Annotated in this window: 48 protein-coding genes (2 of these 48 cut by a window edge); 22 read left to right on the top strand and 26 right to left on the bottom strand. The window is 73.9% G+C overall.

The window, feature by feature from the left end:
• Positions 1 to 437, bottom strand: partial view of a glycosyltransferase family 2 protein gene (locus IF04_RS0127160; RefSeq protein ID WP_078600858.1) — the 5' portion only. The gene continues 1,993 nt to the left of window position 1, outside the view; only the first 437 of its 2,430 coding nucleotides appear in the window; its start codon is at positions 435 to 437; its stop codon lies beyond the left edge, outside the window.
• A gap of 311 nt (positions 438 to 748) precedes the next feature.
• Here IF04_RS0127160 and IF04_RS0127155 point away from each other — a divergent pair, with 311 nt between their 5' ends.
• Complete coding sequence (locus IF04_RS0127155; protein ID WP_051831604.1) at positions 749 to 1,069, top strand: chaplin family protein; 321 nt, start codon at positions 749 to 751, stop codon at positions 1,067 to 1,069.
• A 69-nt stretch (positions 1,070 to 1,138) separates the two neighbouring features.
• On the opposite strand, the gene IF04_RS0127150 is transcribed toward IF04_RS0127155, so the two are convergent.
• Together IF04_RS0127150 and IF04_RS0127145 are read right to left on the bottom strand one after the other, a co-directional pair.
• Positions 1,139 to 1,969 (bottom strand): ABC transporter permease, encoded by an 831-nt coding sequence (locus IF04_RS0127150; RefSeq protein ID WP_078600856.1) that lies wholly within the window; start codon positions 1,967 to 1,969, stop codon positions 1,139 to 1,141.
• Positions 1,966 to 2,985 (bottom strand): ABC transporter ATP-binding protein, encoded by a 1,020-nt coding sequence (locus IF04_RS0127145; RefSeq protein ID WP_051831603.1) that lies wholly within the window; start codon positions 2,983 to 2,985, stop codon positions 1,966 to 1,968. Before IF04_RS0127145 ends, IF04_RS0127150 begins: the two co-directional genes overlap by 4 nt.
• Positions 2,986 to 3,084: 99 nt before the next feature.
• Between IF04_RS0127145 and IF04_RS38885 the strand changes: the two genes are divergently transcribed.
• The 4 genes from IF04_RS38885 to IF04_RS38435 are packed head-to-tail and all read left to right on the top strand — an operon-like array spanning position 3,085 to position 5,781.
• The gene (locus IF04_RS38885; protein ID WP_157847714.1) at positions 3,085 to 3,198 is read left to right on the top strand and encodes a lasso RiPP family leader peptide-containing protein; all 114 of its coding nucleotides are present in this window, start codon (positions 3,085 to 3,087) and stop codon (positions 3,196 to 3,198) included.
• A gap of 56 nt (positions 3,199 to 3,254) precedes the next feature.
• Positions 3,255 to 5,006, top strand: a complete 1,752-nt coding sequence (locus IF04_RS0127135) for an asparagine synthase-related protein (RefSeq protein WP_030263378.1) — start codon at positions 3,255 to 3,257, stop codon at positions 5,004 to 5,006.
• Positions 4,997 to 5,272, top strand: a complete 276-nt coding sequence (locus IF04_RS38440) for a PqqD family protein (protein ID WP_030263376.1) — start codon at positions 4,997 to 4,999, stop codon at positions 5,270 to 5,272. The genes IF04_RS0127135 and IF04_RS38440 overlap by 10 nt, the downstream gene beginning before the upstream one ends.
• The gene (locus IF04_RS38435) at positions 5,269 to 5,781 is read left to right on the top strand and encodes a lasso peptide biosynthesis protein (protein WP_030263374.1); all 513 of its coding nucleotides are present in this window, start codon (positions 5,269 to 5,271) and stop codon (positions 5,779 to 5,781) included. The genes IF04_RS38440 and IF04_RS38435 overlap by 4 nt, the downstream gene beginning before the upstream one ends.
• A gap of 37 nt (positions 5,782 to 5,818) precedes the next feature.
• Here the strand turns inward: IF04_RS38435 and IF04_RS0127120 are convergent, their stop codons facing one another.
• The 5 genes from IF04_RS0127120 to IF04_RS0127100 are packed head-to-tail and all read right to left on the bottom strand — an operon-like array spanning position 5,819 to position 11,852.
• Positions 5,819 to 6,859 (bottom strand): 2-hydroxyacid dehydrogenase, encoded by a 1,041-nt coding sequence (locus tag IF04_RS0127120; protein ID WP_030263372.1) that lies wholly within the window; start codon positions 6,857 to 6,859, stop codon positions 5,819 to 5,821.
• 26 nt (positions 6,860 to 6,885) lie between these two features.
• A complete protein-coding gene (locus IF04_RS0127115) occupies positions 6,886 to 7,512 on the bottom strand; it encodes a histidine phosphatase family protein (RefSeq protein ID WP_030263370.1) in 627 nt (208 codons plus the stop codon).
• Positions 7,509 to 9,017 carry an FGGY-family carbohydrate kinase gene (locus IF04_RS0127110; RefSeq protein ID WP_030263367.1) on the bottom strand — a complete coding sequence of 503 codons (1,509 nt, stop codon included), beginning with the start codon at positions 9,015 to 9,017 and terminating at the stop codon, positions 7,509 to 7,511. The genes IF04_RS0127115 and IF04_RS0127110 overlap by 4 nt, the downstream gene beginning before the upstream one ends.
• A gap of 1 nt (position 9,018) precedes the next feature.
• Positions 9,019 to 10,521: an FGGY-family carbohydrate kinase gene (locus IF04_RS0127105; protein WP_030263364.1), complete on the bottom strand. Its 1,503-nt coding sequence runs from the start codon at positions 10,519 to 10,521 to the stop codon at positions 9,019 to 9,021.
• Positions 10,522 to 10,523: 2 nt separating this feature from the next.
• Positions 10,524 to 11,852 (bottom strand): MFS transporter, encoded by a 1,329-nt coding sequence (locus IF04_RS0127100; protein WP_051831602.1) that lies wholly within the window; start codon positions 11,850 to 11,852, stop codon positions 10,524 to 10,526.
• Positions 11,853 to 12,137: 285 nt separating this feature from the next.
• On the opposite strand from IF04_RS0127100, the gene IF04_RS0127095 reads away from it, so the two are divergent.
• Together IF04_RS0127095 and hypF are read left to right on the top strand one after the other, a co-directional pair.
• Positions 12,138 to 12,968 carry a DeoR/GlpR family DNA-binding transcription regulator gene (locus IF04_RS0127095; protein ID WP_342668222.1) on the top strand — a complete coding sequence of 277 codons (831 nt, stop codon included), beginning with the start codon at positions 12,138 to 12,140 and terminating at the stop codon, positions 12,966 to 12,968.
• A 107-nt stretch (positions 12,969 to 13,075) separates the two neighbouring features.
• Positions 13,076 to 15,421: a carbamoyltransferase HypF gene (gene hypF, locus IF04_RS0127090; RefSeq protein WP_030263354.1), complete on the top strand. Its 2,346-nt coding sequence runs from the start codon at positions 13,076 to 13,078 to the stop codon at positions 15,419 to 15,421.
• 11 nt (positions 15,422 to 15,432) lie between these two features.
• On the opposite strand, the gene hypE is transcribed toward hypF, so the two are convergent.
• The 13 genes from hypE to IF04_RS0127025 are packed head-to-tail and all read right to left on the bottom strand — an operon-like array spanning position 15,433 to position 28,187.
• Positions 15,433 to 16,512 carry a hydrogenase expression/formation protein HypE gene (gene hypE / locus IF04_RS0127085; RefSeq protein WP_030263352.1) on the bottom strand — a complete coding sequence of 360 codons (1,080 nt, stop codon included), beginning with the start codon at positions 16,510 to 16,512 and terminating at the stop codon, positions 15,433 to 15,435.
• The gene (gene hypD, locus IF04_RS0127080; RefSeq protein WP_030263349.1) at positions 16,509 to 17,636 is read right to left on the bottom strand and encodes a hydrogenase formation protein HypD; all 1,128 of its coding nucleotides are present in this window, start codon (positions 17,634 to 17,636) and stop codon (positions 16,509 to 16,511) included. Before hypD ends, hypE begins: the two co-directional genes overlap by 4 nt.
• Entirely contained in the window at positions 17,636 to 17,932 is a 297-nt protein-coding gene (locus IF04_RS0127075) for a HypC/HybG/HupF family hydrogenase formation chaperone (protein ID WP_245654521.1), read from the bottom strand. Before IF04_RS0127075 ends, hypD begins: the two co-directional genes overlap by 1 nt.
• Positions 17,901 to 18,671, bottom strand: coding sequence for a hydrogenase maturation protease (locus IF04_RS38880; protein WP_245654520.1), 771 nt, complete (start codon positions 18,669 to 18,671; stop codon positions 17,901 to 17,903). Before IF04_RS38880 ends, IF04_RS0127075 begins: the two co-directional genes overlap by 32 nt.
• Before the next feature lie 11 nt (positions 18,672 to 18,682).
• Positions 18,683 to 19,876: a hypothetical protein gene (locus IF04_RS0127065; RefSeq protein ID WP_106975681.1), complete on the bottom strand. Its 1,194-nt coding sequence runs from the start codon at positions 19,874 to 19,876 to the stop codon at positions 18,683 to 18,685.
• Complete coding sequence (locus IF04_RS0127060; protein WP_030263341.1) at positions 19,870 to 20,499, bottom strand: DUF6084 family protein; 630 nt, start codon at positions 20,497 to 20,499, stop codon at positions 19,870 to 19,872. The genes IF04_RS0127065 and IF04_RS0127060 overlap by 7 nt, the downstream gene beginning before the upstream one ends.
• Positions 20,492 to 21,136 carry a DUF5947 family protein gene (locus tag IF04_RS0127055; RefSeq protein WP_030263340.1) on the bottom strand — a complete coding sequence of 215 codons (645 nt, stop codon included), beginning with the start codon at positions 21,134 to 21,136 and terminating at the stop codon, positions 20,492 to 20,494. The genes IF04_RS0127060 and IF04_RS0127055 overlap by 8 nt, the downstream gene beginning before the upstream one ends.
• Complete coding sequence (locus tag IF04_RS0127050) at positions 21,133 to 21,657, bottom strand: NifU family protein (RefSeq protein ID WP_051831601.1); 525 nt, start codon at positions 21,655 to 21,657, stop codon at positions 21,133 to 21,135. Before IF04_RS0127050 ends, IF04_RS0127055 begins: the two co-directional genes overlap by 4 nt.
• 15 nt (positions 21,658 to 21,672) lie before the next feature.
• Entirely contained in the window at positions 21,673 to 23,442 is a 1,770-nt protein-coding gene (locus IF04_RS0127045) for a nickel-dependent hydrogenase large subunit (protein WP_030263334.1), read from the bottom strand.
• The gene (locus IF04_RS0127040) at positions 23,432 to 24,517 is read right to left on the bottom strand and encodes an NADH-quinone oxidoreductase subunit B family protein (RefSeq protein WP_051831600.1); all 1,086 of its coding nucleotides are present in this window, start codon (positions 24,515 to 24,517) and stop codon (positions 23,432 to 23,434) included. The genes IF04_RS0127045 and IF04_RS0127040 overlap by 11 nt, the downstream gene beginning before the upstream one ends.
• Entirely contained in the window at positions 24,514 to 25,197 is a 684-nt protein-coding gene (locus IF04_RS0127035; protein WP_030263328.1) for a D-sedoheptulose-7-phosphate isomerase, read from the bottom strand. Before IF04_RS0127035 ends, IF04_RS0127040 begins: the two co-directional genes overlap by 4 nt.
• Positions 25,190 to 26,008 (bottom strand): SIS domain-containing protein, encoded by an 819-nt coding sequence (locus IF04_RS0127030; RefSeq protein WP_063829527.1) that lies wholly within the window; start codon positions 26,006 to 26,008, stop codon positions 25,190 to 25,192. The genes IF04_RS0127035 and IF04_RS0127030 overlap by 8 nt, the downstream gene beginning before the upstream one ends.
• A gap of 1 nt (position 26,009) precedes the next feature.
• The gene (locus IF04_RS0127025; protein ID WP_030263322.1) at positions 26,010 to 28,187 is read right to left on the bottom strand and encodes a PP2C family protein-serine/threonine phosphatase; all 2,178 of its coding nucleotides are present in this window, start codon (positions 28,185 to 28,187) and stop codon (positions 26,010 to 26,012) included.
• A gap of 359 nt (positions 28,188 to 28,546) precedes the next feature.
• Here IF04_RS0127025 and IF04_RS0127020 point away from each other — a divergent pair, with 359 nt between their 5' ends.
• Positions 28,547 to 29,200: an HD domain-containing protein gene (locus tag IF04_RS0127020; protein WP_211259862.1), complete on the top strand. Its 654-nt coding sequence runs from the start codon at positions 28,547 to 28,549 to the stop codon at positions 29,198 to 29,200.
• Positions 29,201 to 29,243: 43 nt separating this feature from the next.
• Here IF04_RS0127020 and IF04_RS0127015 read toward each other — a convergent pair whose 3' ends face one another.
• Entirely contained in the window at positions 29,244 to 30,083 is an 840-nt protein-coding gene (locus tag IF04_RS0127015) for a GvpL/GvpF family gas vesicle protein (protein WP_051831599.1), read from the bottom strand.
• A 234-nt stretch (positions 30,084 to 30,317) separates the two neighbouring features.
• On the opposite strand from IF04_RS0127015, the gene IF04_RS0127010 reads away from it, so the two are divergent.
• The 4 genes from IF04_RS0127010 to IF04_RS0126995 all read left to right on the top strand — a co-directional run bounded on the left by IF04_RS0127010 (position 30,318) and on the right by IF04_RS0126995 (position 35,488).
• Complete coding sequence (locus IF04_RS0127010) at positions 30,318 to 30,905, top strand: Rv1733c family protein (protein ID WP_030263312.1); 588 nt, start codon at positions 30,318 to 30,320, stop codon at positions 30,903 to 30,905.
• Positions 30,906 to 30,968: 63 nt separating this feature from the next.
• On the top strand, positions 30,969 to 31,859 hold the full coding sequence (locus IF04_RS0127005) for a bifunctional helix-turn-helix transcriptional regulator/GNAT family N-acetyltransferase (RefSeq protein ID WP_030263308.1): 891 nt from the start codon (positions 30,969 to 30,971) through the stop codon (positions 31,857 to 31,859).
• 33 nt (positions 31,860 to 31,892) lie between these two features.
• Entirely contained in the window at positions 31,893 to 32,720 is an 828-nt protein-coding gene (locus IF04_RS0127000; protein WP_030263305.1) for an FAD binding domain-containing protein, read from the top strand.
• Positions 32,717 to 35,488 carry a molybdopterin-dependent oxidoreductase gene (locus IF04_RS0126995; RefSeq protein WP_030263302.1) on the top strand — a complete coding sequence of 924 codons (2,772 nt, stop codon included), beginning with the start codon at positions 32,717 to 32,719 and terminating at the stop codon, positions 35,486 to 35,488. The genes IF04_RS0127000 and IF04_RS0126995 overlap by 4 nt, the downstream gene beginning before the upstream one ends.
• On the opposite strand, the gene IF04_RS0126990 is transcribed toward IF04_RS0126995, so the two are convergent.
• Positions 35,421 to 35,882 (bottom strand): GNAT family N-acetyltransferase, encoded by a 462-nt coding sequence (locus IF04_RS0126990; RefSeq protein WP_157847712.1) that lies wholly within the window; start codon positions 35,880 to 35,882, stop codon positions 35,421 to 35,423. The genes IF04_RS0126995 and IF04_RS0126990 overlap by 68 nt on opposite strands.
• Positions 35,883 to 36,314: 432 nt before the next feature.
• Here IF04_RS0126990 and IF04_RS0126985 point away from each other — a divergent pair, with 432 nt between their 5' ends.
• From IF04_RS0126985 to IF04_RS0126975, 3 genes are all read left to right on the top strand, one after another.
• Positions 36,315 to 37,193 carry a helix-turn-helix domain-containing protein gene (locus tag IF04_RS0126985; RefSeq protein WP_030263294.1) on the top strand — a complete coding sequence of 293 codons (879 nt, stop codon included), beginning with the start codon at positions 36,315 to 36,317 and terminating at the stop codon, positions 37,191 to 37,193.
• Between the two features lie 118 nt (positions 37,194 to 37,311).
• On the top strand, positions 37,312 to 39,261 hold the full coding sequence (locus tag IF04_RS0126980; RefSeq protein WP_030263291.1) for a maleylacetate reductase and hydroxyquinol 1,2-dioxygenase domain-containing protein: 1,950 nt from the start codon (positions 37,312 to 37,314) through the stop codon (positions 39,259 to 39,261).
• Positions 39,262 to 41,028, top strand: coding sequence for an FAD-dependent oxidoreductase (locus IF04_RS0126975; RefSeq protein ID WP_030263287.1), 1,767 nt, complete (start codon positions 39,262 to 39,264; stop codon positions 41,026 to 41,028).
• Between the two features lie 34 nt (positions 41,029 to 41,062).
• Here IF04_RS0126975 and IF04_RS0126970 read toward each other — a convergent pair whose 3' ends face one another.
• Genes IF04_RS0126970 through IF04_RS0126960 form a run of 3 tightly spaced genes read right to left on the bottom strand, consistent with a single transcriptional unit; the run spans position 41,063 to position 43,525 of the window.
• Positions 41,063 to 41,368: a hypothetical protein gene (locus IF04_RS0126970; protein ID WP_030263283.1), complete on the bottom strand. Its 306-nt coding sequence runs from the start codon at positions 41,366 to 41,368 to the stop codon at positions 41,063 to 41,065.
• On the bottom strand, positions 41,365 to 42,000 hold the full coding sequence (locus IF04_RS0126965; protein ID WP_030263280.1) for a sigma-70 family RNA polymerase sigma factor: 636 nt from the start codon (positions 41,998 to 42,000) through the stop codon (positions 41,365 to 41,367). Before IF04_RS0126965 ends, IF04_RS0126970 begins: the two co-directional genes overlap by 4 nt.
• Before the next feature lie 25 nt (positions 42,001 to 42,025).
• Entirely contained in the window at positions 42,026 to 43,525 is a 1,500-nt protein-coding gene (locus IF04_RS0126960) for a sodium:solute symporter family protein (RefSeq protein WP_157847711.1), read from the bottom strand.
• Between the two features lie 314 nt (positions 43,526 to 43,839).
• Between IF04_RS0126960 and IF04_RS0126955 the strand changes: the two genes are divergently transcribed.
• The 7 genes from IF04_RS0126955 to IF04_RS0126930 form a co-directional block, all read left to right on the top strand.
• Positions 43,840 to 44,580: an SDR family NAD(P)-dependent oxidoreductase gene (locus IF04_RS0126955; RefSeq protein ID WP_030263276.1), complete on the top strand. Its 741-nt coding sequence runs from the start codon at positions 43,840 to 43,842 to the stop codon at positions 44,578 to 44,580.
• Between the two features lie 345 nt (positions 44,581 to 44,925).
• On the top strand, positions 44,926 to 46,779 hold the full coding sequence (locus IF04_RS0126950) for a non-ribosomal peptide synthetase (protein WP_078600847.1): 1,854 nt from the start codon (positions 44,926 to 44,928) through the stop codon (positions 46,777 to 46,779).
• The gene (locus IF04_RS36080; RefSeq protein WP_051831598.1) at positions 46,779 to 48,245 is read left to right on the top strand and encodes a condensation domain-containing protein; all 1,467 of its coding nucleotides are present in this window, start codon (positions 46,779 to 46,781) and stop codon (positions 48,243 to 48,245) included. The genes IF04_RS0126950 and IF04_RS36080 overlap by 1 nt, the downstream gene beginning before the upstream one ends.
• Positions 48,242 to 51,760, top strand: coding sequence for a non-ribosomal peptide synthetase (locus tag IF04_RS36780; RefSeq protein ID WP_051831597.1), 3,519 nt, complete (start codon positions 48,242 to 48,244; stop codon positions 51,758 to 51,760). The genes IF04_RS36080 and IF04_RS36780 overlap by 4 nt, the downstream gene beginning before the upstream one ends.
• Entirely contained in the window at positions 51,757 to 55,173 is a 3,417-nt protein-coding gene (locus IF04_RS0126940) for a beta-ketoacyl synthase N-terminal-like domain-containing protein (RefSeq protein WP_030263268.1), read from the top strand. Before IF04_RS36780 ends, IF04_RS0126940 begins: the two co-directional genes overlap by 4 nt.
• A complete protein-coding gene (locus IF04_RS0126935) occupies positions 55,170 to 56,738 on the top strand; it encodes an amino acid adenylation domain-containing protein (RefSeq protein WP_030263264.1) in 1,569 nt (522 codons plus the stop codon). Before IF04_RS0126940 ends, IF04_RS0126935 begins: the two co-directional genes overlap by 4 nt.
• Before the next feature lies 1 nt (position 56,739).
• Positions 56,740 to 57,671, top strand: partial view of an MFS transporter gene (locus tag IF04_RS0126930; RefSeq protein ID WP_030263261.1) — the 5' portion only. The gene runs 337 nt beyond the window's last position; only the first 932 of its 1,269 coding nucleotides appear in the window; its start codon is at positions 56,740 to 56,742; the stop codon falls past the right edge of the window.

Below are 57,671 nucleotides of genomic sequence, written 5' to 3'. Positions count from 1 at the left end.
TCCCGGGCGACGAGCGTGGCGTGCGCGATGGAGATGACGTTCAGGACGCGGAAGCTCTCCAGCAGGCCGATGGAGACGAGCATGACCAGGTCGGCGGCCGTCTCCCAGCCCGCCACGCCCTCGCGGTGCACCCAGTGCGGGGGCTGCAGGAGCCAGATGAGCAGCGCGAGCGAGGCGAGGGGCGCCCCGATCAGCAGCAGGGCCGTCCACACCCGGTGCGAGCCGCTGCTCAGCAGGGATCGGTACTGCACCCGGTAATGCGCGGGATCGGGGTGCGGTGGAGTGAGCGGACCGGCCAGCCGGCTGAATTTCTCGTAGTCATAACGAGGGACGGACGGTGCGTCGTCAACGGGAGAGGAAATCTCGGTTTCCGCATCCTCCCCTTGTTCTGGACGACTGGTGACCGCTACCGACGGGTGGCCACCGTGCTGATCCATGGCAGTTTTCCGCGAGAACGCCACGCTACCCCTCGTCACATATGTAGCTAATAGGTCGAACGGGCCACTAAAACGCTAAGCTAACAAACCTTCTGTATGCCGGAGAGTTGACCGTTCCCGCAGGGCGCCCGAATGGCGGCAGGGATGTCGGCCGCGTGGGCGTCGAGTTCTGAATTTCCGTGCGCCCGAACAGGTGAAAATCTTCGATCTCCGCAACTTTGGGCCCGTTCATCCCGATCAAGAGGGGGAAGGGGGACGGCAGTACGGCCGCCTCCCACGCGCTTTACGAAAGGCCAGTTGTCATGTCACGAATGGCGAAGCTCACCGCTCTCACGGCGCTCGCGGCCACTGCCGTCCTCGGTGGGGCGACGACCGCTTCTGCCCACAACGGCGGGAACGGCGGTGGCGCCGGTGCCGCCGCCGCGGCGTCGAATTCCCCCGGTGTGGTGTCGGGCAACGCGATCCAGGTGCCGATCAGCATCCCGATCAACGCCTGCGGCAACACCGTCAACATCATCGGCTTGCTGAACCCGGCCTTCGGCAATACCTGCGTCAACGGCAACACCGGTCAGCAGAACGACCACCACAACAACAACCACCACCACAACAACCACCACAACAACGGGCGCTGAGACCGGCCCGTCCGCGCCCGCTCCCGTCCGGTGTTCCCAGCCCGGCACCGGACGGGACGGGCCGGCCGCTCACTCCAGCCGGCCGAAGCGGCGGGCGGCCCACGCCAGTCCGCCCGCGCCCATCAGGGCCAGGACGAGGAGTTCGAGGAGGGCCGGGGGCTGCCGGCCCGCCCAGCGGACGCCGGTGGTGGCGAGGGTGCCCGGGACGTACCCCTCGATGCTGCGGCGCAGCACGTCGACGGCGTAGGCCAACGGGTTGACGGCGGCCAGTTGGGTGAGCCAGCCGGGCAGGGCGGTCAGCGGGAAGAACGCCCCGGAGAGGAACAGCAGCGGCATCAGGGCCAGGCTGAGCAGGGTGTGGAAGGACTCGACGCCGCGGATGCCGATGGCCAGCGCCGCCGTCAGGGCGGTGAGCATGAACGCCGTGAGCGCCAGCGTGGCCAGCAACGAGAGCAGCAGCAGCGGGTGGAACGGCAGCCCCGCGAGGGATCCAGCGGCCAGCAGGACCGCGCCCTGCGCGCTCGCCACCGCGGTACCGCCCAGGCAGTGCCCGTACAGCAGGCTGGAGCGGCGTACGGGGGCCATCAGCGTCTCGCGGAGGTAGCCGCTCTCCCGGTCGGTGATCAGACGCATCCCGACGGTCAGCGCGGGGGTCTGCACGGTCATCACCAGGACGCCGGGGAAGAGGTACGTGCGGTAGTCGCCGCCGACCGCCGTCGCGGGGACCAGGGCGGCCAGGCCGCCGCCGAGCAGCACCAGGAACAGCAGGGGCTGCGCCAGCATCACGACGGTCTGCAGGGGCTGGCCGAACATGCGCAGCAGGTCGCGGAGGACCAGGGCGTGCACGGCGCGCAGCTCGCGCAGCAGGGCGCCCGGCGGAGCGGCGACCGCTGCCGTCACGGCCGGTTCCCGTCGCCGCCGAGGGGGGCACCCGGAGGGGTGATGCGCCGCCCGGTGTGGTGGAAGAAGACGTCGTCCAAGGTCGGTTCCGTGAGGGAGACGGCGTGTACGGCGACGCCGCGGGCGGCCAGCGCGGCACACAGCCGGGGGATCTGCCGGGGGCCCGCCGCCACGGCCACGGTCAGCCCTTCGGGCGCGGTGACCGGCCGCAGGCCGAGGTCCTCGCGCAGCGCGGCCGCCGCCGCGGCGTCGTCGCCGGTGCGCACACGCAGGCGGTCGTCGCCGATCGCGGCCTTCAGGGCCGCCGGGGTGCCCTCGGCGACGACGCGGCCGCGGTCGAGGATGGCGACGCGGTCGCAGTGTTCGGCCTCGTCCAGGTAATGCGTGGTGACGAAGACAGTGGTGTTCCGGTGGGCGCGGAGCCGCGCCAGGTGGTCCCAGACCTGGGCCCGGGAGTGCGGATCGAGGCCGACGGTCGGCTCGTCGAGGAAGAGTACGCCCGGTTCGTGCAGCAGGGCGCGGGCGATCTCCAGACGGCGGCGCAGCCCGCCGGAGAGCGTGCGCACACGGTGCCGGCGGCGCTCGGTCAGCCCGGTCAGTTCCAGCAGTGCGGCGCTGCGCGCCCGGGACCGCGCGCGGGGCAGGCCGTACAGGCGGGCGTGCAGGTAGAGGTTGCGTTCCAGGGTGAGGTCCGGGTCGACCGCGCTCTGCTGGAACAGCAGGCCGACGCCGCGCCGTACTTGCTGCTGCTGGGTGCGTACGTCGGCCCCGGCGACCACGGCCCGGCCGGAGGTGGGGCGGGCCAGGGCGCACAGCATCGCGATGGTGGTGGTCTTGCCGGCGCCGTTGGGCCCGAGGAATCCGAAGGTCTCCCCGGGACGCACGTGGAGGTCCACTCCGCACACCGCCTCGGCATCGGCATAACGCTTGGTCAGGCCATGGGCGCAGATCGCGTACCGCCCGGTGTGGCCGGCCCGGTCCCCGGCGCTGTCGGAGGCTTCCTTTTGACGCGGCACCTTTCACCCCGCAGCATAGAAACAAAGGTGAAAAATCACCTTATACGGCGCGTCCTGTCTGATGGGCGCCAACACGAGTGCAGAAAGAAGGTGACGACGATGCGCCTGCCGTACACCCCTCCGACGGTCGTCCGCATGGGACGGGTCGAAGAGCTGACCGGACAGCTGCGTAACGGCGTTCCCGATCTGCTCGGACACGGCAACATCCTCTGACCGTCCGTTGCCCGGAGGCGGAGCATCGCTCCGCCTCCGGCCCATGAGGTGGTGTGATGGTGGGCGGAGACGACGAAGCGGGGCAGGACTTCACCGAGTACTTCACCGAGTTCCCCGGCTGCTCCGGGCGGATCGCCGTGGGCATGCACACGATCGAGCAAGGCTGCGTACCGTTCGACGCCCGCCCCGCGCACCCGCCACCGGGCAGCCACGTCCACCAGTGGCTGCCGGCCGGCACGGCCCCTGCGCCGGCCTCCGTACGAGAGCCGGTCCCCGGCGTCTTCCTGCTGCTGGCGGGCCCGTTGGGCAGGCCGCTCGCCGCGGCCCGTGCGCAGCGGCTGGTCCGCGAGGTGGTACGCGGTCGCCACGCCGCACTCCGGGAGCTGCCCGCGGAACTCTCCGGTGCGCTCGCGACAGCGCGGCGCGTCATCCTCTTCCGCGGCGTGTGCAGCGCCGAGCAGCTCTTCTTCCGCGCGGCGAACGGACGGACCCAGTGGTCGAGCGACCCGCGCGAGCTGCTCGACGGCCCACCGGAGTTCGACCGGGAGACGCTGTGGCGCGCCTGCCGGGGTGAGGACGTCTTCGTCTACCCCGGCCTCGAACGGCTGCTCCCCGGCCGGCTCGCCGTCCTGGACGGCTGGTCCACGCGCACCGAGACCTACGAGCGGATCACCCCGCTGCCGCTGCCCCGCCGTACGACACTGCGACAGTACGCCGACCTCGCCTACGAGTCGCTGCTCGCCGAGACGCGGCCCTACGCGGCCGCCGGCCGCATCGGCGTGCTGCTCTCCGGAGGCGTGGACTCCGCCACCGTGCTCGCCGCGCTCACCGACCACGGCGCCGATGTCGTCGCGTACCACATGCGCAGCACCGACCCGCTCGCCGACGAGTCCCCGCGGGCCCGCGAGGTGTGCCGGCGCCTGTCGGTCCCGCTGGTGACGGTGGACCCGCCGGACCAGGACGCCTCCTACTTCCCCGACGCGCGGGACTTCCCGCTGCCCTTCAACCACGTCTGGTTCCGCCGCCTGGAACTGACGGCCCGCCGGATCGCGGCGGACGGCGTGCGCACGGTCCTCTCCGGCCTGGACGGGGACGTCGTCTTCGGCCCGCTGCGGTACGGCCTGTACGACGTCGCCGTCGCCGACGCGCCCTGGCGGGAACGCGCGGCAATGGTCAACGGGCTGCTCAGTTCACGATGGGAGCTGAGTCGCATCCTCCGCAGCCTCCACCCCGGCCGCTCCCTCTACGAGGACCCCGAAGCGAGTGCCGAGACCGCGCGCGCGAGCGACTTCCTCGCCACCGTCCCCGGCGCCGCCGCCCTGCCGTACGACCCGGACTCGGCAGCGCAGGAACACACCCTCAACCTCACTGTCTGGCGCCCGTACGGCCTGCACTGCGCCAAGCCGTGGGGCGGCAGACGGCCGCGCCGGCTGGCGGCCCGGCTGCCGAACGCCTACCGGGTCGTCCCGTACGCCGGGCGCACCATCGACAAACCCGTGCTGCGGCTGGCCGCGGCCCGCCGCGTCCCCTCCTGCGTCTGGCGCCACTACGGGCGGGACTGGCTCGGCTCCCCGGACGAGACATGGTGCCTGCGCCACCCGGACGCCCTCGCCGACGTACTGGGCGGCCCCGACGCGCGGCTGACCGCCCTCGGTGTCGTCGACCCGGGACGCCTCGCGGCCGTCCTCGCCGACCCCCGCGCGCTGCGCCACAACGCCGAAAGCCTGCTGTGCACGGCCATGGTCGAGCTGTTCCTGCGCGACCTGGCCGACCGGACCGAGCCGACAGGGGACCTCCGATGCCGCTGATCCGTCTTGCCGAACAGACCGTCTTCGACGCCGCCGACGGCACGGGCGTCCTCATGGACACCGCCGAGGGCGTCTACTTCGAACTGAACCCCACCGCCACCCTCATGCTCCAGGCAGCCCTCCGCTTCGACACGGCCGACGAAGCCGTGCGCCACCTCGCGGAGGGCATCGACGCCGGCGAGAGCGAACTCCACGAGGGCATCAGGTCGCTCGCCGCCCAACTCGCGGAGAGCCGCCTCATCGAGCCCACGGGCACGGCACCGTGAACCACCGGGCGACCCGGGACTGGGCCTTCCTGCTGTGGGGCGCCGACGCCGATGGGCCCGTGCCCGGTACGTCCCGGCGGGCCCGGCTGACCGCCGCCGTGCGCACGGCACGGGCGCTGCGGACCCTGCGCCGGCACGGCTGGGGAGCCGCACAGTCCTGCCTGCGGGACGCGCGGGCCGCCCCGCGCGCCCACCGCCGCCTCCCGGGCGACACGGCGGTCCGCGTCGCCCGCCGCGAACTGCCGCGCTGCCAGCTCGTCGTACGGCTGGCCGAGCCCGACGCGCTGTGCCTGGCCCGGTCGTTCGCCCTCGCCGTCTACCTGTCGGCGCTCGGGCTCCCGGCCGAGACCGTCATCGCCCGGCAGCGGTCGTCGATCGGCGCGCGCTTCGGCTTCCACTCCTGGACCGAACTGCACGGCCAGGTGCTCAACGACATCCCGGGCGTGCAGAGCGGCCACACCGTACTCCAGCGGGTCCGGTGCGCCGCGCTGTCACCGGGCGGGCCGTGACCCGGACCTTCGCTGACGTTGCGTCAGGCACCGGCGCTCAGTGCTGCCGCAGCACCTCCGGGTTGGCGCAGTGGGCCAGGGGCTCGCCGCGCAGGAAGCGGCCCACCTCGCCCGCCACGATCCGGGCCGCCTTGTGGGCGACGCCCTGGCTGCCGCCCGCGATGTGCGGGGTGAGGACGACGCCGGGGGCCGTCAGCAGGGGCGAGCCGGCGGGGACCGGCTCCTCGGGGAAGACGTCGAAGCCGGCGGCGGCGAGCCTGCCGGAGGCGAGCGCGTCGCACGCGGCGTCGTAGTCGAGCAGCGCGCCGCGGGCGCAGTTGACCAGTACGGCCCCCTCGGGCAGCAGGTCGAGCTGCTTCCGGCCGATCATGCCGGTGGTCTCCTCGGTGACCCGTGCGTGCAGGGAGACGATGCGGGAGCGGGTGAGCAGCTCCTCCAGGGACACCTGCTCGGCGATCCCCGCGAGCCGCTCGGGGTCGGCGTACGGGTCGTGGACCAGCACCGTCGCGCCCAGCGCGAGCAGTACCTTGGCGACCCGGCTGCCGACGGCGCCGAAGCCGACCAGGCCGACGGTGGCGCCGTCGATCTCGATGCCGCAGTTGTCGTAGTCGAAGTAGTCCCCGCGCCAGATGCCGCGCCGCAGGTCGGTGTGGACGTCGCCGAGGCCGCGCGCCGCGGCGAGGATCAGCGCCAGAGTGTGCTCGGCGGTGGCGACGGCGTTGCGGCCGGGCGCGTAGCAGACGGCGACGCCGTGCCGGGTGGCCGCTTCGAGGTTGGCGTTGACCGGGCCGCCGCGGCTGGCGCAGAAGAGCTCCAGATCCGGGCAGTGCGCGAGGATGCGCTCGGTGAGCGGGGCCAGTTGGGTGACGCAGACGCGGGCGCCCTGCAGCGCCTCGATCATCTCGTCCTCGGTGCCGGACGCCTCCCGCACCTCGGCGACCGGACCGAACGGGGTGTGCGGCCAGGGCAGCAGCAGTTCGCGGATCTCGGCGGCGCCGCCGGTCGCGGCGTCGACCTGTTCGGTGAGCAGACGGGGCAGGACGAAGTGGTCGCCTGCGGCCAGGACAGTGGTGGGCATGTCGTTCGTATCTCCGTGGGTGCGGGTCAGTGGGTGCCGGAAGGGGACAGGGCACAGGGCGCGTTCAGCCGGAGCAGGGACGCCCGGCCGCCCTTGAGGCGCAGCTCGGTGAGGGCGCCGTTGTCCAGCGCGGGGAAGACCGTGCGGTACGTACCGAGGGGGATGCCGAGCACGCGGCAGAGCAGCAGCCGGACGAGGGTGGAGTGGGCGACGACCAGGACGCGGCCGTCGGGCAGCTCGCGGGCCAGGTCGGCGAGGCAGTCCGCGGCCCGCGCCGCGGCCTCCTCGGGATCCTCGCCGCCGGGCAGATGATGGACGACGGGGTCGCGGAGGAACGCGTCGAGCCGTTCGGGGAACACCTCGCGCATCTCCGTACGCGTGAGCCCGTCGCCGCGGCCGAAGTCGACCTCCAGGAGACGTTCGTCGATGCGCGGCGCGAGGCCGAGGGCGCGCGCGGCCGGCTCTGCGGTGAGCCGGGCGCGGGAGAGCGGGGAGCAGACCACCGCGTCGATGCCGGCCCCGGCGGCCCACGCCGCGAGCTCCGCGGCCTGCGCGTGGCCCCGTTCGGTGAGGGCGACATCGGTGCGTCCGGCGTAGCGGTTCTCCGCGTGCCAGACGGTCTCGCCGTGGCGTACCAGGAGGAAGTCGGTCACTGCTGGGCCTTTCTGACGGCGTGCTCGGCCACTTCGGGGGCCGGCCAACCGCGGTCGTTCAGCGCTGCCACGAATGCCGCGTAGGCGGGGAGGAAGCGGGCGGTGCGCTCGGGGTCGGGGTGGTGTGCGGTGCGGACGCGGACCATCGCGGCGGCGGCCTCGGTGAGCGGGGTGCCGTCGGCGGTGGCCGCGAGCACGGCCATGCCGAGGGCTCCCTCGGCCTGTTCGGGCAGGGTCACGGTCCGGCCGAGGACATCGGCGCGCAGCTGGTTCCAGTACGCGTTGCGGGTGCCGCCGCCGGTGAGGGTGAGCGGGCCGTCGACGGGGGCGCCGAGGTGGCCGAGGTAGTCGAAGCAGAGCCGTTCGAGGCAGGCGACGCCGAGCAGATGGGCGTGGAAGCGCTCCGCCTCGTCGGCCGGATCGCCCAGCACGAACGGGCGGGCGTCCGGCGCGCGGAAGGGGAAGCGCTCGCCGCCGGAGCCGGCGAGGGGGTACGCGACGGGGTCGTGCCCCCGGCCCGCCGCGGACCGTCCGACGCGGGTGGCCCGCTCGGTCAGGTCCGCCAGGTCGGCGCCGGGGAACTCGCGGGTCAGCGCCCCCGCGCCGCTGCTGGACGCGGCACCGGGCAGCCAGGTGTCGCCGGGGCCGCGGTGGCAGTAGACGAGGCCGCCGGGGTCACGGACCAGGCGCGTGCTGACGCCCTTGAGGACGAGCGTCGTGCCGAGTACGGAGTTCCACGCGCCGGGCGCGAGTGCACCGGCCCCGATCTGCGCGGCGCAGCCGTCCGTCATGCCCGCGACGATCTCCACGCCCTCGGGAATGCCGGTGGCGCGCGCCGCGTCGGCGCACACCGTACCGAGCACGGTGCCGGGGCGTACCACCTCCGGCAGCAGCGCGCCGGGCACGCCGAGCGCCGCGAGCTCCTTCTCCGGCCAGCCCTCCGCGAGCAGGTGATAGCCCGTCTTGAGGGCGTGGCTGGCGTCGCTCGCGACCTGATGGCCCGCCAGCCGCCAGGTGACCAGGTCGACCTGGTGCAGCAGCCGGGTGCCGGGCGCCGTGGCGGCCGCCGAGTGCTCCAGCAGCCACACCAGCTTCGGCAGCGCCCACGAGGGCTGCATGGTGCGGTAGCCCAGCTCCTCCCATACCGCGGGGCCGGCCTCGTTGACCCGTACGGCCTGCGCGGCGGCCCGCCCGTCGTCGTACATCAGGCCCGGGGTGAGCGGGGTGCCCTGAGCGTCGGCCAGCAGGATCGTGCCGGACGTGCCGTCGAGGGCGAGCGCCGTCACTCGTGCGGGATCGATGTCCGCGAGGGCTTCGCGGCAGGCAGCGGCCAGCGCGTGCCACCACTCCTCCGGGTCCTGCTCGTGGCGCTCGCCGGTACGGCTGCTGTGCAGCGGCCGGGAGGCGGCGGCGAGCACCCGGCCGCCGGCGTCCACGGCGACGGCGCGGGCGCTCTGGGTGCCCAGGTCGAGGCCGAGCCGTACGGGGTCGGGGTGGCGGGCCATCTCAGATCGCCTCCTTCGGGGTGCCCGGCTGCCAGCCGGCCTCGCGGGCCAGGTCGCGCCAGGAGAGGAAGGCGGCGTACCGCTCGGTGTAGAGCGCGGCGCGCTCGGGGTCGGGCTCCCAAGCGGGGCCCATATGGACGTACTTGTCGGCGGCGCGGTGCATGCTCGACTCGGCGCCGGTGAGGACGAGACCGGTGAGGAACGCGCCCTTCGCGCCCAGTTCGGTGTCGGTGGAGCGGGTGGTGGGCACGCCCGTGACGTCCGCGATCAGCCCGCACCACGCGTCGCTCCGCGCGCCGCCACCGCACAGCCGCAGCTCGCTGACCTCCGTACGGGAGGCGGTGAGCGCGTCGCGCAGGGTGAGCGAGAGCCCTTCCAGCACGCCGCGGGCGATGTCGGCCCGGGTGTGCTCCAGGCTCAGGCCCCAGAAGGTGCCGCGGGCACGCGGGTCGAGGAAGGGGGCGCGTTCGCCGGCGGGGGAGAGGTACGGGAGGAAGGCGAGCCCGTGTGCGCCGGGCACGGAACGGAACGCCTCGGCGCACAGCTCCTCGGCTCCGGACAGACCCAGCACCCCGGCGGTCCAGTTCAGTACCTCGGTACCGGAGAGCGTGGGGAAGGCCCGCAGGACGCGCTCGCGGCCCCGGTAGGCGATGTGGATGCCGCTCGGCTCGCCGGTGGTGTCGACGGCCGTGCGGACGACCTCCGCGCACAGCGTGGTGCCGAGGATCGCGCACGCCTGGCCGGGGTTGACCACGCCGATACCGCGCGCCGTGGCGGCGATGTCGTACGGGGCCATGACGACGGGCAGCCCGGCGGGGACGCCGAGTTCGGTGGCGGCAGCCCCGGTGATCTCCGCGATGCGCCGGTCGTCGCCGACGACATCGGGCAGCAGCCGCTCGGCCCCGCGCAGCCCGAAGAGGTCGATGACCTGCTGGTCGTACGCGCCGGTGGCGTGGTCCAGGAAGGGGGCCGAGGCGTCCGACTCGTCGACCACCCGCTCGCCGGTGAGCAGGAGGAAGAGCCAGCCGGCGGCGGTGAGGGCGGCGTCGGAGCGGGCGAGGCGCTGCGGGTCGTGGCGCGCGAACCAGGTGAGGATCGCGTTCGGCAGGCCCGCGAAGGTCAGCGAGCCGTTGCGCCGGAACGCCTCCGCAAGGACGCCGGAGTGGCCCCACTCGGTGACCGTGTCGGCGGCCCGCCCGTCGGACCACAGCACGGCCGGGCCGGTGGGCCGGCCGTGCTCGTCGACCAGCCAGCAGCCGTCGCCCTGTGCCGTGAAGGTGACCAGCCACACCGGCTCCGCACCCCGGTCCTGTACCGCGGCCAGCGCCTCCCGCACGGTGTGCACCACCGCGTCCCACACCGCGTCCATGTCCTGCTCGGCCCAGCCCGGGTGGGGGCGGTCGACGACGGTGGCGCGCCGGGCGACGGCGACCTCGTGACCCTGGTCGTCATAGACCACGGACTTGATCAGCGAGGTGCCGACGTCGATGGAGAGTACGGACATGCTCACGCTCCTTCGGAGGCGCCGACGGTGGCCGGGGCGGGCGGGGCAGGGACCTCTGTGCCGCGCTCGGCGGGCGTCCGCAGATACAGGGCCAGTACCCCGCTCAGCGCGTACAGCCCGGCGAAGATCCAGATGACGCCCTGCACGCCGAGCGGCCCGAGGAAGACCGCGACGAGGGCGGGGCCGACGAACGTGCTGGCCCCGGCGCCCAGGTTCAGCGCCGCCATCGCCTGGCCCTTGTGCGCGGGGGCGAGCGAGGGCATCAGCGCGGAGAGCGGCACGTACCCGGCGAGCGTGGCGCCGAACAGGCCCGCCACCAGCAGGCACAGCGCGTACTGCCCGCCGAGCAGCGTCGGCACGTAGTACAGCAGCAGCGAGGTGACCGTACATCCGGCGCCGCCGCACCACGCGACCGTGCGCCGCCAGCCGATCCGGTCGCCGAGCACACCGAAGACCAGGTTGAAGACGATGTTCACCGCGAACATCACGGACAGCAGGCGCAGCCACTGCGACAGGCTCAGCCCGACGGTCTGCGTGAAGAACGCCGGCAGGCACACCAGGAAGCCGAACTCCGGCACCGTATTGATCATGCGGACCACGGCGCCCGCGCCGATCCGCGGATTGCGCCCGAGCAGCGCCAGACTGCCGAAGAGCGTGGCCAGCGGGCGCTCACCGGCCGGGGCCAGCCGCCGGAAGCCGGTCCGCTCGCGGACGAGCAGCAGCGCGATCAGCCCGCCGAGGACGACCAGGCCGAGCGAGAACCACAGCGTGGCGTAGGCGCCGATCTGCGGAATGAGGAAGCTCGCGGTGAGCGAGCCCAGCGTCGGCAGCCCGCCGGTGAAGGCGAACCAGAACCACCCGACGGCCGTGCCGAGCCGCTTCTCCGGCGCCGTCGCCGCGATCCACACCAGGAAGCCGAACGCGAAGAGCGGATAGCCGATGCCGCGCAGGCCGTAGCTGAGGAGCAGCAGCGGATAGTTCATCGAGGGCACCGCGATCGCCAGCATGAGCACCTGGAAGCCGACCCAGGCACCGAACCCCGCCATCATCACCCGGCGCGGACCCCACAGGTCCGACAGCGCGCCGGAGAGCCACGCGGCGACGGACGCGGTGACGCCGTAGACGGTGAACAGCATCGCCACCCGCTGCGCCGACAGGCCCTCCTGCACCAGATACGGCGAGAGATACCCGGACTCGACACCGTCACCGATCATGAACACGAGGACACCGACGAATCCCCAGGCGAGCCCGCGGGGAATGCCGAGCCGGTCGGTCCACGCCGGCCGTTCTGCGCGCGGCGGCCCGGTCGGCCCGGGAGGAGTACTGGCCACGAGGCACCTCTTCCAGTGAAACGGGCGGCCGCGCCCCTGACCGGCGCGGCCGGGCCCCTTGTGGAACAGATGCAACGCGGGCCGCGCCGAGCCGGTCAACGCCCGCCGGACCACCTCTCGCGGGCCGGCCGGGCCGCCGCGTGAAAACCGGCGGCGGCGGACCCCCGTACCCCGGGCTTAACATGGCGGCAACGCGGCGTGAGCTCGGCATTTCCGCGCTGACCTGGGGCGCCGAGGCGGCCCCGCCGTGTGAGATCCGCGTGAAGTTAACGAGAGGTTCCCGCAGTGACCGAGGACGACGGCGGCACATCAGACGGTGGCGCGCCGGGCGGCAGCGCGAGACGGGAGGACATCCAGAACGCACGGCGGCAGCGCATCCGCGAGCAGGTCGCCGCCGAGGGCTTCGTCCGTACCGCCGCGCTCGCCGAGGAGTACGCGGTCAGCATCATGACCATCCACCGCGACCTGGACGTCCTCCAGGCCCAGGGCTGGCTGCGGAAGGTGCGGGGCGGCGCCTCCTCGCTGCCGTCGCTGCTCTTCCACGGCGACCTCAGCGAGCGCATGGCCGCCATGAACACAACGAAGCGCCGGCTCGCCCGCGCCGCGCTCCGGCTGCTCACCCCCGGCCAGACCGTCATGATCGACGAGTCCACCACCTGCCTCGCGCTGGCCCAGCACCTCACCGAACGCGGGCCGCTCACCGTCATCAGCAACTTCCTGCCGGTCATCAAGCTGCTGGCGGGGGAGCCCGGCATCAGCCTGCTCGCCCTCGGGGGCTCGTACTACCCGGCGTACGACGCGTTCCTCGGACCGCACACCGCCGAGTCCGTCCGCTCCTTCCGCGCGGACATCCTGTTCATGTCCACCACGGCCGTCACCGGCGACACCTGCTACCACCAGTCGCAGGAGACGGTGCAGGTCAAACGGGCGCTGATGGACCGGGCCGCGCGCCGGGTGCTGCTGGTGGACCACACCAAGTTCGCCCGCAGGGGCGTGTACGCGCTCGCCCCGCTCACCGACTTCGACACCGTCCTCGTCGACGACGCACTGCCCGTCGCCGAGCTGCGCCGCCTCCGGGACCTGGGGGTGTCCGTGACCACGGTCGGCGGCGCCTGAGAGCGGTGCCTAAGAGCGGCGCCTAAGACACACGCTTTAACACGCGGGGCGGCGACGGCGGCGCACTTCCCGCAATCGCGTCCGGCGCGCGGGCGCCGCCCGCCACCATGACCGGCGTGGACACCGTACGCGTCGGCCTCCGCGTCGAAGGGACCGTGCAGGGCGTCGGGTTCCGGCCCTTCGTGCACGCGACGGCCGCCCGGCTCGCGCTGAGCGGGCTGGTCGCCAACGACCCCGCCGGAGTACTCATCGAGGTCGAGGGCCCGGCGGACGCCGTGGCACGCTTCCGCGAGTTACTGGAGAGCCAGGCGCCGCCGCTGGCCGTCATCGAGCGGATCACCGCGCGGCCGCTGCCGCCCGCCGGCCACGCGGACCCCCGCTTCGTCATCGCGGCCAGCCGCCGCCCGGTCGGCGCGGCGGACCACGCGCCACGTACCCCGATCGCCCCGGACATCGCCACCTGCGCCGACTGCCTGCGCGAACTCCGCGACCCGGCCGACCGGCGGCACCGCTACCCCTTCATCAACTGCACCAACTGTGGCCCGCGGTACACCATCACCCGCGACCTGCCCTACGACCGGGCCCGCACGACGATGGCCGGCTTCCCCATGTGTGCCGCGTGCGCCGCCGAGTACGAGGACCCCACTGACCGGCGCTTCCACGCCCAGCCGCTGTGCTGCCCCGCCTGCGGCCCGACGCTCCGGCTGGTCGACGCGGCCGGTACGGCGGTGCCGGGCGAGCCGGTCGCGGCGGCGGCCGGGCTGCTGCGCGCCGGGCGGATCCTTGCGATCAAGGGGCTGGGCGGCTACCACCTCGCCGTGGACGCCGGATGCGAGCCGGCCGCCGCCGCGCTGCGGGCCCGTAAGCACCGCGCGGACAAGCCGTTCGCGGTGCTCGTACCCGACCTGGCGACGGCCGAGCGGCTGTGTGAACTGGACGATAGGGCACGGGAGTTGCTCACTGGACCGCACCGCCCCATCGTCCTGGCCGCCCGTCGGCAGGGCTCTGCAGTTGCACCTCTGGCGGCATCCGTCGCCCCCGGCTGCCGCGAACTCGGCCTGCTGCTGCCCTACACCCCCCTGCACCACCTCCTCGCCACGGAACTCAACCGCCCCGCCGTCCTCACCAGCGGCAACCTCGCGGACGAACCACTCGCCTTCCGCGACGACGACGCCCTCGCGCGGCTCGGCACCCTCGCCGACGCCTTCCTCACCCACGACCGGCCCATCCACCGGCGCGCCGACGACTCCGTGATCCGGGTCCACTCGGGCCGTACCGTCCCGGTGCGGCGGGCGCGCGGCTACGCCCCGGCACCGCTGCCACTGCCCGTGTCCGCCGCCCGCCCCGTACTGGCCTGCGGCGCGGAGCTGAAGAGCACCTTCTGCCTGGCCCGCGGACGGCACGCGATCCTCTCCCCGCACCTCGGCGACCTGGAGAACTACGAGACGCTGGCCGCGTACACCGACGGGATCGCCGACTTCGCGCGGCTGTACGCCCTCGAACCCGCGCTGATCGCACACGACCTGCACCCCGAATACCTCTCGACCAAGTACGCGCACGACCGCGCCGACGTCACGGACGCCCGTCTCATCGGCGTCCAGCACCATCACGCGCACCTCGCCGCCTGCCTGACGGAGCATCAGGCGCGTGGACCGGTCATCGGAGTGGCCTTCGACGGGCTGGGGTGGGGCACCGACGGCACGCTGTGGGGTGGCGAGTTCCTCCTCGCCGACCTCTGCGGCTTCCGACGCGCCGGACACCTCGTACCGGTACCGCTCCCCGGTGGCGCGGCGGCGGTCAGGGAGCCATGGCGGATGGCCGCCGCGTACTTGGACGCGAACGGCAGCGACCACCTCGTCGTCCGCCGGCGGAACGGTGAACGCTGGGACGATGTACGGGCGTTGGCCGCCGCGGGTGTCAACTCCCCGCTCACCTCGAGCGCCGGCCGGCTCTTCGACGCCGTCGCCGCGGTTCTCTCCCTACGTGACACCGTGCGCTACGAAGGGCAGGCGGCGATCGAGCTGGAGCGGTGCGCCGACCCGGCCGTCCGCGACGGCTATCCCGTACGCGTCGACTGCCCTGTACGCGTCGACGGTCCTGTACGGGGCGACGGCGCCTGCCGGGTGCACGGCGCGGACCTGGTGCGCGCGGTGGCCGACGACGTCCGCGCGGGCACGCCGCCCGGGGCCGTCGCGGCCCGGTTCCACAACGGCGTCGCGGGCCTGATCGCGGACGTCTGCGAGCGGCTGCGCGAGACCACCGCGCTCACCACCGTCGCGCTCTCCGGCGGCGTCTTCCAGAACGGCCTCCTGCTGGACCGGACCGTCCCGGCCCTGGAACGCGCCGGCTTCCGCGTCCTCACCCACCGCCGCGTGCCGTGCAACGACGGCGGCATCAGCCTCGGCCAGGCGGCCGTCGCGGCGGCCCGGGACGACGCCGGGCTACTGGAATGAGCGGGCAGCGCTCAGCAGATCCGGGGCAGTGGGTCGCCGATGAGTACGTCGAGGATGCGGGTGCCGCCGAACTCCGTCTTCACCAGGACCAGCGAGGCCGGCTCGGCCACCACCCGACCGACGACCGACGCGCGCTCGCCCGACGGCTGAGACCGCAGCGCCGCCAGCGCCGACTCGGCGCACGCCCCGTCCACCACCACGACCATCCGCCCCTCACAGGCGATGTAGAGCGGGTCAATCCCCAACAGCTCCGCCGCGCCCCGCACTTCGTCCCGGACCGGCACCGCGGACTCGCCGAGCACCACCGCCACGTCCGAGGCCCGCGCGATCTCGTTGAGTACGGTCGCCACGCCGCCCCGAGTGGCGTCGCGCAGGCACCGTACGCCGTCCCCGCACGCCGCCAGCAGCGCCGCCACCGGCGCGGCGAGCGGGGCGGTGTCCGAGGTGAGGTCGCTCTCGATGCCCAGCTCGCCGCGGGCCAGCATGACCGTCGTGCCGTGGTCGCCGACCGGCCCGGACACCAGCACCGCGTCACCGGGCCGCGCCCTTCCGGCACCCAGTGTGAAGTGGTGTTCCACCACCCCCACCCCCGCGGTGTTCACATACACCCCGTCGGCCTTGCCGCGCTCCACGACCTTGGTGTCGCCGGTGACGATCCGCACGCCCGCCGCCTCGGCCGCCCGCGCCATCGACCCGGCGACGCGGGTCAGGTCGGCGACCGGGAAGCCCTCCTCCAGGATGAAGCCGGCCGAGAGGTACAGCGGCCGGGCCCCGCACATCGCCAGGTCGTTGACCGTCCCGTTCACCGCGAGATCGCCGATGTCACCGCCGGGGAAGAAGAGCGGCGAGACCACATAGGAGTCCGTGGTGAAGGCCAGCCGCGCGCCGCCCGCCGGGCACACCGCCTGGTCCTCCAGCGGCGCCAGCAGCGGATTGTCGAACGCCTCCAGGAACACCGCTTCGATGAGCGTGTGCGTCGCCTTGCCGCCGGCGCCGTGCGCGAGTGTGATGCGCTCGTCCCTGACCCGGGCCTTGCGCCGGCGCGCCCGGTCGATCCGCCGGAGTACTTGTTCCTCGCGCTCGGTGGTCATGTCCGGGTCGCCTCCCGTACCGCGGTCCGGGTGAACCGGCCGAAGTTGTAGTACGCGGCACAGGCCCCCTCCGAGGAGACCATGCAGGTGCCGATCGGCGTTTCGGGCGTGCAGGCGGTGCCGAAGACCTTGCACTGCCAGGGCTTGAGCACGCCCTTGAGCACCTCGCCGCACTGGCAGGACGTGGGGTCGGCGACCCGCACCCCCGGCACGTCGAAGACCCGCTCCGCGTCATGCGCCGCGTATGCCTCCCGGATGCGCAGCGCCGAGTACGGGATGGTGCCGAGCCCGCGCCACTCGAAGGACGGCCGCAGCTCCATGACGTCGCTCAGGGCCCGCAGCGCCTTGGGGTTGCCGTCCCAGGGGACGACCCGGGCGTACTGGTTCTCCACCGTGCACCGCCCCTCCGCGAGCTGACGGAGCAGCAGATGGATCGACTGGAGAATGTCCAGCGGCTCGAACCCGGCGACGACCAGGGGCTTGCCGTACTCCGCCGCGATGAAGCGGTACGGGTGGCAGCCGATGACTGTGGAGACGTGGCCCGGGCCGAGGAAGCCGTCCAGCCGCAGGTCGGGGGAGTCCAGGATGGCTTTCACCGCGGGGATGATCGTGACGTGGTTGCAGAACACCGAGAAGTTGTCCAGCTTCTCGGCCGCCGCGCGCTGCACCGTCACCGCGGTCGACGGCGCGGTCGTCTCGAAGCCGATGGCCATGAAGACCACCCGCTTGTCCCGGTTCTGCCGGGCGATGCGCAGCGCGTCGAGCGGCGAGTACACCATGCGGATGTCGGCGCCCTCGGCCTTGGCGTCCAGGAACGACCGGCTGCCACCGGGCACCCGCATCATGTCGCCGAACGACGTCATGATCGTGTCCGGCTGCCGGGCGAGGTGCAGCGCGTCGTCCACCCGGCCCATCGGGATCACACAGACCGGACAGCCGGGGCCGTGCACCAGCGTGACGTTCTCGGGCAGATGGTCCTCGATGCCGTGCTTGTAGATGGTGTGCGTATGACCGCCGCACACCTCCATGAAGGTGTACGAGCGGCCCGGCGCGCAGAGCCCGGCGATCCGGGCGGCGAGCGCCCGGGCTTTGTCCGCGCCGCGGTACTCGTCGACGTAACGCATCAGCCGGCCCCCGGTCCCTCGGTCGTCGATTCCCGTAGTGCGTCCATCTCGTCCTCGTACGCCTGGCCGATGCCTTCGAGGAATTCCATGGCGGCCCGCGCCTCGGCCTCGTCGATCCGGGACAGCGCGAACCCGACGTGGATGAGGATCCAGTCGCCGGGCGCCACCCCTTCCCCCTCCAGCAGCGCGATGTTGACGGCCCGTCGGACACCGCCGACGCTCACCCGCGCCAGATCGGGCTGGTCCGCGACCAGCTCCACGACCTCACCGGGAATCCCCAGGCACACGGTCACCACCTCCGGCTCCCGTGTCGCCCGCCACCCGGATGGAGAGCAGGGTGAATTCGTCCCCGGGCACGGTGATCAGCTCGACGGCCGCGCCGTCGGCGACCGTGCCCGCCGCGACCAGCGCGAAGGACTGCGCCAGCGCGGGACCGACCACGGCGTGCTGCTCACCGATCCGTACGGTCACGCCCGTGACCCGGCGCCCCTGCGCCCGGCCCTCCACCGCCTCCAGGATTCCTTCGCACAGTCCGATCTCATGCATGGCGCCCGTCCTCCGTTCCTTCTCCGTACCTGTGGCGGCGGGGTTGCCGCCCAGGCGTTCCGCCAGCAGCTCGGGCACCAGGCGCACGGCCTCGTCGACCGCGTCCAGCACCGGCGGGCTCAGTCCCATCCCCTCGCCCACCACGGCCGGTTCGCAGCCGATCACGGTCACCCACGGGAGCCGCACGCCGAACCGCCGGAGCAGCGCCAGCACGGTCGCGGGCGCCATGTCGTGCGCGTCCAGCGCGGGCGTGGCCGCGTCGTCCTCCGGATCCACCGGCTCCAGGATGTACACCGTCCCCGGCGGCCCGCCGCGCTGTACCGCGTCGATGAGGACCAGCCCGTCGTAGCCGTTCATCAGCTCGTGCGCGAGGTGCACCCCGCGGATGCCGTAATCGCAGGCCCGCGCGCCGCCGGGCAGTTCGGCCCCGGCCAGCCGCCCGGCCACCGCGACGCCGAACCCGTCGTCGCCGAGAAAGACATTCCCCACACCCGCGACCATCACGTGCACAGCAGTTCCACCTCGTCCGGCGCGAAGTAGTGGTACCGGCCGACCGCTGCCCGCAGGTCGGCACCCGGGTCGTCGTCGAGCGTCACGGCCAGCTGCGTACTGCCGTCCACGTCCCGGAGGACGACCGCCACCCGCGCGGTGCGCCCCGCCAGGAACATGTCCTGCGCGTCGGCCCGTCGGCCGCCGGGGCGCAGCCGTACGCGCGAGCCGGGCTCGGCCCAGCCACCGGTCACCGGTACCCGGTCAGCTGCTTCCGCTGGTGGGCTGGGCCGTACCACCCCGTGCAGCCGCTCCAGCACGTCCGGCGTGACGCGCTCGGCATGGTCGACGATCGCCGCCGCGCGCGGGTCGGTCGCGCGGGCCTCGCGCTTCTCGTCCTCGGTGAGTGTCATCGTGCGCAGTGTCAGCAACTCGTCGATCTCCGTGCCGTCGTGGAAGTCGGCGGGGCTCTCCGGCGCGATCCGCGGCCGGTCGCCCAGGATGACCGGGGCGCAGAGCAGCGTGGTGTCGTCGATGAGGGACGGCCAGGTGTACGCGTTCTCGCACCGGGAGACGGCTCCGGAGGCCCACTCGGGCGGATCGACCGGCGACAGGAACCGGCCGCCGGTGACGGCGAGCAGCGTGTGCGTGCCGATCAGCGCGCCGCACAGCATCTCCGTACGGTCCGGGGAGCCGCCCGCCGTGCGGTTCTCGGTCCGCACCCGCACCCGCAGCAGGCCGTACGGTCCGGGCTCCGGCTCCGCCGTGATCCGCAGCTCCCCGGACAGCGGCCACCGGCGCCGCCCGTCGTCCTCTCCGCCGGGCACCTGGAAGGGATGCGTGACCCGCGCACCGGGCACGAGGTCCACGCTGACCTGTACCTCCTGCACCACCCCCTCGTCCCACGGCAGTTCGCCGGGCGCGCGGGCGTACCGCCGTCGCACCTGGAGGAACCGCAGCCGTACGGTGAGGGACGCCGCGGCGCCCGGCCGCACTTCGACCAGGGAATCGCTTTCCGTGTACGAGGTCTCCGACGGGTCCGAGCCCTGTGGGGCCAGCACGCCGAACTGCCAGCGCAGGCGGTTCTTGGGCGCGGACGCACGGTACGGGTAGAGGACGTACCCCTCGAAGAGCACGGCGTCGGCCACCGCGCGGGCCCGCGCGAACCCGGCGGGCTCCGGCCCGGCAGCGCCGCCGCTCAGCACGGTCCCTCCCCGGCCCGGCCGAGCAGCGCCCCGACCGTCTCTTCCCATGTCGTGAGCTGCCGGTCGTGCTTGAAGGTCAGCAGCGCGTCCAGGGTCTCCCTGCGCAGCCGCAGCCACCCGCACCCCGGAAAGTACAGATCCATCAGCTCGCGCCACACGGCCGCCGGCAGCGCCGCCGTGCACTCCCGCTCCCACGGCACCATCCCGATCCCGCCCGACGTGAAGACCGTGCCGCTGAACAGCAGCAACAGCGGCACCTCGCCGTCCTCCAGCGCATGGAAGTACTGTCCGCACGTCACCTCCAGGTCGTACGAGACGGGCACCGGTACGTCGATCTCCGTGGCCCCGGTGAACGCCGGCACCATCGCGGTCACCGTGGCCAGTTGGAGCGGCTGCTGCGTCGTGGCCCAGCGGTGCCGGTCGCCGAACAGGCCGGTCAGGCGGCGCGCCTCCCGGTCGCTGTACGACCGCAGGGCCGGCTGGATGCGGAGCTGGCAGCGGAGCGCGACGGCCCGTACGTCCCCGCCGCCGCGCTCCGTGATCCGCAGCCGGAGGACCAGGGACGGGGCGGCGGCGTACGGCTCCGGGCGGACCCCGAGGCAGTCGAAGGCGAGGTCAGCCATGGGAGGCCCCTCGGGTCGCCGGTCCGTCCGAACGGGCGCGCAGCCCGGCGAAGAAGGCGTCCAGCTCGCGGTGGACGTCCGCGCCGCCGTCGAAACCCCGCCAGCGCAGCCGCACCCGCCCGACCAGGTCGTAACAGGTGTCGATGGGGACGAGATGGCATTCGACCCCGTCGCCGGTACGGCGCAGCAGCAGCGCTTCCACGTCGTCGGTCAGGTCGGCGATGTCCGGGTGGGCGGCCATGAGCTGCCGCCAGGCCCCGTCCGGCAGCAGGGACTCGGTGGCGCCGCCGGGGCTCGGGTAGAAGACGACATGGCGGCCCAGCCGGGAGTTGCGGAAGCAGAAGACCATGCCGACCGGCAGTCGCAGCGCCTCCCAGTCGGCCGCGGTGAGCGCGGTGCCGCTGAGGTGCAGACGGCGGTCGGGCACGCCGCGGTAACGGCCGTCGGCCGCGCCGGGGCGGGTCAGCACCGTACGGCAGGCACGGCAGGCGCACAGCAGACCGCGGCCGTCGAGGTCCACGACGTGCCCGTGGCCGCTTTCCAGGGCGGCGGCGCACAGCTCGCAGCGGGGGCCGGCACGCTGCCGGTGCGCGGCGGGCGCGGGCTCGCGGAACCGGCGCAGTCCGGCGGCCGTCACGGGTGCGCTCCGGGGACAGCCGCGTCGGCCGGTGGCCGCGAGCCGATCTGCAACAGGGGCCGCTGCGGCGGGAGTTGCTCCAGCCGTACGCCGGTCACCTCGGGCGCGACGTCCCGGACGGCGCGCTCTACGGCCTGCTCGACGGTCCCGGATGCGCAGTCCCCGCATCCGCCGCGCAGCCGGACCGTGGCACGTCCGGAAGCGTCGATGCCGGCCAGTTCGATGCTGTCGGTGTGCGTGCCGAGGAAGGGCCGCAGCTGCTCCAGTGCGTCGGCCACCCGCTCCGCCGTGCCGCGCGGATGCAGATCGTGCAGGATCAGCAGGCTGCCCACGAGGTCGTCGGCGGCGAGCTTCGTCACCGTCCCGGCGGGCAGCAGCCCGACGACGCGGGCGAGCCCCTCGCCGTACAGCCGCATCAGCAACCGCACCAGTTCCTCGGCCTGTTCGCCCACCCGCGGTGCGGTGGAGAGCTGGGCGATGAGCTCTTCCACGCGGGCTTCGGCCTGTCGTAGCTCGTCCATGACGCGGCTTCCTCGTCAGCTTCCGTGGTCGTAGGCGGTGGGGGAGAGGGACTTCTTCAGCACCCGGCCGTTGCCGAGGAACATGTGCACTCCGCAGGGCATGCACGGGTCGAAGCTGCGCACCGCGCGCATGATGTCGATGCCCTTGAACTTCTCCGGAGGGTTCTCCTCGAAGATCGGGGTGTGCTGCACGGCGTCCTCGAAGGGGCCCGGCGTGCCGTGCACGTCGCGGACGCTGCTGTTCCACGGCGTCGGCGGGTACGGGTGGTAGTTGGCGATCTTTCCGTCCCTGATCACCATGTGGTGCGAGAGCGCGCCGCGCACCGCCTCGCTGAATCCGCAGCTGACGGCCTCTTCGGGCACGGTGAACGGCGACCAGGTGTCGGTGTGTCCCGCCCGGACCTCGGCGAGCGCCCGGTCCGCGAAGTGCAGCGCCGCGGCGGCCGCGTACGCCTGGAAGTAGGTGCGGGCACGGTTGCGTTCGATCGCGTTGCTGAGTGGCTCGCCGTTGTGGCGGGGGATGTGCCACTCGAAGGTGGTCTCCGGTTTGGTGGCGGTACGCGGCAGATGGATCAGCACGCTGTGCCCGGTGGCCTTGAGGTGCCCGGTGTCCACCAGCCCGGACAGCGCCGTGGACCACAGCCGGGCCAGCGGCCCGCCGCCGGTGTCCAGCGCGAGGTGGTCCTTCCCGTCGAACCACCGCGGGGACATCACCCAGCTGTACTTGTCGTCGAAATCGCGCTTCTGGGGGCGGGGGATGGTGTGCTGGTTCCACGGGTGCCGCCGGTCGACGGGGTTGCCCGCCGGGTCCTCGGTCACGAAGGGTTCGCGGTCTGCCCAGTCGTCGTAGAACGAACTGCCCAGCAGGATGCGGATGCCGAGGTTGATGTCGACCAGGTCGTTGGTGACCAGCTCGCCGTCGACCACCACGCCCGGCGTGATGAACGCCTTGCGTCCCCAGTCGGCCATCGTGCGGTAGTCGAAGTCGCAGTGCGCGGGATCCTGGAGGCCGCCCCAGCAGCCGAGCAGCACCCGCCGCCGGCCGACCTCCTCGTACCCGGGCAGCGCCTGGTAGATGAAGTCGAAGAGGTCGTCGTGGAGGGGTACGACCTTCTTCATGAACTCCACGTATCGCATGAGCCGGGTCAGGTAGTCGGTGAAGAGCTGGACCGTGGCGACCGTGCCGACACCGCCCGGGTAGAGCGTGGAGGGGTGTACGTGCCGCCCCTCCATCAGACAGAACATCTCTCGCGTCGAGCGGCTGACCTGCAGCGCTTCGCGGTAGAAGGCGCCCTCCAGCGGGTTCAGCGACCGCATGATCCCGCCGATGGTGCGGTAGCCGTGCAGATCCGCGTGGGGTGCCTCGGTCCGCTCGGCCAGCTCCCAGACGCCCGGATTGGTGGCGCGGACCATGCGCTCGCAGTAGTCCACCCCGACCAGGTTCTCCTGGAAGAGGTTGTGGTCGAACATGTACTCAGCGGCCTCGCCGAGGTTCAGGATCCACTCGCCGAGCGCCGGCGGCCGGGCCCCGTACGCCATGTTCTGTGCGTACACCGAGCACGTGGCGTGGTTGTCGCCGCAGATACCGCAGATCCGGCTGGTGATGAAGTGCGCGTCCCGGGGATCCTTGCCCTGGAGGAAGATGCTGTAGCCGCGGAAGATCGAGGACGTGCTGTAGCACTCGGAGACCCGGCCCCGGCCGAAGTCGATCTTCGTGTGGATGCCCAGGCTGCCCACGATGCGGGTGATGGGATCCCACGCCATCTCGACCAGTTCATCGGCCATGCCGCGGCCCCTCTCGACGCCCAGTGGTCCAGGACGGTTCGTATCCGGTGGTCAGTTGATCGCCCTTGCGGCGCCACGGTGGCTCCTGCTCGACGTTGTGCAGGGTGATCCCGCGCAGCGTGCGGACCAGGCTTGCGTACAGGCCACCGGCCGGGCGGTTCACCTGCACCCCGGCCGGCTCGTCCATGAAGGGCATGAACTTGTCGGGGAAGCCCGGCATCGTGCAGGCGATGCAGATGCCGCCGACGTTCGGGCAGCCGCCGATGCCGTTGATCCAGCCGCGCTTGGGCACATTGCACTTCACCACCGGGCCCCAGCAGCCGATCTTGACCAGGCAGCGGTCGGAGTCGAACCCGGCGGCGAAATCGGCCTGTTCGTAATAGCCGGCCCGGTGGCAGCTCTCGTGCACGGTCTGGCCGAAGAGCCAGCGCGGACGCAGATTCTCGTCCAGCGGGATCATCGGAGCCTGGCCGGTGATCTGATACAGCAGATAGACGAAGGTCTCGGAGAGGTTGTCGGGCTGGGTCGGGCAGCCGGGCACGCACACGATCGGCACCCCGTCCTTCGACACCCACTCCCGGCCCAGATAGTCCGGCACGCCCATGGCGCCGGTCGGATTGCCCGCCATCGCGTGGATGCCGCCGTACGCGGCGCAGGTGCCCGCCGCGACCACCGCCGTGGCGCGCGGCGTGAGCCGGTCCAGCCACTCGGTCGTGGTGATCGGCTGCCCGGTCTCGGGGTCGTTGCCGAACCCGCTCCAGTACCCCTCCTCCTTGATCGCCTCGTTCGGTACCGACCCCTCGACCACCAGGAGGAACGGGTCCAGCTCGCCCCGCGCCGCCCGGTGGAACCACTCGAGGAAGTCGTCGGCCCCGCCCTCCGGGCCGCACTCGAAGTCGAGCATCGGCCAGTGCATCGCCAGCCGCGGCAGGCCCGGCAGCGCGCCCATGACGATCTCCTCGACGCTCGGCTGCGTCGCGGCGGTCAGCGCGACCGACTCGCCGTCGCAGCCCAGCCCGGCGCTGAGCCACAGCAGGTGGACCAGGGGCTCCCCGGCACGTGCGGCGGCGGTCACCGGCCACCCCCGCGCCCGGCCCGCAGCGCCTGCTGGATCAGCTCCCACAGCACGTGGTACACGGTCGTCTGCGCCTCCTGGATCCGGTGGACCGAGTCGGAGGGAATGATGAACAGGTTGTCCAATGAGGGGAGTTGGGTCAGCCGGCCGCCGTGGTGGCCCGCCAGTGCCACGGTGAGCAGGCCGCGCCGGGCCGCCTCCTCCAGTGCCTGTACGACATTGGCGGAGCCGCCGCTGGTCGACAGTCCGACGGCGATGTCGCCCGGCCGCCCGAACGCCGCGAGCTGGCGCGCGAACACCACGTCGAACCCCACGTCGTTGGAGAGCGCCGTGACCACGGCTGCGTCACTGGTCAGGGACAGCGCGGGGAGCGCCGCGGCGCCCCCGGGCGGATGCAGGAACGTGGTGGCCAGGCTTTGCGCGTCCGTACTGGAACCACCGTTGCCGAAGGCGAACAGCCGGCCCCCGGCCGCGAACCGCTCCGCCATCGCGGTGGCACACGCGGCGATCCGGCCGGCGTCCGCCGCGGCGATGTCCCGCCGGAGCGCGGCGATCCCGGCGGTCTTCTCCCGCGCCGACCGGACCACCTCCTCGGTCGGCACGCCCTCGTCCCGGTCCGCGGCCCGCCCTTCGTAGAGAAAGGGGTACAACTCCCTTACCTCGCCCGGCACTTCACTCATCCATTGCTCCGGTCGTCACCATGGCGATGGCCTCGCCGCCGTGTACCAGTACGGTGCAACCGGCCGCCGCGTCGACGAGCGCCACGCTGATCTCCTGCGGCGGGCCGCCCTCGTCCGTCTCCGGCACGGCCAACGCCAGCCCGTCCGGCAGCAGTTGGCGTACTCGCATCGGCAGGGCCCGGTCCGCGCACGTGTCGCACGTACCGTCCTCCACCGGCGCGTCGAGGAAGACATGCGTCATCTCCCACAGCAGGTGGTAGACGGTCACCTGCACTTCCTTGACGATCAGCGGGTCGGCGCTGCCGACGGCCAGCGTGTGATCCGCCGGGGGCGTGTCCGCCGGGTCGCCGCCGCTGAGGACGACGGTGAGCAGGCCCCGCTCCCGCGCCGCCGCCAGCCCCCGGCGCACGTTCGCGCAACGGCCGTCCGGTGTGAGCGCCAGCGCGATGTCCCCGGCGTCCGCGAACGCCCGTAACGGGTGGGCGAAGACCTCGGCGAAGCCCTCGCACGCGCCGATACCGCTGAGCGTCGCCGAGTCGTTGCCGAGCGCCAGCGCCGGCAGCGCCCGTTTGCCCACCACGACCGGGTGCATGAACTCCACCGCGATATGGCTCGCGTCGGCCGCGGATTCGCCGTTGCCGAACACGATCAGCTTGCCGCCGCGGGCGAACCGCTCGGCCATCTCCCGGCAGGCGGCGGCCACTTGGGGGGCCGCCCGGGTCAGGCCGTGTGCGGCGGGCGCGCGGCGCGCGAAGGCCCGCCGCACGGCCGCACCGTCGAGTACCGGTACGTCGGTCCCGTTGGCGGACATCTCACTCAACTCCCACATGGAGGACGATCACGCAGGTGTCGTCCTCCGGATCGGTGTACAGGACGGACAGCAGCGTTTCGAGGTGCTGCTCGGGGGTGCCGTCCGAGCCCTGCCGGGCGGCGGTCAGCAGCAGGTCCTCGCGGTCCCCTGCACGGTCGGCGCGGCGCTCGACGAGCCCGTCGGTGTACAGGACCACCCGGTCGCCAGTGCGCAGGACGGTGGTCGTCAGGCCGTAACCGGGGTCCAGGCTGGCGCCCAGCGTGGTCCCGTCGTCGTTCTCCAGCTCCGCCGCCTCGCCGCCCCGGACCAGGACGGGCGGCGGATGTCCGGCACGGGCCCAGGTGAGCGTGCGGCCGTCCGGATCGAAGTGGCCGACGATCGCGGTGGCCGTCATCGAGTCCTCGTGGCCGTGGAAGGCCAGCAGGTTCAGGCAGTCCAGGATCTCGGCCGCGTCGGCGCCGGTGTGCGCGATGCCGAGCAGCGCGTTGCGCAGCTGCGCCATCTGCGCCGCCGCGCGCAGGCCGTGCCCGCTCACGTCCCCGATGGCGATCAGTACCCGGCCGTCCGGGAGCGGGGCCGCCTCGAACCAGTCCCCGCCCACCCGCGCGCAGTTCTCGGCGGGCTGGTACCGGACGGCCACCCGCAGCCCGGGCAGCGTGGGATGCACCGTGGGCAACAGGGCGAGTTGCAACTCCTCGGCCATGCGCAGCTGCTGGTCCTCCGCCTCGCGCCGGGACGCCGCCAGCTCGGCCGCCATCCGGCGCACGGCGGAGACGTCCTGGACGACGCCCTGCACCGCGACGAGCCGGCCCCGGCTGTCCCGTACCAGTTCGGCGTTGACGCTCACGTGCCGCGGCGGCTCGGGCCCGCGCGTACGCACCTCGAACCGCACCGGCCCGCCGTCCTCGGACAGCGTCCGCACGGCCGCCACGACGGCCGGGAGATCGTCCTCGGCGACGTACTCCGACAGCGTGTCCAGGGGCAGCGGACCGTGCGCCGGGTTCAGCCCCAGCACGTCGTACATCCTGCGGGACCATGTGACATCGCCGGTGACGAGATTCCACTCCGCCCAGCCCAGGTGGACCAGCCGCTCCGCGTCGTCGATCTGCGCCCGCATCCGGGCCTGCTCGTCATGGAAACACCAGCTCACCAGCAGGCCGCCGCCCACCCGCTGCGCGCGCACGCTCAGCACGGCTGGCCGCAGCGCCCCCTGGAACGGCTCCTCGTACGCAAAGGGCCCGCGGTGCAGTGGGACGCCGGTCTCCAGCACCCGCACATAGGCGTCGAAGATGCCGGAGAGCACCATTCCGGGGAAGGCGTCGAGCAGCCGGCTGCCGGTGACCTGCTCGGGCGTCCGCCCCAGCAGCGCGGTGGCGCGCTCGTTGCAGCGGTCGATGGTGAACTCCACGACCCGGCCGAGCGGGCCGCGTACGGGGAAGAGCAGCGCGGCCGGCGCGGGAATGGCGTCGATGACCGCGCCCAGCCATGCGGCGCGTACGTCGTCGTCCGGCAGCCCGAGTGCCGCCAGCCCGCGCAGCCGCTGCCCGGCGGCCGCGGTCAGCGCCTCCAGCCGTCCCCGGGCGGCCGCCGGCACCGGCTCGGGCCGTGGCCAGATGACGCTGACCACGCACACCACGGTGTTCTCCCCTGTCGGCCCGCAGCGGGCCCGGACCGGGGCCGGCGCGTCCGGCGCGGCGCTCCGGGCGGACACCCAGGTGAGCGTGTGCTCCCCGGTCTCGTCGTCGAGCCACAGGAGCTGGTCCGCCACGGCCATCCGGGCGAGCGGGAGCACGCAGCGCAGCGGGACCTGCGACCAGTCGGTGACCGTCGCGGCCGACGCGCCGGCGACCCCGCTCATCCGGAGCACGCCGTCCATGTCCAGCACCGCCAGCAGCACCGCCGTGGCGCCCAGTGGCCGGGCGTGGTCGTAGAGCCGGCGTGCCAGCTCGGCCGGGCTGCGCGCGGCGGCCGGCCCGGCCGCGTCCGGGGCCGGTACGCCGCCGAGGCGGACCGTTCCCTCTTTCCCGTGGGCGTCCTCGCTGCCCGGCCGGCCCGGCTGCGGGCCCGGCCCCGGAGCGTCGCCGGAGGGGCCGAGGAGACCGTGGGCGTAGGCATGCGCCTGCCCTTTGTCGCACCCCAGGCGCTTGGCCAGGAGTTCCTCGACCCGCGCGAACCGCACCGCATACCCACCCCGTCCGGGCACCGGGAACACCCCTATGGGCACGCCCCACGACACCCCGTCGTCCCTGCACACCTGCGTCCCCACAGCTCGGAAGCCGTGTGTCGGAACGGCCGGTCGGGGGGCACATCTCACAACGGGTTATCTATCAACGGTCCGGTGGTCACCGTGCGAAGTGATCGAGGATGTCCGCTGCTTACGCACCGCTGTGCCCCCGGCAGCGGGATCCGAACAGCGGCTGACAGCAATCGAGCGGAGTGGGGGCGGTCGTTGACGTCCGTCCCGCAGAATGAGGGCCGGGATAAGAGGTGTCATGGCGTCGCGGTGCAGCCCGGCGCCGGTCTGAGAGGAGAGCGCGTATGCCGCCTTCGGAGCAGCTCGGCGACGGAATGCCGGTGCCCGTGCCGGACACCCGGCTGGCCGCCGAGGCCACCGAACTGGTGCGGGAGCTGACGGACGACCTGATCTACCACCACTCCCGGCGGGTGTACTTCTGGGGCAGCCTCCAGGGCCGGAACCGCAAGCTGGCCTTCGACCCCGAACTGCTCTACATCGGGGCGATGTTCCACGACCTCGGCCTGAACGCGGAGTTCCGCCGCAGCGGCCGGCGGTTCGAGGTGGACAGCGCGGAGGAGGCCAGGCGGTTCCTCACGGCGCGCGGCGTGCCGCAGGACAGCGTGCGACGGGTGTGGACGGCCATCGCGCTGCACACCACGCCCGGCATCCCCGAGTTCATGGAGCCCGAGGTCGCGCTGGTGACGGCCGGCGTCGAGTACGACGTACTGGGCATCGGCTACCACGACATCGACGCGGAGACCCGGGACGCCGTCACCCGGCAGCACCCGCGCCCCGACTTCAAGCGCCGGATCCTGGCCGCCTTCACCGAGGGCATCGCGCCCAAGCCGGAGACCACCTTCGGCAATGTCAAGGCGGACGTCCTGGAGCACTTCGTACCGGGCTTCGAGCGCGGGGACTTCGTCACGACGATCCAGGAGTCCGCCTGGCCGGAGTGAGGCCCGCCGCAGGCTCCAAGAGCCGGGCTCCGAGGCAGCGGTACTAGCCCGGGAAGCCCGGCAGCCGGCCCGGCTCGGTGAAGGAGTACGGGGCCCAGGGGCCGGTCAGCTCGATGCGCAGCTCGGGGGAGCGGGCGGCCAGTCCGCCGACCGTCTCGGCGAAGGTGCCGGCCGCCTCCCGCGGCACGAGATAGGCGCTGTCGAGGAGGTTCCGGCCGTGCGGATACGGGGCCCGGGCGATGGGGGAGGTCCAATAGGCGGAGGTGGCGCAGGCAGCGGCGACGCCGGCCGGGCAGGCGTCCTGCGGGGTGTGCACGCAGGAGCACTCGGCGATGTCCGCCAGCGCGTGGTGGGCCGCGCGGGCCAGCCCGTCCGTGGGCTCGCCGGCTTCGTCCGCCACGGGTTCGTCGCCGGTGGGCGCGGCGTCGGCCTCCTCGCCCCGGGCGTATGCCTTCACGCCCCACTCCAGCCGCCCGTCCAGCCGCGCGAGCAGCCGTCGGTACAGGTCGGCGCGGGCGGCGAGCGTGCGGCGCACCTCCTGTGCGTCGCGGTGGACCGTGCCGAGCCGCGTCGGGAGCACGCAGACAGCGGCGGCGGCCTCGTCGACGACTCTGCGATGGGCGTCGGCGGTGGCCTGCAGGGACGCGTCGTCGGCGGCCGGCTCCCCGGGCGGGCCGCAGACGCCGGACGGCTCGCAGGCGCTGCCCGGGGCGGAGACCAGCGCGGCCAGCCGCCCCTCCGGCACCGCGACGACGGGGGCGTCGCCGACGCCGGTGAGTCCCGGGCGTGGCCGGAAACCTCTGCGGACGATGCCATAGACATACAGCGGACCCTGCGGGGACTCGTCTGGGGGGCCTGCTATCGGACGCGTGGTCACCGCCACTGCGCTCTCCTTCTCCGGCCTGAGTTTGTGCGCTCTCGCGTTCGATTTCCTGGCTGTACGGGTACCGGGGCCCCGGCCCGGCAAACCCGGCCAATGGCGCGAAGGCGCGGTCCGGCCGCGAACGGACTAGCCTGCAAAGAGGAGCCTTCCGCCCAAAAGGGGGTAGCCGGACAACAGGGACCAGGGGGACGGGGAGAGCGGCGGGAGCCGCGCGAGCCGAGGGAGGCGGCAGGCATGCAGCACATCGGCGGACGTTGGCGGTGGCGGCGGGGCCCGCTGCGCCGCCGCTGGGACGTGGTGGACGCCTGGCTGGGCCTGCTGACGGCCCTGGCGCTGCTCCTGGGCGTACCGGTCGTCGGCTTCTCCGTCGGCCTCGCCACCTATGGCTCACAGCGCGTTGAACGTGCCGAACAGCTCGCGGAGCGCCGGGCGTTGACCGGCCGCCTGCTGGAGTCCGTACCTTCCGACCCGTCCGCCACCGGCTTCGCCGCCGAGATGGGCCAGGTGCCCGCCCAGGCCCGCTGGACCGCGCCCGACGGCCGGCGGCACACCACGACGGTGCGGGTCGACCCCGGTACGCGCAAGGGCGCCGCGGTCACGGTCTGGACCGACGCCGAAGGGCGGCCCACGGCGGCGCCCATGACCACCGCACAGGCGGCCGACGACGGCGTCGCCGCCGGTCTCGGTACCGGTATGGCCCTCGGCCTGTTCCTGCTGCTCGTCCGCTGGACCGGCCGCCGCTACCTGGACCACGTACGCCTCGCGGGCTGGGAACGCGAATGGGCCCAGATAGGGCCGCGGTGGGGGCGGCACCACATCTGAGCGGCCGCCCGGCCCTGGCGCGTGCCGCCATTCTCTGACTAAAGTCAGAGAATGGCTCAGGGCATGGCTGGAGACACCACACAGATCGACCAGGTGCGACGGTTCAACCGCACTGTCACCGAACGCGTGGGCGTGCTCCACGACCACTACCTGGGCCGTGACCGGCCCATCGGCGAGGCCCGGCTGCTCTGGGAGATCGGCGAGCGGGGCCAGGACGTCCGCCGGCTGCGCGAGCGCCTCGGGCTCGACTCCGGATACGTCAGCCGACTGCTGCGCTCCCTGGAGGCCGAGGGCCTGGTCAAGGTGGAGCCGCAGCCCCGGGACAGGCGCGTGCGCACCGCCCGGCTGACCGCAGCGGGCCGCGAGGAGCGCGCCGTGCTCGACGGCCGCAGCGACGAGCTGGCCGGCTCCCTGCTGGCGCCGCTCAACACCGCGCAGCGCGCCCGGCTGGTCGCCGCCATGGCCGAGGTCGACCGACTGCTGACCGCCGCGACGGTCACACTGGACACCGTCGACCCGGACCACCCCGACGCCCGGCACTGCCTGCAGTCCTACTCCGCCGAGCTCCAGGAACGCTTCGAGACCGGCTTCGACGCCGCGCGGAGCCTGCTGCCGGACCCCGGCGAACTCCGCCCGCCGCACGGCCTGTTCCTGGTCGCCCGGCTGCACGGCGAACCGGTCGGCTGCGCCGGCCTGAAGCTGCCGCCCGGCGCCCCGGCCGAGGTCAAACGCATGTGGGTCGCGCCGCACGCCCGGCGCCTCGGCCTCGGCCGCCGGTTCCTGGCCGAACTGGAGGAACGGGCCGCCCGGCATGGCCACGACGTACTGCGCCTGGACACCAACAAGGCGCTCGACGCGGCCCTCGGCCTGTACCGCTCCGCCGGCTTCCAGGAAGTCCCCGCCTTCAACGACGAGCCGTACGCACACCACTGGTTCGAGAAACGGATAGCGTAGTAACGCTCAAGTTCGCTCCGGTCCGGCGGTGACATGGATCTGAACACGGTGACCGAGGTACGGGACGCCCGGGAGCGCTTCCCCTGGCGGCCGGGCGACGCCTGGCTGGCCGGCGGCACATTCCTGTTCTCCGAGCCGCAGCCGCACGTGCGGCGGCTGGTGGACCTCGGCCGGATGGGCTGGCGGCCGGTCGGCCGGCTGCCGGACGGTGCGCTGGAGATCGCTGCGACCTGCACCATCGCCGAGCTCTCCAGGTACGGCCGGACGCTGGACGCGCCCGCGGCCCCGCTCGTCGAGCAGTGCTGCCGCGCCTTCCTCGCCTCGTTCAAGATCTGGCACCTCGCCACCGTCGGCGGCAACCTCTGCACCGCCCTGCCAGCCGGCCCCATGACCGCCCTCGCCGCCGCCCTCGACGGCAGCTGCCTGCTCCGGTCGCAGGCCGGAATCCTCCGCCGGGTCCCGGTCACCGAGTTCATCACCGGAGCCGGGGAACAGGTACTCGGCGCGGGCGAACTGCTGCGCTCGGTGACGCTCCCCGCCCGCGCGCTGCACCGCCGTACCGCATTCCGGCAGGCCTCCCTGTCCCGACTGGGCCGCTCCGGCGCGCTGGTCGTCGCCACCCTCGACCCGGCCGACGCTTCCTGCACGCTGACAGTCACCGCCGCGACCGTACGGCCGGTACGGCTGCGGTTCCCGGCGCTGCCGGACGCGGCGGTACTGCGGGACGCGCTCGGCAGCGCGGTACGCGACGGCGACTGGTGCGACGACCCGCACGGACTGCCCGACTGGCGACGGCACATGACCTTCCGGCTGGCCGAGGAGGCCCGGCGGGAACTGGACGAGAGGACCGGCCACCCGTGACCTTCGGCATCCGCATCAACGGCCGGCCGTACGACACCGCGCCGCGCCCCGGCCAGTGCCTCCGCACCTACCTGCGCGAACGCGGCTGGTTCGGCGTGAAGAAGGGCTGCGACGCGGGCGACTGCGGCGCCTGCACCGTCCACATCGACGGCCGGCCCGTGCACAGCTGCCTCTACCCCGCCTTCCGCGCCGCCGGACGCACCGTCACCACCGTCGAGGGACTCGCCGCCCCGGACGGCCGACTCCACCCCGTACAACAGCAATTCCTCGACGCGCAGGGCTTCCAGTGCGGCTTCTGCACGGCCGGCTTCCTGATGACCGCGGCGGCGCTGGACGACGAGCAGCTCGCCGACCTGCCGCGCGCCCTGAAGGGCAACCTCTGCCGCTGCACCGGCTACCGCGCCGTCGAGGACGCGCTGCGCGGCGTACGGCACACCGAGGAGCCGGGCGCCGGGCAGACGGTGGGCCACAACCTCCCCGACCCGGCAGGCCCCGCGATCGTCACCGGCACCGCCCACTACACCTTCGACCTCGACGTGCCCGGACTGCTGCACATGAAACTGCTGCGCTCGCCCCACGCGCACGCCCGGATCACCGCCCTCGACACCGCCGCAGCCCTGCGCGTCCCCGGCGTGCACGCCGTCCTCACTCACCACGACGCACCCACCTGCCACTACTCCAGCGCCCGCCACGAACACCCCGAGGAGGACCCGGCCGACACCCGCCTCCTGGACGACACCGTGCGCCACGTCGGCCAGCGGGTCGCCGCCGTCGTCGCCGACACCGAGGCGGCGGCCGAGGAGGGCTGCCGCCGCATCGAGGTGACGTACGAGGTACTGCCCGCCGTCCTCGACCCGGAGGAGGCCATGCGGCCCGGCGCACCCGTCGTGCACGACAAGGACGCGCGGGAGGCGCGGATCTCCCGGCCCGCGCACAACGTCGCGGGGGAGGTGCATGGCGGGACCGGCGACGTCGCGGCCGGTTTCGCCGCCGCCGACGCGGTGTACGAGGAGACCTTCCGCACCCAGCGCGTCCAGCACGCCAGCCTGGAGACGCACGGCGCGGTCGCCTGGTTCGAGGCCACCGAAAACATCGACGGTACGGCCGATGGCCAGCGGCTGGTCGTCCGCTCCAGTACCCAGACCCCGTTCCTCACCCGCCGCGCCCTGTGCACCCTCTTCGGCCTGCCGCCCGACGCCGTCCGGGTCGTCGCGGGCCGGGTCGGCGGCGGCTTCGGCGGCAAGCAGGAGATGCTGGCCGAGGACATCGTCGCGCTCGCCGCGCTGCGGCTGCGCCGCCCGGTGAAGCTGGAGTTCACCCGGTCCGAGCAGTTCCACGGCACGACGACCCGGCACCCGTTCACCGTCCGCGTGCGGGCCGGCGCCCGCCGCGACGGCACCCTCACCGCCCTCCAGGTGCGCGTCGTCGCCGACACCGGCGCGTACGGCAACCACGGCCCGAGCGTCCTCCGCCGCGCCTGCGGCGAGTCGCTCGCGCTCTACCGCTGCCCGGCCAAGCGGGCCGACGGCTTCGCGGTCTACACCCACACCGTCCCCGCGGGCGCGTACCGCGGCTACGGCCTCGGCCAGGTCGTCTTCGCCATCGAGTCGGCCCTGGACGAACTGGCCCGCCGGCTCGGCCTCGACCCGCTCGCACTGCGCGAGAAGAACGTCATCGGCCCCGGCGAACCCCTCATCGGCCCGCTCGGCGAGGAGGCGGACCTGCACCTCGCCGGCTACGGCCTCGACCAGTGCCTGGACATCGTGCGCCGGGCCCGGGCCGAACCCGCCGCACCGACTCCGGACGGCTGGCAGATGGGCGAGGGCGTCGCCGTCTCGATGCTGGCCACCGCACCGCCCGGCGGCCACCTCGCCACCGCACGGGCCGCGCTGACCGCCGACGGCACCTACACGCTCTCCGTCGGCACCGCGGAGTGCGGCAACGGCACCACCACCGTCCTGCGCCAGCTCGCCGCCGCCGAGCTGGCCACCACCACCGCCGCGCGCGTCACCGTACGCCAGGCCGACACCGGCCTCGTCCCGCACGACACCGGCACCTTCGGCTCCACCGGCACCGTCGTCGGCGGCCGGGCCGTCCTGCACGCCGCCCGGGCGCTGGCCGCCGCGCTCCGCGCCCGCGCCGCCCGGCACCTGGGCGCCGAGCCGGCCGACTGCCGCCTCACGGACGACGCGGTGGTGGCCGGGGACCGCCGGGTGTCCCTCGCCGCGCTGTACGCCGCGGCCCGCGCCGCCGGGCAGGAACCGGCCGCCGACGGACGGGCCGGCGGCACCCCGCGCTCGGTCGCCTTCAACGTCCAGTGGTTCCGGGTCGCCGTCGACCCCGGCACCGGCGAGATCCGCGTCCTGCGCAGCGTGCACGCCGCCGACGCAGGCACGGTGATCAACCCGATGCAGTGCCGAGGCCAGGTCGAGGGCGGCGTGGCGCAGGCCCTGGGCGCCACGCTCCTGGAACAGGTACACATCGACGGGCGCGGCGCCGTCACCACCGACACCTTCCGCCGCTACCGGGTGCCCGCCTTCGCCGACGTACCCCGTACGGAAGTGCACTTCGCGGCGGTGGCCGACACCATCGGGCCGCTCGGCGCGAAGTCGATGAGCGAGGGCCCGTTCAACCCGGTCGCGCCGGCCCTGGCCAACGCGGTGCGGGACGCGACCGGCGTGCGCTGCACGGAACTCCCGCTCACCCGCGACCGGGTGTGGCGTGTGCTCGACGGGACGTCATGTGCGGACAGCGGGCGCCGCGCCTGAGGAAGGGTGCGGGGAAGGCGAGGGCGGTCTCCTCGGCCATCGCCGCGAAGAACCGGCGGCCGTCGGCGGTCTGCCGGGAGGTGTACCAGCGGTAGTCCAGGGCCGGGGCGATCGCCCGGTGCAGCGCCTCGCGGGCCAGGCCCCGGCCCCGCCACCGCTCGGCCACGGCGATGTTGCGGAGGTAGCCGCGCCGGCACGCGTGGCAGAGCTGGTACTCCAGCCGCCCCACGACCCGTCCCGCCGCGTCGCACATCACGATCGCCCGGCGCCCGGCCGGCACCACGGGCCCGGCCGGCCGGAAGACGACGTCGGCGGCGTCCGGCACGGGACCGCCGCGCGGACCGGGAAGCACCCGTAACCGTGCCCGTCGCCCGGGCACTCGCGGTGCCGCCATGCGTACCTCCCGCCCGGGACGCGGCGGCCGGGGTCGGTCCCGGTCACCGGCGCCGCCTTCTACAGGCTTGTAGAGTACGCGCGTCCACGGGCCGTTGGGGCGGTGTCCTTCTCGGTGGGGCGGTGCCCTTGTATGGGTGGGGCGGTGCCCCTGTATGGGTGAGGCGCTGGGGTGTCGGCGTTGTCGGCGTTGTCGGTGGGCCGTTGGAGCACTGCAGTGGGCCATTGGCGCACCGGCGTTGTCAGTTGGCGCACCGGCGTTGTCAGTACCCCCGGGTACTGTGTTGAGAAGGGGACCTCGTGCACCCCCATGGGGGAGGAGGGGGCGGAAACGGTACGCCGCCTGCGAACATGGGGGAGGTGGGGGAGGGGCGGTACCAGAACGCCGCCTGTGAACCGGTACGCAGGCGGGAGGGTGGGAGGACGGGAGAGGATGGCCGAACTCGGGCTGCAGGACACCCACGGGATCCTGGACCGGCCGTGGGTCCGGCCGGAGCGGACCAGCGCGGGCCTGGGCTGGGAGCATCTCTACCTCTCCAGCCAGCGTGAACTGCCCTACCGGGAAGCTTTCGACGGGGCACCCAGCCATCTGCTGATCCTGCACCTGGACGGCCCGGTCACGGTCAGCCGCGGCCGGCGCGGCCTCACTGCGGCCCGGCGCATCCTGCCCGGCGGGCTCTTCCTGCACCCGGCCGACACCGAACTGGACGTCGAGCTGGGCGGCCGGCTGGACACCGTGCACGTCTACCTGGCGGACGAGGCGCTGCAGGCGGCGGCCGGGGAGGGCCGCCCGGTGCGGCTCGTCGAGGAGTTCGGGGTCACCGATCAGCTCCTGGAACAGCTCGTCCGCGCGCTGGAGGGCGTCGTACGGGACCGGTCGCCGGGCGCCCGCACCTACGCCGACCAGCTCGGTGTGATGATCGCCGGGCAGCTGGCCCGGCACCACAGCACCCGCCGCTCCACCCCTCCCGCGACCCGCACCCGTCGCGGCCTGACGGAGCGCCAGTTCGCTGCCGTACGCGAGCTGCTGGACGCCCGGCTGGCGGATCCGCTGCCGCTGGCCGACCTCGCGGCGGCCGCCAACCTGAGCGTCAGTCAGTTCGCGCGCAGCTTCAAGGCGCGCACCGGGCTGCCGCCGCACCGGTACCTCATGCGGCTGCGCGTGGAGCAAGCGGCCCGGCTGCTGCGGACCACCACCGTGCCGATCAGCGAGGTCGCCGCCCGCTGCGGCTTCTCGCACCAGGAGCATCTGACGCGGGTGCTGCGGGCGCAGCTAGGGACAACGCCGGGCGCGCTCCGGCGCGGCGAGTGAGGCAATCCCCTGCGCTGCCCGTGTGAATGCGCTGCCCGGATGAATGCGTCTTTCGTGCAGTCGCGACAGCGGGATCGTGCAGGAGCGAGCGCGCACGGCGCCGCGATACTCGGCTGTCATGCGTGCATTCACCTACTCCAGCCAGCCCGCCCGGGTGGTCTTCGGTGCCGGGACGCTGAGCCGCCTGCCCGAGGAAGTGGCCCGTCTGGGCGCCGGCCGCGCCCTGATCCTCACCACGCCGGGCCGGACGGACCTGGCCCGCCGGACCCGGGAGATCCTGGGCGCCGCGGCGGCCGGGGAGTTCACCGGCGCGGCGATGCACACCCCCGTCGACGTCACCGAGCGGGCGGTCGCCGCCGCCCGCGAGCTGGCCGCCGACTGCCTGGTCGCCGTCGGCGGCGGCTCGACGACCGGCCTGGCCAAGGCGGTGTCCGTACGGACCGGTCTGCCGCAGGTCGTCGTCCCCACCACCTACTCCGGCTCCGAGGTCACACCCGTACTGGGCGAGACCGAGAACGGCGTCAAGACCACCCGCTCGGCGCCGGAGATCCGGCCCGGCACGGTCCTGTACGACGTCGACCTGACCCTCGGCCTGCCGGTGCCGGTCTCCGTCACCAGCGGCATCAACGCGATGGCGCACGCGGTCGAGGCGCTGTACGCGCCGGAGGCCGACCCGGTGACCGACCAACTCGCTCTTCGGGCAATCGAGTTGATGGCCGACGCGCTGCCCCGGATCGTCGTCGATCCCGCCGACCGGGAGGCCCGCGCCGACGCGCTGGAGGCGGCCTGGCTGGCCGGTACCTGCCTCGGTAGCGTCGGCATGGGCCTGCACCACAAGCTGTGTCACACCCTCGGCGGCTCCTTCGGCCTGCCGCACGCCCCCACGCACACCGTCGTCCTCCCGTACGCCATGGCCTACAACGCGCCCGCCGCGCCCGACGCCATGCGCCGTATCGCCCGTGCGCTGGGCGCCGCGGACGCGCCCACCGCCGTACACGACCTGATCCGCAGCCTGGGCGGACCCGGGAGCCTGGCCGAACTGGGCCTCTCCGAGGCCGACCTGCCGCGCGCCGCCGAGCTCGCCACCGCCACGCCCTACCCCAACCCCCGCGAGGTCACCGAGGACGGCATCGCGGCGCTCCTCGCCGACGCCTTCGCGGGCCGCCGCCCGGCCCCCGCCGATCCTCTCGCCGACTCCCTGCACACCCTTCTCGCCCAGGTCACCGCCGGTTTCGAGGGGGCGCCCGATGCTCGCGTACGGGAGCTGCTGACCGATCTCACCCGCCGCCTGCACGGCTTCGTCGCCGACAACGACCTCACCGACGACGAATGGCGGTACGCGATCGACTTCCTGACCCGCACCGGGCAGCAGTGCTCCGCGACCCGGCAGGAATTCATCCTGCTCTCCGACACCCTCGGCATCTCCAGCGCGGTCGATCTGCTCACCAACTCCCGTACCGCCGAGAGCACCCCGTCCGCCGTCCTCGGACCCTTCTACGTCGAGGGACCGCCGCCGCTGCCCGACGGCGCCGACCTCGCCGAAGGGCTGCCCGGCACCCCGATGTACGCGTCCGTGCAGATCACCGACCTGGACGGGCAGCCGCTGGCGGGCGCGGTGGCCGATGTCTGGCAGGCGAACGAGGACGGTTACTACGACGTCCAGCTGCCCGACATCGAAGGGCCTCAACTCCGTGCCCGCTTCCGGGCGGACGGCGAGGGGCGCATCCGCTTCCGCTCGATCCTGCCCAAGGAGTACCCGATCCCCGACGACGGGCCGGTGGGGCAGATGCTCACCGCGGTCGGCCGGCACCCCTACCGTGCCCCGCACGTCCACTTCATGATCAGCGCGCCGGGGCGGCGCACGCTCGTCACCCAGCTCTTCGTCGCGGGCGGCGCGTACATCGATGCCGACACCGTCTTCGGCGTCAAGGACGCGCTGGTCACCGACTTCCCCGAGCATCATGGGCCCACCCCCGACGGCCGACCGGCGGACGGCCCCTGGCGCTCCCTCGACTACACCTTCCGCCTCGCCCCCGTAGCCCCCGAAGCCCCCTCCGGAGACCGGTAGATGACCCACCCCACCACCCCGTACGACACCGACGTCCTCGTCATCGGCAGCGGGCCCGCCGGCGGCAGCGCCGCGCTGCTGCTCGCCACGTACGGCATACGCACCACGCTCGTCAGCAAGTACGGCTGGACCGCCAACACGCCCCGCGCCCACATCACCAACCAGCGGACCCTTGAAGTCCTGCGTGACCTCGGCATCGAGGACCAGGCGCTGGCCGCCGGCACCCCGCAGCACCTGATGGGCGACACCGTGCTGTGCACCGCCCTCACCGGCGAGGAGATCGGCCGCATCCGCACCTGGGGCACGGGGGACGACCGGCTCACCGAGTACACCGCCGCCAGCCCCTGCCCGATGACCGACCTGCCGCAGACGTACCTCGAACCGATCCTGGTGAGCAATGCCGCCGCGCGCGGTGCCAAGGTCCGCTTCGACACCGAGTTCGTCCGGCTGGAGCAGGACGAGGACGGTGTCACTGCTCACCTTCGCGACCGGTTGCGCGGCGATGACTTCACCATCCGCGCCCGCTACCTGATCGGCGCGGACGGCGCCCGCAGCCGGGTCGCCGAGCAGGCCCGGCTGCCGATTGCCGGGCAGGAGGGCAAGGCCGGCAGCATGAACATCGTCTTCCGGGCCGACCTCAGCGCGCACGTCGCCCACCGCCCCAGCGTCCTGTACTGGGTCATGCGCCCCGGCGCCGAGACCGGTGGCATCGGCATGGGCCTGGTCCGGATGGTGCGCCCCTGGAACGAGTGGCTGCTGACCTGGGGTTACGACATCGATGAGGCACCCCCGGAGGTCGATGCGGCAGAGGCCCGCCGGATCGTCCACGACCTCGTCGGCGACGACTCGATCGACGTCGAGATCACCTCCACCTCGCTCTGGGCCGTCAACCACACCTACGCCACCCGCTACTCCACCGGCCGGGTCTTCTGCGCCGGGGACGCCGTGCACCGCCACCCGCCGTCCAACGGCCTCGGCTCCAACACCTCGGTCCAGGACGCCCACAACCTCGCCTGGAAAATGGCGATGGTGGTGCGCGGCGAGGCGGGCGAGGGCCTGCTCGACACCTACACCGCCGAACGCGCCCCCATCGGTCAGCAGATCGTCGACCGCGCCAATCTCAGCCGCGACCAGTTCGGCCCGATCTTCCAGGCGCTGGGAATCGGCGGCGGCGCCGACGACGAGGGCATCGCGAGCGCGCTGACCGCCTGCCGGGCGGCCGACGCGGAAGGCGCGCGCCGACGACGCGAGCTGGATGCCGCGATCGAGCTGAAGAACTACGAATTCAACGCACACGGCGTGGAGTTGAACCAGCGGTACGCCTCCGCCGCCGTGCTGGAGGACGGCAGCCCGGCCGAGGAGTGGCCGCGCGACCGGGAGCTGTACCACCAGCCGAGCACCCGCCCCGGCGCGAAGCTGCCGCACGCCTGGCTGACGGACGCGCACGGCCGCCGCCTCTCCACCCTCGACCTCGTCGGCAAGGGCAGGTTCACCCTGGTCACCGGCGTATCAGGGGTGGCGTGGGAAGCCGCGGCCGAAGCCTGCGCCGCGGACCTCGGGGTGCCGCTGACCACCGTACGCATCGGCTCGGACGCCGCCCGGGACGCGTACGGCGACTGGCGGCGCCGCAGCGGAACCGACGAGGCGGGCTGTCTGCTGGTCCGCCCGGACGGCTATGTCGCCTGGCGCCGCGGCACGGCTCCGGACACCGCGGAGGCGGCCGCCGCCGAGCTGCGCAAGGCCCTGGAGGCGGTGCTCCAGCGCTGAGGGAGTGCTGACGGAGCGCTGAGGGACCGTGCGGTCAGGAGGACGCCGGCGGGAACGGGACGACGACCGTTCCCGTCCCGGCGTCGTCGTAGATGACGTGCGTGCTCGCCGAGCCGCAGCTGAGCACCAGCAGGCCGATGGCGCAGGCCACGGCCACCACCGTCAGCACCAGGATGCCGAGCAGCGCCTTGCGGCGCACCGCGCGGCGCCGCCAGTCCGCCTGGCCCTTGCGGTACGCCTGCGGCGGCGCGGACACCGAGGAGGCGACGTCGTCCAGGGCCCGGCGCAGCCATTCCTCGGACCCGTCCGGCACCGCTTCGGTACCCACCTCGTCCGTCACCGGGCGACCTTCCTCAGCGCGTACTTCAGCTTCGTCATGGCGCGTGCTGTATGCGACTTCACGGCGCCGGTGGAGATCCCCATCGTCTCACTGATCTCCGACTCCTTCAGATCCAGCCAGTATTTCAGGACGAGGGCCTGGCGCTGCCGGGCGCTCAGCGTCTGCAGGGCCGCCAGCAGCGCGCGATGGTCGTCCTGCAGCAGCACCTGGTGCTCGGCGGAGAGGACGTGCTCGTCGACCTCGCGGTAGGCGTGCCGGCGGGCGACGCGCAGATGGCGGATGCGCATACGCGTCAGGTTGCAGACGATGGACCGCAGATAGCCGGCCGCCGCGTCCGGCGTCTTCAGCTTCGGCCAGCGGCGGTGCAGTTGGTAGAAGGCTTCGGAGACCACGTCCTCGGCGTCCCCGTCCGCGCCCAGCAGCACGGCCAGCCGCAGCAGTTGGGTGTAGTGGGTGTCGAAGAGGTGGGCGATGGCCGCCTGCCGGTCGGCGTCCCGCAGGTCGAGCGTCAGGGGAGCGGCGCCGTCCGGCGGTGCGCACCCGGGTCCCGGGCCGCCCGGCGGGGGCGGGCCGACCAGGGTGCCGCGCGGTGAGCAGGGCGGCGAGGGCGGTGAGAGCGGCGATGGCTGCATGGCGATGCGTCCTTGGACGGTCTGGTCAGTCGACGACGACGGTGTATTTGGAACCGCGGCGTTCATGGGGCGTGCCGCAGGTGGTGGCGTCCTTCCAGCGAGGCGAGCCGAGCCGGTCCAGCACGGGCGTGAGGACGGCGGCGGTCGCCAGGTTCAGTACGAGTGCGGGGAGCGCGACGTAGACCGGGGCGTGCAGCGGGCCGATGCCGAGGTCCACCACGGAGGAGAAGCCGTGCAGGCAGATGAGGGCGGTGCCGGCGGTCATGCCGGCCGCCCAGCCCGCGAGCAGCGCGCGGTGGTGGAACCAGCGGGTGAAGAGCGACAGGGCGACGGCGGGCAGTGTCTGCAGCACCCAGACGCCACCCAGCAGATGCAGGTTGACGGCGTCCTGCGGCCGCAGGACCAGTGCGAACAGCAGCGCGCCCGCCGTGATGCCGAGCGAGGCGGTGCGGGCGACCCCTACCTCGTGCTTGGGCGTGGCCGTGGGGTTGAGGTACTCGCTGTAGACGTTGCGGACGAGCAGCGCCGCCATGCCGATGGCCATCACGGCGGCGGGCAGCAGCGCGCCGACCGCGAGCGCGCCGTACAGGAAGCCGGCCAGCTGCTCGGGTACCAGATTGCGGATCAGCAGTGGTACGGCCAGTTCGGCGTGGCCCGGGTGGGTCTGCACACCCGCGGCCAGCGCGGCGACGCCGAGGAACGCGGAGAGGGCCAGGGAGAGCGCCCACAGCGGCAGGGCCGCGATCGCGGCGCGCAGCGGCCGGCGGCCCCGGCTCGCCAGCGCGGCCGTCACGATCTGCGGATACATCGGCTGGGCGAGCGCTGAGCCGAGCGCCAGGGTGGCGTACGCGGTGACGGACTCCGGCGGCACGACCAGGGACAGGCCCTGGGCGGCGAGGCGGCGGTCGGCGGCGGCGAACACCGCGCCCGGGCCGCCGAATTCCGCCACGGCCAGGACCGCGACGAGGATCAGGACCCCGGCGCACAGCGCGGCCTTCACCGGCGCGATACGGGCGCAGGCCCGCAGCCCGCCCGGGTGGATCAGCGCGGCGGAGCACAGCAGGACCACGACGAGGGCGACGGCGCAGGCAGCGCCCCCGACGGGCAGGCCCATCGCGTCCAGCAGTGTGGTCACGCCGATGACCTGCAGGGCGAGGTACGGCATCGTCGCGAGGATGCTGGTCAGCGCGACGGCCAGGGCGAGCGTGTGCGAGCCGTGCCGGGCGCGGACGTAGTCGGCCGCGGTGACCAGGCCGTGCCGGGCCGCGACCCGGTGCAGCCGGGGGAGCACCAGCATGAGCAGCGGGGTGAGGAGGAGCAGGTAGGTGAGTGCGTAGAGCGCGAGGCCGCCGGCGCCGAACATCAGCCCGGGGATGGCGACATAGGTGTACGCGGTGATGACCGTGCCGCCGAGCAGCAGGTTCGTCGGGAGCGCGGTGAGGCGCCGGCCGCCGAGCGCCCACTCCGCGGGGTGCGGCAGCGGTGCCGGCGGCCCGGCGGACCGCCCCACGGCCCCGGTGAGCACCGCCGCGCAGACGACGAGTGCGAACGGAGCGAACTGTGCGGCGTTGATGGCGACCCCCCTCGGTGTGCGGGCGGGGGCCCTCCCGCGGCGGTCCGTGGTCAGCGGAGCGCGCGTGGAGACCGTGAGAGACCCCCACCCTCACGTGACAGGCATCCACATGCGCATATTCCACAATGTGGAAGCCTGATTCCATTTCTTGGTACTCTAGGGGCCGCCTCCGGGAGCGTCAAGGTCTTTCCGGCGCACCGGCAGGGAGCCGAAATCCCCTGCCGAAGAGGCGAGTTCCGTCCGAATCGCGTTATGCGGAGGTATGTGTGAGTGAAGAACGTGTCGCCCTCATCACCGGCTCGTCCTCGGGTATCGGCGCCGCCGTCGCCCGCCGCCTGGCGGCCGCGGGGATGCGCATCGTCGTGAACTCGGCCTCGTCCGTGGCGGCCGGTGAGGAGCTGGCCGCCCAGCTGCCCGACGCCGTCTACGTCCAGGGCGACATCGCCGACCCGGCGGACGCCCGGCGGCTCGTCGACACCGCTGTCGAGACGTACGGCCGGCTCGACGTGCTCGTCAACAACGCCGGGCGCACCCGCTTCATCCCGCTCGACGACCTGGACGCGGTCGACGCCAAGGTCTGGCACGACATCCTCGACGTCAACGTCATCGGCACCTGGCAGGTGATCACCGCCGCCGTGCCGCACCTGAAGGCCACCGGCGCAGGATCGATCGTCAACATCTCGTCCGTCTCCGGCAGCCGCGCCATGGGCAGCTCCGTGCCGTACGCGGTCAGCAAGGCCGCCGTCGACCACATGACCCGCCTGCTCGGCGCGACCCTCGGCCCCGACGTCCGGGTCAACGCCGTGGCCCCCGGCCTCGTCGAGACCCCCTGGTACGACGAGGCGCCGCAGGTGTGGGAAGGCTCGCGGGACTGGATCACCGCCAATACCCCGCAGCGCAGGGTCGGCACGCCGGAAGACGTCGCCGAGGCGGTGCACGCCCTGGCCACCGCCGCCTACACCACCGGCGAGGTACTGATGGTGGACGGCGGCCGCCACCTCGTCTGAACCGCCGCACCACCGCACCGCGCAGCGGGCCGGTCTCCTCGGGAGGCCGGCCCGTTCGCGTACCCGGCCGAGTGGCGCAGGTCACGTCGGTGCATCCGTAAGTCCCGTAAACCGATCGCCCTCCCCGCGCAACTAGTGATCGGAAGCCACCGGCGATCGCACGGTGAGAGGGCCACGGGGGCGCGATGGGGCGCCCACCGCCGTCCTCTGGGGCGTCTACGTCTTCTTTCGTACTCCATGCCGTTCACCGGCCCGCCGTACCGCACGCCGCGGTCCGGCGTGCCGTGCCGCGCCGCGCGCAACCGCGGCCGGCGCTCCACGGATGACGACCAAAGGACTTGAGCCATGGGCAAGTACGCGCACGCCGCCGTCCCACGGGCCGGCACGCTCGGGGTGCACCACCTCGTCGCCGCACGCGTCGGGGAACGCCCCGACGCCTGTGCCGTTCGCGACGCACGCGGCGGCCCCTCCCTGACCTACCGTCAGCTCTGGGAGCAGGCGGGCCGGCTGGCGCACACGCTCGCCACGCACGGCGTCGCGCCCGGTGAGCCGGTCGCCGTCGACCTGGAGCGCGGCACCGCACTGATCGTCGCCCTCCTCGGCGTCGCCCGGGCCGGCGCCGCCTACCTGCCGCTCGACGCCCAGGCCCCCGCGGAGCGGGTGGCCACGGTCCTCGCGGACGCGGGGGTCCGCACAGTGCTCGTCGGCGAAGAGACAGGGGAAGGGCGTACGGCCGGGATCCCCGGGGTGCAGCAGGTGGCCGTGGACCGCCCGGCGCCGGACCACCGGTTCGAAGTACCCGAGGTACCCGTAGACGGCGACAGCCCCCTCTACATCGGCTACACCTCCGGCTCCACCGGCACGCCCAAGGGCGTCGTCGTACCGCACCGGGCCGTCCGCCGCCTCGTCACCGACGCGACCTTCTGCACCATCGCCCCCGGCGACCGGGTCGGCCAGGCCGCCAACCCCGCCTTCGACGCCACCACCTTCGAGGTGTGGGGCGCGCTCACCGCGGGCGCCACACTCGTCGTCCTGCCCACCGTCGTCGACCTCGCCGTGGACCGCTGGGCGGCCCTCCTCCAGGCCGAGGACATCACGACCCTCTTCCTGACCACCTCGCTCTTCCACCTGGTCGCCCGCACCCGGCCCGGCGCACTGCACACACTGCGGAACCTCGTCGTCGGCGGCGAACAGCTCGACCTGGCCGCGGTCCGCGCCGTACTCGCCGCAGGTCCGCCCCAACGCCTCGTCAACGGCTACGGCCCGACCGAGGCCACCGTCTTCGCCACGTCCTTCGACTGCACCGACGCCTCGCTCGCGGGGCGCGACCGCATCCCCATCGGCCGCGCCATCCAGCAGACCACGCTGCACGTCCTCGACGAGGAACTGCGCCCGGTCGCTCCCGGGCAGCCGGGCGAGCTGTGCATCGGCGGCCCCGGCGTCGCCAAGGGGTACCTCGGCCGGCCCGAGCACACCGCCCGCGCCTTCGTCCCCGAACCGGGCACCGGCACGCCCATGTACCGCACCGGCGACCTGGTGCGGGAGCTGCCCGACGGCGAACTGGAGCTGGTGGGCCGCGCCGACCGGCAGGTGAAGCTGCGCGGCTACCGGATCGAGCTGGAGGAGATCGAGCGCGCGGCGCTCGCCACGGGCCTCGCCGAAGCCGCGTTCGTGAGCAAGGTGGGCGAGGGGCCGGCGGCACGGCTGGCGGGTGCGTTCCTGCCTTCCGACGGGACAGAGCGAGGCGGCGCCGAGGAGCTGGCCGCCGCGCTCGCCCGCGCCCTCCCCGCGTACATGCTGCCCGCAAGCTGGCTGCCGCTGGCGAGCCTGCCGCTGCACTCCACCGGCAAGGCCGACCGCGGACGCATCGACGCGATGATCGAGGCAGCCACGGCAAGCGTCGAAGACAGCGCGGCGGAGGCGGCGCCCTCGCGGCAGCCCGCCGGACCGTCCGCACCGTCCTCCGGCGACCCCGTCACCGACGCGCTCACCCGCATCTGGACGGAGGTGCTCGGCACCCCCGCGACCGCCCCCGACCAGGACTTCCTCTCCCTCGGCGGCAATTCACTGCTCGCGACGCAGGCCGCGGCGCGCATCCGCGAGGTACTCGCGGCCGACGTCGAGCCGTACGACATCCTGCTGGCCGCCGGCATCGGCGAACTGGCCGGGCGAGTACGCGAGTCGGCGGAGGCGGTCTGATGGCGCAGCTTCCCTCGCCGCCCCTGACCCGCCGGGCGGCCACAACAGCGCCGCTCTCCTGCGCGCAGGAGCGGCTGTGGTTCATCGACGCGGCGGCCCCCGGCTCCGCCGCCTACAACGTCCCGCTGCTCACCCACTGGCACGAGCCCGTCGACACCGCCGCGCTCGCCCTCGCCCTGACCGCGCTCGTCGCACGCCACGAGATCCTGCGCACCACCTACGGGCTGCGCGAAGGCCGCCCGGTTCAGTACATCGGCGAGGCGGTACCCGTCCCCGTGGAGGTGCTCGCAGGCCCGCCCGGGGAGGCCGGACTCGCCCGCCACGCCCGCGCCCCCTTCGACCTCTCGGCCGGGCCGCCGCTGCGCTGCACCGTGTGGCGGGGCGGCCCGGACGGCGACGCGATGCTGCTGGTCGTCCACCACATCGCGGTGGACGGCTGGTCGCTGGGCGCACTGTACGAGGATCTGGCCACCGCGTACGACCAGGCGGTCGCCGGAGTGGCGCCGAACCTCCCGCAACCGGCGGTGCAGTACGCGGACTTCGCCGAGTGGGACCGTGAAGTGGCCGCGCATCCCGCCATGGCCGAACGGGTGGCGGCGCGCCTCGCGCAACTGCGCACCGTGTCCGGCGATCTCGCACTCGGAGCCTGCCCGCCGCGCCCCGCCCTCCCCGAGGGCGACCGCCGCGGCGCCCAGCACACGTTCCATGTCACCGCCGAACTCGCCGCCCGCGTGGATGAAATGGCGACGGCTGTCCGGGCCACCCCCTTCGTCGTGCTGCTCGCGGCGTTCCAGGCCGTGGTGCAGCGCTGGACCGGCCTGGAGGAGTTCCTGCTCGGCACCGTCGCCGCCAACCGCCCGCACCCCGCCGTCGAGGAACTCATCGGCTTCTTCGTCAACACCGTCCCGCTGCACTGTGCGCCCCGGGCCGACTGGACCTTCGAGCGGCTGTGCACGGAGGTGCGCGGCGAGGCGTTCCGGGCACTGTCCCACCAACGACTGCCGTTCGAGCAGCTCACGGCCGGTGCGGGCGGTGACAGGACCCGCGCGCCGGGGCCACTGGCCAGCGTCGGCTTCGTCCTGCAGAACGCGCCGGCACCCCGGCTCGGCGACCGGCCGCGCTGGGGCCCGCCGCGGCTGCTCCCGACCGGCACCACCAAGCTCGACGTGACGCTCACCCTCGAGTACGCCCCCGACGGGCTCCGCGGCACGGTCGAGTACGACACCGACCGGTACTCCGCGGAGACCGCGCGGCAGCTCGCCGGGCACTTCAACGCGCTGCTCGCCGCGGCCGTCGCCGCGCCGGGCACCGCGCTGCGTGCCCTGCCCCTGACCGACCCGTCGGCGGGCCGCCCGCCGCGCACCGTGCTGGCCGGCCCCCGGCGCGACCTGGCGGCGGAGTACCGCGACCGGCTCATCGGCACCGCACCTCGCGCCGCCGGGCCGCACGGAGGAGGAGACGCATGACCACCGTGACCGACCTGCTCGACCTGCGGTTCGCCGCCATGCCCGGCGATGACACCGCGGTGACCTGCGCCGGGGAGGAACTCTCCTGGCGCGCGCTGGACGACTGGTCGCGGGCCGTGGCCCGGCACCTGACGGCACACGGCGCGGGACCCGGCACGCTCGTACCGGTACTGACCGCACGCGGCGGGGCGCTGATCGCCGGCTGGCTGGGTGCCCTCCGCGCGGGCGCCGCCTTCGTCCCCCTCGCGATGGACACCCCGGCCGCCCGCATCGCCTTCGTACTGCGCGAGACCGGGGCCGCCACGGTCCTCGTCGACGAGGCCGGGGCCGGCCTGCTCCGCGGTCTGGACACGGACGCCAAGCCCGTCGACCTCGCGGAGATCCGGGAGCTGGGGGAGGCGGCCGGGCCGCCCGCCGCGCTCCGCCCCTGCCCCGAGGACCCGGCCGTGGTCATCTTCACCTCCGGGACGACGGGCCGCCCCAAGGGCGTGCTCGTCCCGCACCGCGGCCTGCTCAACACGGCCCTGTGGTGGGCGGCCGACTGCGGCCTCGGCACCGCCGACCGGCTGCTGGTGACCGCGGGCACCGCCTTCGACCCGGCCGCCTTCAACGTCGTCGAGGGCCTGCTGGCCGGGGCCCGGCTGGTCCTCGCCGACGACGTCGAACGCCGCGACCCGGCCGCCCTGCTGCGGCTCGTCCACGGCCCGGACGGCGCGACCGTCGCGGGCTCGGTCACCCCCAGCCTCCTGCACGCCATGCTGAGTGCCGAACCGGACGCCGGACCGGGCGGCTGCGCGCTGCGCGTCGTCTACTCCGGCGGCGAGGCGCTGCCCCGCTCGCTCGCCGCCGACTGCGCCCGCCGCTGGGGCGCCGAGGTCCGCAATGTGTACGGCCCGGCGGAGGCGTCCTGCAACAGCACCTGCCACGTCGTCGACCCCGGCGACACCCGCGCCCCGGCCATCGGCCGGCCGCTGCCCAACACCCGCGCCTATGTGCTCGGTCCGCACGGCGAGGAGCTGCCCGCCTCCGTACCGGGTGAGCTGTACGTCGCGGGTGCCGGCGTGGCGCTGGGCTATCTCGGGATGCCGGACCGCACCGCCGCCGCGTTCCTGCCCGACCCGTACGCGGACGCGCCGGACGCGCTGATGTACCGCACGGGCGACCGCGTACTGGTGCGCGCCGACGGGGAGTTGGAGTACCTCGGCCGGATCGACGACCAGGTGAAGATCCTCGGCAACCGGATCGAGCCCGACGAGGTCCGCGCGCTGATCGAGGAGAACCCCGCCGTCGCGGCAGCCGCCGTGCACGCGACCGGTACCCCGAAGCGGCTCGTCGCCTATGTGGAGCTCGCCGCGGACGCGGCGCCGACGCACGAGGACATCGTCCGACCGCTGCTGAACTGGCTGCCCGCCGCGGTGCTCCCGGCCGAGGTCCACGCCGTGGCCGCGCTGCCGCGCACGGCCAACGACAAGGTCGACTTCGCGGCGCTGGCGGAGCTGCGCGACCGCCCGCTGCCCCGCGGCGAGCACCGGCCGGCCCCGCTCACGGACGACCAGCGCAAGGTGGCGCGCCTGATGGCCACGGTCCTGGCCGAGGCAGGCCCCGACCGAGGTGACGGGGGCGACCTCGCCCCCGACAGCGACTTCTTCACCCTCGGCGGCCACTCGCTGCTCGCCGTGCGCATGCTGGCCGCGGCCGAACGCGAGTGGGGTACCGCCGTACCGCTGCGGGCCTTCCTCGCGGACCCCACGGTCGGCGGCCTGGCCCGCGCGCTGGCGGCGGCCGGTGCCGGTACCACCGAGGCCGCGCGCACGGCGGACGGCGACGGCCCGCACCCCGCCACCCCCGTACAGCAGCGGCTGTGGCTCATGGACCGGCTGCCCGCCGTGCGCGCGGCCTATCTCGCGCCCGGCGTCGTCGAGATCGACGGTCCGGTGGACCGCGCGCTGCTGCGGGACGCCTTCGCCGCGGTGCTCGCCCGCCACCCGGCCCTGCGTTCCCGCTTCACCCTGGACACCAAGGCGCGCCGGGTCCAGTACCGCACCGACGGCAGCCCGCCGGAGGTCACCCTCCTCGACGCGGCGGCCTGGACCCGCGAGGAGCTGGACGCCCACCTGGCGCGGGAGTGCTGGGCGCCGGTGGACCTGGCCCGGCAGGCGCCCGCGCGCGGCGAGGTGATCGCGCTCGCCGGCGACCGCACGGTGCTGCTGTACGCCGTCCACCACATCGTCTCCGACGGCTGGTCGCTCGACCTGGTCATGGACGAACTGGCGGCGGGCTACCGGGAGTTGAGTGCGGGTCGGCCGTTCGATCCGCCGCCCGCGGCCCACCCCGCGAGCCTCCCGGCGCCCGCGGTGCCCGACGGCACGCTCGACGCGCTGCTGGCCGGGCTGCGGGGCGCGCCGACCGACATCGCGCTGCCGTACGACCGGCCACGGCAGCGGACCCAGAGCATCGAGGCCGCCACCACCCGGGAGCTCCGGCTGCCGGTCGAGGACAGCGCGCGGCTGCGGGAGATCGCCGCCGAGCTGGGCTGTACGACGTTCATGACCGCGGCGGCGCTGCTGGCCGCCGTGCTGGCCCGGCGCAGCACGCAGCGGGACTTCCTGTTCGCGTTCCCCTGGGCCGGACGGGACAGCGCCGGGGCCGCCGGCACCGTCGGCATGTTCGTCAATACCCTCCTGCTCCGGGCCGACCTCAGCGGCCGCCCGAGCTGGCGCACCCTCCTGACCCGCGTCAAGGGCTCCGCGCTGACCGCCTACCGGCACGCCGACGCGCCCTTCGACGCGCTCGCCGCCGCGCTGCACCCTGAACGCGACCTCGGCCGCCCGCCGGTGACCCCGGTCTACCTCTCCGCCACCGATGCACCCGCCACCCCGCCGGCCCTCGGGCCCGGTATCACGACCCGTTACCGCACGCCCCCGGCGCTCAAGCTCAAGTACGAGCTGGAGCTGACCGCCACCGGCGGCGCCGACCGCCTCGGGTTCCAACTCACCTACGCCACCGCCCTGTTCGACGCCGTCACCGCCGACGCTCTGCTCGGCGATCTCGCCGCCGCCGCGGCCGACCTCACCACCGACCTGGAGGCCCCCGTGCTCACCGACGCCACTCCCGGCACCGTCGATGCCACCGCACCCGCCGATGCCGCCGTCCCCGCCGACCCCGCCGCGCTCACCGAGGCGATCGGCGCCGCCTGGCGGGACGTCCTGGACGTGCCGGCCGTCCCGTACGACGTCAACTTCTTCGACGCGGGCGGCGACTCGCTGCTGCTGATCGTCCTCCTCGACCAGCTCTCCGGGCTGACCGACCGGGAACTGGACGCGGCCGACCTCTTCCAGCACAGCACCGTGCACGCCCAGGCCGCGCTGCTCGCAGGCGCGGACGGTCCGGACGGCGCGGACGGGGCGGCGCGGGAGAACACGGGTGCCCGGTCCGGCGGTGCCGCGGCGGGCCGCGCCCGCCTCCTCGGCCGCCGCGGCGCGGGCAGCGCCGGTTCCGCGGAGCCGGCGGCGTGAACGACGACGCGGCCATAGCGGTCATCGGTACCGGCTGCCGGTTCCCCGGCGCCCGCAACCCCGGGGAGTTCCTGCGGAACCTTGCCGCGGGCCGGGTGGCGTTCCACGAGCTGGACCGCACGGCCCTGCGCGCGGCCGGGCTGACCGACGAGACCCTGGACGACCCCTCCTACGTGACGACCGCGGCGACGCTGGACGGCGCCGAGGACTTCGCCGCCGAGTTCTTCGGCTACTCGCCCACCGAGGCCGAGGCCACCGACCCGCAGCAGCGGCTCTTCCTCGAAGTGTGCTGGGAGGCGCTGGAGTCGGCCGGACACCCGCCCACCGGCGACCCGCTGGTCACCGGCGTCTTCGCGGGCGGCAGCCCCAGCACGTACATGGCGGCACTCCAGGTGGCCAGGGCGCGCGCCGACGGCGTGCTGGGCGCCGTGGACGACGTCATGCTGCACCTGGGCGGGCTCGGCGACTTCCTGCCCTCCCGGGTGGCGTACAAGCTGGGGCTGCGCGGCCCGTCCATCGGCGTGCAGACCGCCTGCTCCTCCTCCCTGACCGCGGTGCACTACGCCGTGCTCAGCCTGCTGGCGGGCGAGTGCGACCTGGCGTTGGCCGGCGGCGCGGCGGTCAACGAGCCGGTACTCGGATACCGGCACCAGCCGGGCGCGCTGGCCTCGCACGACGGCCACTGTCGGCCGTTCGACGCGCGCTCCACCGGCACGTCCTTCAGCTCCGGCGTCGGCGTCGTGGTGCTGCGCCGGCTCTCCGATGCGCTCGCGGACGGCGACCCGGTGCTCGCGGTCGTCCGCGGCTCGGCCGTCGGCAACGACGGCTCGGCCCGCTCCGGCTTCACCGCGCCGAGCCCCGCCGGACTCGCCGACGTGGTGGCCGCCGCGCTGGATGTCGCGGGCGTGCGCGGGGACCGGCTGCGGTACGTCGAGGCACACGGCTCCGGCACCCCGCTCGGCGACCGCATCGAACTGCGCGGCCTGGCCGAGGGCCTGGCCGCACCCGCCGACCGTACCGGCTTCTGCGCCCTGGGCTCGGTCAAGGCCAACATCGGCCACTGCGGGCCCGCGGCGGGCATCGCCGGGCTGATCAAGGCCATCGAGGTGGCGCGCACCGGCAAGGTGCCGCCGCACCCCGGCTTCGACCGCCCCCGCAGCCCCGGCGAGCTGGCCGACAGCCCCTTCCGTATCGCCACCGAGCCCGGCCGCGTCACCGAGGGCGAGCCGTACGTCCTGGTCAACTCGATGGGCCTGGGCGGTACCAACGCGAGCGTCGTACTCGGCCCGCCGCCGCGCCCCGTACGCCCCGCGGCACCGGCCCGCGACCGGGTGCGCCTGGTGCTCTCGGCCCGCGACGACGCCGAACTGCAGGCGCTTTCCGAGCAGTTGGCGGATGTGCTGGAGCGGAGCGACGTCAGCGCTGCGGATGCCGCCCACACGCTGCGCGTCGGGCGGACCGCGTTCGCGCGGCGACGGGTGGTGTGCGCGGCACCGGGCGACCTGCCCGCGGCGCTGCGTACCCCGGCCGCCGCCACGCCGCCCGCCGCACGGGCCGTGCGGCTGGTCCTCCCGACGGACGGCTCGCTGCCCGAGGCCGTACGCGAACGGCTGAGCGCGGCGTTCCGGGGACGCGCGGAGATGGTGACGGGCGGTACGGATGCCCAGGACGGCGCCCACGTGGTGACCATCGACGCCTCGGGCGGCGCGATCGACGACCGTATCGACGAGGCCGTGGCCGACGCCTGGCTGCACGGGGCCGACGTGGACTGGGCGGCGCTCGCCGCCGGGCGCGGGCGGCGGGTGCCGCTGCCCACGTACCCCTTCACGCGGCGGCGTTACTGGGCGCTGGACCGTCTGCCGCCGCTCGCCGCCCCGGCCGGCGCGCCACCGGCCGCCCCGGAGGAGGCGCAGCCCAGCGGCCCCGCGGACGAGACGCACGCCGACGACGTGACCGCCGGGCTGCTCGGCCTGTGGCGCGAGATCTTCGGCGTGCCGGCCCTCGGCCTCGACCAGAAGTTCGCGGAGCTGGGCGGCGACTCGCTCACCGCGATGCGGATCGAGGCCGCGGTACAGCGTCGCCACGGCGTCCCGGTCAACGTCCACCGCGCGGGCGGCGGACAGGCCACCGTACGCCGGATGGCCGAGATCGTCCGCGGGCTGCGGCGGCCGGATGCCGGGGCCACGAGCGGCGGGAGAGCCGAGGACCACGAGGCACGTCCGAGTGACCGCCCTGCCGACGCGCTCGACGCCGACCTCGCGCTCCCGCTCGGCGAGCCCGCCGCAGCTGCCCGTACGCCGGGCCCCGACACCCTGTTCACCGGGGGCGGCACCGGCGCGCTGGAGACCTTCGTCCTGCACGAGCTGCTGCTGCGACGGCCCGATACCCGGGTCCACCGTCCGCTGCCCGTGCCCGACGAGGACGCGGGCCGGGTCCTGCTCGCCGCGGCCGCCGCCCGTTTCGGGCTGCCCGCGCCGGATCCCGCCCGGGTGTCCGTCGTCCCCGCCGAACCGACCGCGCTCGGCAAGGCCCTCGCCCACCACCGCGACGGCGAACTCGCCCGCCGCGTGGGCCGCGTGGTGCACGCCGCGCCCGCTCCCGGCGACCACGGGACGTACCAGGAGGTCCGCGCCCACGGTGTCCTGCCGCTCGCCGAACTCCTGCGCTGGCAGCGCGAGCACGGCATCGCGGACTTCACACTGCTCTCCACCCTCGCCGCCTGCGCACCCGCGCTCGGCGGCGAGCCCCTCCTCGCCGAGCAGCGTGAGCAGCCGCTGGACCCCGAACGCGACGGTGCGGCCGTGGCCGCGTGGGTCGGCGAGCGGCTCGTGGAGCGTGCCGAGCGGGACGGCATGCGGGTCCGGGTGTTCCGTACCGGGCTGCTGCTCGGCGCGCTCGCCGACGGCGCCTGCGATCCGCACGACCCGCTGGTCCAACTCCTCGTCGGCAGCGCCGCGACCGGCCTGCACCCGCTGGACGATCGGCCGTTGCCGCTCGCCCCGGTCGACCTCGCGGCCCGCGCCGTCGCCGGCCTCATGGACGCGCCGGGCTCGGTGGGCCGCGTCTACCACCTGGCGGACGAGCGGGCCGTGACCGTACGCGAGCTCTTCGGGTCGCTCGCCGACGCCGGGCTGCCGACCGAGGGCGTGCCCGTACGGCAGTGGCAGCGTGCCGTGGCCCTGCGTGCGCTGGAGCACGACACCCCTGCCCTGGACCCGCTCGCGCTCCGGGCCCTGCACGCGGGCGCGCCCGGTGCGGCGGCCCGGCTGGAGGCGGCCGCCTGGCGGCCCTGGCTGGAGCGGCAGGGCCTGCGGCCCGCGCCCACCGGTGAACTGCTGTGCCGCTGCCTGGAGTTCGCCGCCGCCCATGATGCCTCCCTCGCCACCCACGCCCTGCCCCGAGGAGCACGATGACCGACCGCACGTTGTACGACTGGTTCGCCCGCTCCGTCGAGCGGTACCCCGACGCGCCCGCGCTGGAGGTGCGCGAGCACCGCCTCACCTACCGTGAGCTGCACGCCTGCGCGGACGCGCTCGCCGCCCGCATCCTGCGGGAGCACGGGCGGGCCCCCGAGCGCGTCGCGCTGCTCGCCTCGCGCAGCCTGACCGCCTTCGCCGGGTACCTGGCGGTGCTGCGCCTCGGCGCGGTCGTCACCCCGCTCAACCCGGGCTACCCGGCGCGCCGCAATCAGGGCGTGTACGAGCTGGCCGGGACCGAGGTGCTGCTCACGGACGAGGCGGGCGCGGCCCAGCTGCCGCACTTCCCCGAGCGGCCGGGGCACACCCGGCTCACCCTGACCGACGCCGAGGCCGCCACCCTCGCCGACGCGGCGGGCTCGCCGTCCCCGGAGCGTCCGGGCACCACCCCGGACGACCTCGCCTACGTCCTGTTCACCTCCGGCTCCACCGGCCGGCCCAAGGGCGTACCGATCCGGCACCGCAACCTCTCCCCGTACCTCGCCCACAACATCGAGCGGTACGAGGTCGGGCCGGGCTGCCGGGTGTCCCACACCTTCGACCTCACCTTCGACCCTTCCGTCTTCGACCTCTTCGTGACCTGGGGCGCGGGGGCGACGCTCGTGGCGGCGCAACGCTCCGAGCTGCTCAAGCCGGTCGACCACCTCGTCGAGCGGGGCATCACGCACTGGTTCTCCGTGCCCTCGCTCGTCTCGGTCGCGGCCGGGCTCGGCAATCTGCCGTCGGGGCTGGTCACCGGCCTGCGGTACGGCATCTTCATCGGCGAGCAGCTGACGTACCGGCAGGCGGAGGCGTGGCGTGCGGTGGCCCCGGACGCCGTGCTCGAGAACGTCTACGGACCGACCGAACTCACCGTCGCCTGCACGGAGTTCCGCCTCCCGGCCGATCCCGCCCAGTGGCCGGTGACGTCCAACGCCACCGTGCCGATCGGGCCCGTGTACCCCTTCCTCGACCAGCTGATCCTGGACGAGGAGGGCCGTCCGGCGGCCGAGGGCGAGCTGTGCGTCCGTGGCTCGCAGCGCTTCGACGGCTACCTCGACCCGGCCGACGACCAGGGGCGCTTCGTCTCCTTCGACGGCACCACCGCGGAACCGTACGACGGCAAGGGCGGCCTCACCGCGGAGCACTACTACCGCACCGGCGACCGGGTCCGGTACGAGAACGGCGTGCTGGTCCACCTGGGCCGGCTCGACAACCAGGTCAAGGTGCGCGGCTACCGCATCGAACTCGGCGAGGTCGAGGCCGCGATGCGGCACCACCCGGCGATGCGCGAGGCGGTGGTCGTGGCGGTGCCCGGCGCTGACGGTACCGAACTCGTGGGCTGCTACACGGGGGAGGAGCTGACGCCGTCCGCCGCCATGCTCTGGCTGCGCAAGCACATCCCCGTCCACATGGTGCCGCGCCGCCTCGTGCACCTCGACGAGCTGCCGCTCAATCCCAACGGAAAGATCGACCGCCCCGCGCTGCGGCAGCGGTTCACCGACCCCGTCCCGGCGGCCTGACATGGCGGGAAAACCAGTGCAGTTGCTGCGCGCCCTCGTGCCGCCGCCGGGAGTCGTCCGCGTCCTGACCGTCAGCAACCTCGCCCGGACGGTGGGCAACGGCTTCCTGCTGTCCGTCAGCGTCCTGTACTTCATCCGGGCCGTCCACGTCCCCGCCGCGCAGGTGGGCCTCGGCCTGACCGTCTCGGCGGTTCTCGGGATGGCCGTCAGCATCCCGGCGGGCCAGCTCTGCGACCGGCTGGGCTCGCGCACGGCGTCCATCGGGTTCGGTGTGTTGCAGGGGCTGCTGGTCTGCGGGTACGCGGTGGCCGGCGGGTTCGCCGGGTTCCTGGTCGTGGTCAGCCTGGCCGCGATGGCCGACTCGGCCAGTACCGCGGCCCGTGGCGCCCTGATCGCGGACGCGCTGCCGCCGGGCGAGCGGGTACGGGCCAGGGCGTACCTCCAGTCCGTCATCAACGTCGGCCTGTCGGGCGGCACCCTGCTCGGCGGCGTCGCGCTGACCGCGGACTCCCACACCGTCTACACCGCCATGCTGCTGGGCGCGGGCGCGCTCTTCGTGCTCGGCGGTCTGAGCTGCCTCGCGCTGCCCGCGCCCGCGCAGGGCGCCGCGGCCGAGGGCGAGCGGGCGCGGCACGTCCTGCGGGACGTGCCGTACCTGGCGGTCTCGGCGCTCAACGCCGTCCTCGTACTGGGCACGGACGCGCTGCTCACCGCCGCGCTGCCGATCTGGATCGCGGACCGCACGGACGCCCCGGTCTCCGTCTACGCGGCGATCATGTTCCTCAACACCGCGATGTGCGTGCTGTTCCAGGTACGCCTGAGCCGGGGCGCGGAGGACGTACGCGGCGGCGCCCGCGCGATGCGCCGCTCCGGTCTCGTGCTCGCGCTCGCCTGCGGCATCTTCGCGCTCTCGGCGGGGCAGCCCGCATGGGT

It is taken from the genome of Streptomyces violens (genome assembly GCF_000717745.1).
GTDB classification, from domain to species: domain Bacteria; phylum Actinomycetota; class Actinomycetes; order Streptomycetales; family Streptomycetaceae; genus Streptomyces; species Streptomyces violens.
The sequence above is the reverse complement of the archived record's forward strand: the minus strand, read 5'-3'. Positions and strand labels throughout refer to the sequence as shown.

What these genes read in the sequence shown, in the direction of transcription:
- IF04_RS0127155 (WP_051831604.1), top strand. Translation starts at nt 749, where the DNA reads ATGGCGAAGCTCACCGCTCTCACGGCGCTCGCGGCCACTGCCGTCCTC.
- IF04_RS38885 (WP_157847714.1), top strand. Translation starts at nt 3,085, where the DNA reads ATGCGCCTGCCGTACACCCCTCCGACGGTCGTCCGCATGGGACGGGTC.
- IF04_RS0127135 (WP_030263378.1), top strand. Translation starts at nt 3,255, where the DNA reads ATGGTGGGCGGAGACGACGAAGCGGGGCAGGACTTCACCGAGTACTTC.
- IF04_RS38440 (WP_030263376.1), top strand. Translation starts at nt 4,997, where the DNA reads ATGCCGCTGATCCGTCTTGCCGAACAGACCGTCTTCGACGCCGCCGAC.
- IF04_RS0127120 (WP_030263372.1), bottom strand. Translation starts at nt 6,859, where the DNA reads ATGCCCACCACTGTCCTGGCCGCAGGCGACCACTTCGTCCTGCCCCGT.
- IF04_RS0127110 (WP_030263367.1), bottom strand. Translation starts at nt 9,017, where the DNA reads ATGGCCCGCCACCCCGACCCCGTACGGCTCGGCCTCGACCTGGGCACC.
- IF04_RS0127105 (WP_030263364.1), bottom strand. Translation starts at nt 10,521, where the DNA reads ATGTCCGTACTCTCCATCGACGTCGGCACCTCGCTGATCAAGTCCGTG.
- hypF (WP_030263354.1), top strand. Translation starts at nt 13,076, where the DNA reads ATGACCGGCGTGGACACCGTACGCGTCGGCCTCCGCGTCGAAGGGACC.
- hypE (WP_030263352.1), bottom strand. Translation starts at nt 16,512, where the DNA reads ATGACCACCGAGCGCGAGGAACAAGTACTCCGGCGGATCGACCGGGCG.
- hypD (WP_030263349.1), bottom strand. Translation starts at nt 17,636, where the DNA reads ATGCGTTACGTCGACGAGTACCGCGGCGCGGACAAAGCCCGGGCGCTC.
- IF04_RS0127060 (WP_030263341.1), bottom strand. Translation starts at nt 20,499, where the DNA reads ATGGCTGACCTCGCCTTCGACTGCCTCGGGGTCCGCCCGGAGCCGTAC.
- IF04_RS0127050 (WP_051831601.1), bottom strand. Translation starts at nt 21,657, where the DNA reads ATGGACGAGCTACGACAGGCCGAAGCCCGCGTGGAAGAGCTCATCGCC.
- IF04_RS0127045 (WP_030263334.1), bottom strand. Translation starts at nt 23,442, where the DNA reads ATGGCCGATGAACTGGTCGAGATGGCGTGGGATCCCATCACCCGCATC.
- IF04_RS0127035 (WP_030263328.1), bottom strand. Translation starts at nt 25,197, where the DNA reads ATGAGTGAAGTGCCGGGCGAGGTAAGGGAGTTGTACCCCTTTCTCTAC.
- IF04_RS0127030 (WP_063829527.1), bottom strand. Translation starts at nt 26,008, where the DNA reads ATGTCCGCCAACGGGACCGACGTACCGGTACTCGACGGTGCGGCCGTG.
- IF04_RS0127020 (WP_211259862.1), top strand. Translation starts at nt 28,547, where the DNA reads ATGCCGCCTTCGGAGCAGCTCGGCGACGGAATGCCGGTGCCCGTGCCG.
- IF04_RS0127010 (WP_030263312.1), top strand. Translation starts at nt 30,318, where the DNA reads ATGCAGCACATCGGCGGACGTTGGCGGTGGCGGCGGGGCCCGCTGCGC.
- IF04_RS0127005 (WP_030263308.1), top strand. Translation starts at nt 30,969, where the DNA reads ATGGCTGGAGACACCACACAGATCGACCAGGTGCGACGGTTCAACCGC.
- IF04_RS0127000 (WP_030263305.1), top strand. Translation starts at nt 31,893, where the DNA reads ATGGATCTGAACACGGTGACCGAGGTACGGGACGCCCGGGAGCGCTTC.
- IF04_RS0126990 (WP_157847712.1), bottom strand. Translation starts at nt 35,882, where the DNA reads ATGGCGGCACCGCGAGTGCCCGGGCGACGGGCACGGTTACGGGTGCTT.
- IF04_RS0126985 (WP_030263294.1), top strand. Translation starts at nt 36,315, where the DNA reads ATGGCCGAACTCGGGCTGCAGGACACCCACGGGATCCTGGACCGGCCG.
- IF04_RS0126980 (WP_030263291.1), top strand. Translation starts at nt 37,312, where the DNA reads ATGCGTGCATTCACCTACTCCAGCCAGCCCGCCCGGGTGGTCTTCGGT.
- IF04_RS0126975 (WP_030263287.1), top strand. Translation starts at nt 39,262, where the DNA reads ATGACCCACCCCACCACCCCGTACGACACCGACGTCCTCGTCATCGGC.
- IF04_RS0126965 (WP_030263280.1), bottom strand. Translation starts at nt 42,000, where the DNA reads ATGCAGCCATCGCCGCTCTCACCGCCCTCGCCGCCCTGCTCACCGCGC.
- IF04_RS0126950 (WP_078600847.1), top strand. Translation starts at nt 44,926, where the DNA reads ATGGGCAAGTACGCGCACGCCGCCGTCCCACGGGCCGGCACGCTCGGG.
- IF04_RS36080 (WP_051831598.1), top strand. Translation starts at nt 46,779, where the DNA reads ATGGCGCAGCTTCCCTCGCCGCCCCTGACCCGCCGGGCGGCCACAACA.
- IF04_RS36780 (WP_051831597.1), top strand. Translation starts at nt 48,242, where the DNA reads ATGACCACCGTGACCGACCTGCTCGACCTGCGGTTCGCCGCCATGCCC.
- IF04_RS0126935 (WP_030263264.1), top strand. Translation starts at nt 55,170, where the DNA reads ATGACCGACCGCACGTTGTACGACTGGTTCGCCCGCTCCGTCGAGCGG.